The sequence below is a fragment of the Salinicola avicenniae genome (genome assembly GCF_023736115.1).
Taxonomy (GTDB): Bacteria; Pseudomonadota; Gammaproteobacteria; order Pseudomonadales; family Halomonadaceae; genus Salinicola; species Salinicola avicenniae.
Window position 1 is genome coordinate 230,687 of sequence record NZ_JAKQZC010000003.1, and the last position, 57,671, is coordinate 288,357.

General features: G+C 64.7%; 46 protein-coding genes (2 of these 46 running past the window's edge). 30 read left to right on the forward strand and 16 right to left on the reverse strand.

What is annotated here, in order from left to right:
• From smc to MC381_RS07550, 4 genes are all read left to right on the forward strand, one after another.
• Positions 1–2,559: the 3' portion of a chromosome segregation protein SMC gene (gene smc / locus MC381_RS07535; protein ID WP_251977117.1), read on the forward strand. It extends 963 nt beyond the left edge of the window; 2,559 of the gene's 3,522 nt are visible here — the last part of the coding sequence; its start codon lies beyond the left edge, outside the window; its stop codon occupies positions 2,557–2,559.
• A 209-nt stretch (positions 2,560–2,768) separates the two neighbouring features.
• Positions 2,769–4,043 (forward strand): cell division protein ZipA, encoded by a 1,275-nt coding sequence (gene zipA, locus MC381_RS07540; RefSeq protein WP_251977118.1) that lies wholly within the window; start codon positions 2,769–2,771, stop codon positions 4,041–4,043.
• A 229-nt stretch (positions 4,044–4,272) separates the two neighbouring features.
• Positions 4,273–6,306 (forward strand): NAD-dependent DNA ligase LigA, encoded by a 2,034-nt coding sequence (ligA, locus tag MC381_RS07545; protein ID WP_251977119.1) that lies wholly within the window; start codon positions 4,273–4,275, stop codon positions 6,304–6,306.
• A 151-nt stretch (positions 6,307–6,457) separates the two neighbouring features.
• Positions 6,458–6,733 (forward strand): YheU family protein, encoded by a 276-nt coding sequence (locus MC381_RS07550; protein WP_251977120.1) that lies wholly within the window; start codon positions 6,458–6,460, stop codon positions 6,731–6,733.
• A gap of 102 nt (positions 6,734–6,835) precedes the next feature.
• On the opposite strand, the gene MC381_RS07555 is transcribed toward MC381_RS07550, so the two are convergent.
• Positions 6,836–8,149: a 2-hydroxycarboxylate transporter family protein gene (locus MC381_RS07555; RefSeq protein WP_251977121.1), complete on the reverse strand. Its 1,314-nt coding sequence runs from the start codon at positions 8,147–8,149 to the stop codon at positions 6,836–6,838.
• 218 nt (positions 8,150–8,367) lie between these two features.
• Here MC381_RS07555 and MC381_RS07560 point away from each other — a divergent pair, with 218 nt between their 5' ends.
• Positions 8,368–9,969: an ATP-binding protein gene (locus tag MC381_RS07560; protein ID WP_251977122.1), complete on the forward strand. Its 1,602-nt coding sequence runs from the start codon at positions 8,368–8,370 to the stop codon at positions 9,967–9,969.
• Between the two features lie 3 nt (positions 9,970–9,972).
• Positions 9,973–10,680, forward strand: a complete 708-nt coding sequence (locus MC381_RS07565) for a response regulator (RefSeq protein ID WP_251977123.1) — start codon at positions 9,973–9,975, stop codon at positions 10,678–10,680.
• A gap of 50 nt (positions 10,681–10,730) precedes the next feature.
• Here MC381_RS07565 and mnmC read toward each other — a convergent pair whose 3' ends face one another.
• The 3 genes from mnmC to MC381_RS07580 form a co-directional block, all read right to left on the reverse strand.
• Positions 10,731–12,743 carry a bifunctional tRNA (5-methylaminomethyl-2-thiouridine)(34)-methyltransferase MnmC2/FAD-dependent 5-carboxymethylaminomethyl-2-thiouridine(34) oxidoreductase MnmC1 gene (gene mnmC / locus MC381_RS07570; protein WP_251977124.1) on the reverse strand — a complete coding sequence of 671 codons (2,013 nt, stop codon included), beginning with the start codon at positions 12,741–12,743 and terminating at the stop codon, positions 10,731–10,733.
• Between the two features lie 224 nt (positions 12,744–12,967).
• Positions 12,968–13,267, reverse strand: coding sequence for a YciI family protein (locus MC381_RS07575; RefSeq protein WP_251977125.1), 300 nt, complete (start codon positions 13,265–13,267; stop codon positions 12,968–12,970).
• Positions 13,267–13,818 carry a septation protein A gene (locus tag MC381_RS07580; RefSeq protein WP_251977126.1) on the reverse strand — a complete coding sequence of 184 codons (552 nt, stop codon included), beginning with the start codon at positions 13,816–13,818 and terminating at the stop codon, positions 13,267–13,269. The genes MC381_RS07575 and MC381_RS07580 overlap by 1 nt, the downstream gene beginning before the upstream one ends.
• Positions 13,819–13,926: 108 nt before the next feature.
• On the opposite strand from MC381_RS07580, the gene MC381_RS07585 reads away from it, so the two are divergent.
• On the forward strand, positions 13,927–14,904 hold the full coding sequence (locus MC381_RS07585; protein WP_251977127.1) for a PHP domain-containing protein: 978 nt from the start codon (positions 13,927–13,929) through the stop codon (positions 14,902–14,904).
• A 34-nt stretch (positions 14,905–14,938) separates the two neighbouring features.
• Entirely contained in the window at positions 14,939–15,559 is a 621-nt protein-coding gene (locus MC381_RS07590; RefSeq protein WP_251977128.1) for an L-threonylcarbamoyladenylate synthase, read from the forward strand.
• A 24-nt stretch (positions 15,560–15,583) separates the two neighbouring features.
• Here MC381_RS07590 and MC381_RS07595 read toward each other — a convergent pair whose 3' ends face one another.
• From MC381_RS07595 to MC381_RS07605, 3 genes are all read right to left on the reverse strand, one after another.
• Positions 15,584–16,396, reverse strand: coding sequence for an HAD family acid phosphatase (locus MC381_RS07595; RefSeq protein WP_251977129.1), 813 nt, complete (start codon positions 16,394–16,396; stop codon positions 15,584–15,586).
• Between the two features lie 136 nt (positions 16,397–16,532).
• Complete coding sequence (locus MC381_RS07600) at positions 16,533–18,164, reverse strand: methyl-accepting chemotaxis protein (RefSeq protein ID WP_251977130.1); 1,632 nt, start codon at positions 18,162–18,164, stop codon at positions 16,533–16,535.
• A 96-nt stretch (positions 18,165–18,260) separates the two neighbouring features.
• A complete protein-coding gene (locus MC381_RS07605; protein WP_251977131.1) occupies positions 18,261–19,190 on the reverse strand; it encodes an ion transporter in 930 nt (309 codons plus the stop codon).
• 323 nt (positions 19,191–19,513) lie between these two features.
• On the opposite strand from MC381_RS07605, the gene MC381_RS07610 reads away from it, so the two are divergent.
• Complete coding sequence (locus MC381_RS07610) at positions 19,514–21,430, forward strand: EAL domain-containing protein (RefSeq protein ID WP_251977132.1); 1,917 nt, start codon at positions 19,514–19,516, stop codon at positions 21,428–21,430.
• A gap of 60 nt (positions 21,431–21,490) precedes the next feature.
• On the opposite strand, the gene MC381_RS07615 is transcribed toward MC381_RS07610, so the two are convergent.
• Positions 21,491–22,375 (reverse strand): CYTH domain-containing protein, encoded by an 885-nt coding sequence (locus MC381_RS07615; RefSeq protein WP_251977133.1) that lies wholly within the window; start codon positions 22,373–22,375, stop codon positions 21,491–21,493.
• Positions 22,376–22,521: 146 nt separating this feature from the next.
• Between MC381_RS07615 and MC381_RS07620 the strand changes: the two genes are divergently transcribed.
• From MC381_RS07620 to glrR, 6 genes are all read left to right on the forward strand, one after another.
• Positions 22,522–23,202 (forward strand): TIGR00153 family protein, encoded by a 681-nt coding sequence (locus MC381_RS07620; RefSeq protein ID WP_251977134.1) that lies wholly within the window; start codon positions 22,522–22,524, stop codon positions 23,200–23,202.
• 55 nt (positions 23,203–23,257) lie between these two features.
• On the forward strand, positions 23,258–24,526 hold the full coding sequence (locus tag MC381_RS07625; protein WP_251977135.1) for an inorganic phosphate transporter: 1,269 nt from the start codon (positions 23,258–23,260) through the stop codon (positions 24,524–24,526).
• Between the two features lie 135 nt (positions 24,527–24,661).
• Positions 24,662–25,972, forward strand: a complete 1,311-nt coding sequence (gene argA / locus MC381_RS07630; RefSeq protein WP_251977136.1) for an amino-acid N-acetyltransferase — start codon at positions 24,662–24,664, stop codon at positions 25,970–25,972.
• Positions 25,973–26,957: 985 nt separating this feature from the next.
• Entirely contained in the window at positions 26,958–28,565 is a 1,608-nt protein-coding gene (locus tag MC381_RS07635) for a sensor histidine kinase (protein WP_251977137.1), read from the forward strand.
• A complete protein-coding gene (locus tag MC381_RS07640) occupies positions 28,559–29,107 on the forward strand; it encodes a hypothetical protein (RefSeq protein ID WP_251977138.1) in 549 nt (182 codons plus the stop codon). The genes MC381_RS07635 and MC381_RS07640 overlap by 7 nt, the downstream gene beginning before the upstream one ends.
• A 186-nt stretch (positions 29,108–29,293) precedes the next feature.
• Entirely contained in the window at positions 29,294–30,673 is a 1,380-nt protein-coding gene (gene glrR, locus MC381_RS07645) for a two-component system response regulator GlrR (protein ID WP_251977477.1), read from the forward strand.
• A gap of 264 nt (positions 30,674–30,937) precedes the next feature.
• On the opposite strand, the gene xseA is transcribed toward glrR, so the two are convergent.
• Positions 30,938–32,329 (reverse strand): exodeoxyribonuclease VII large subunit, encoded by a 1,392-nt coding sequence (gene xseA, locus MC381_RS07650; RefSeq protein ID WP_251977139.1) that lies wholly within the window; start codon positions 32,327–32,329, stop codon positions 30,938–30,940.
• Positions 32,330–32,646: 317 nt separating this feature from the next.
• Between xseA and guaB the strand changes: the two genes are divergently transcribed.
• The 5 genes from guaB (at position 32,647) to MC381_RS07675 (ending at position 39,007) form a co-directional block, all read left to right on the forward strand.
• Positions 32,647–34,116 (forward strand): IMP dehydrogenase, encoded by a 1,470-nt coding sequence (guaB, locus tag MC381_RS07655; protein WP_251977140.1) that lies wholly within the window; start codon positions 32,647–32,649, stop codon positions 34,114–34,116.
• A gap of 276 nt (positions 34,117–34,392) precedes the next feature.
• On the forward strand, positions 34,393–35,967 hold the full coding sequence (gene guaA, locus MC381_RS07660) for a glutamine-hydrolyzing GMP synthase (protein WP_251977141.1): 1,575 nt from the start codon (positions 34,393–34,395) through the stop codon (positions 35,965–35,967).
• A gap of 372 nt (positions 35,968–36,339) precedes the next feature.
• Entirely contained in the window at positions 36,340–37,323 is a 984-nt protein-coding gene (locus tag MC381_RS07665; RefSeq protein ID WP_251977142.1) for a DUF1852 domain-containing protein, read from the forward strand.
• 38 nt (positions 37,324–37,361) lie between these two features.
• Positions 37,362–38,393, forward strand: coding sequence for a methionine synthase (locus MC381_RS07670; RefSeq protein ID WP_251977143.1), 1,032 nt, complete (start codon positions 37,362–37,364; stop codon positions 38,391–38,393).
• Positions 38,394–38,530: 137 nt separating this feature from the next.
• Positions 38,531–39,007: a LabA-like NYN domain-containing protein gene (locus MC381_RS07675; protein ID WP_251977144.1), complete on the forward strand. Its 477-nt coding sequence runs from the start codon at positions 38,531–38,533 to the stop codon at positions 39,005–39,007.
• Positions 39,008–39,046: 39 nt separating this feature from the next.
• Here MC381_RS07675 and MC381_RS07680 read toward each other — a convergent pair whose 3' ends face one another.
• Positions 39,047–40,564 carry a DUF2252 domain-containing protein gene (locus MC381_RS07680; protein WP_251977145.1) on the reverse strand — a complete coding sequence of 506 codons (1,518 nt, stop codon included), beginning with the start codon at positions 40,562–40,564 and terminating at the stop codon, positions 39,047–39,049.
• A gap of 138 nt (positions 40,565–40,702) precedes the next feature.
• The gene (locus MC381_RS07685) at positions 40,703–41,254 is read right to left on the reverse strand and encodes a TetR/AcrR family transcriptional regulator (protein WP_251977146.1); all 552 of its coding nucleotides are present in this window, start codon (positions 41,252–41,254) and stop codon (positions 40,703–40,705) included.
• A gap of 122 nt (positions 41,255–41,376) precedes the next feature.
• Here MC381_RS07685 and MC381_RS07690 point away from each other — a divergent pair, with 122 nt between their 5' ends.
• Positions 41,377–42,429 (forward strand): NADP-dependent oxidoreductase, encoded by a 1,053-nt coding sequence (locus MC381_RS07690; RefSeq protein ID WP_251977147.1) that lies wholly within the window; start codon positions 41,377–41,379, stop codon positions 42,427–42,429.
• Between the two features lie 315 nt (positions 42,430–42,744).
• Here the strand turns inward: MC381_RS07690 and MC381_RS07695 are convergent, their stop codons facing one another.
• Positions 42,745–43,641: a LysR family transcriptional regulator gene (locus tag MC381_RS07695; protein WP_251977148.1), complete on the reverse strand. Its 897-nt coding sequence runs from the start codon at positions 43,639–43,641 to the stop codon at positions 42,745–42,747.
• Positions 43,642–43,766: 125 nt separating this feature from the next.
• Between MC381_RS07695 and MC381_RS07700 the strand changes: the two genes are divergently transcribed.
• The 4 genes from MC381_RS07700 to MC381_RS07715 all read left to right on the forward strand — a co-directional run bounded on the left by MC381_RS07700 (position 43,767) and on the right by MC381_RS07715 (position 47,824).
• Positions 43,767–44,444, forward strand: a complete 678-nt coding sequence (locus MC381_RS07700; RefSeq protein ID WP_251977149.1) for a glutathione S-transferase — start codon at positions 43,767–43,769, stop codon at positions 44,442–44,444.
• A gap of 10 nt (positions 44,445–44,454) precedes the next feature.
• Positions 44,455–46,167: an FAD-binding oxidoreductase gene (locus MC381_RS07705; RefSeq protein ID WP_251977150.1), complete on the forward strand. Its 1,713-nt coding sequence runs from the start codon at positions 44,455–44,457 to the stop codon at positions 46,165–46,167.
• Positions 46,168–46,344: 177 nt separating this feature from the next.
• A complete protein-coding gene (locus MC381_RS07710) occupies positions 46,345–46,878 on the forward strand; it encodes a pyridoxamine 5'-phosphate oxidase family protein (protein ID WP_251977151.1) in 534 nt (177 codons plus the stop codon).
• A gap of 4 nt (positions 46,879–46,882) precedes the next feature.
• Entirely contained in the window at positions 46,883–47,824 is a 942-nt protein-coding gene (locus MC381_RS07715; protein ID WP_251977152.1) for a LysR family transcriptional regulator, read from the forward strand.
• A gap of 122 nt (positions 47,825–47,946) precedes the next feature.
• Here the strand turns inward: MC381_RS07715 and MC381_RS07720 are convergent, their stop codons facing one another.
• From MC381_RS07720 to MC381_RS07730, 3 genes are all read right to left on the reverse strand, one after another.
• Positions 47,947–49,365, reverse strand: coding sequence for a PQQ-dependent sugar dehydrogenase (locus tag MC381_RS07720; RefSeq protein ID WP_251977153.1), 1,419 nt, complete (start codon positions 49,363–49,365; stop codon positions 47,947–47,949).
• On the reverse strand, positions 49,362–49,787 hold the full coding sequence (locus MC381_RS07725; RefSeq protein ID WP_251977154.1) for a DUF2231 domain-containing protein: 426 nt from the start codon (positions 49,785–49,787) through the stop codon (positions 49,362–49,364). Before MC381_RS07725 ends, MC381_RS07720 begins: the two co-directional genes overlap by 4 nt.
• Positions 49,788–49,941: 154 nt before the next feature.
• Positions 49,942–50,949, reverse strand: coding sequence for a Rossmann-fold NAD(P)-binding domain-containing protein (locus MC381_RS07730; RefSeq protein WP_251977155.1), 1,008 nt, complete (start codon positions 50,947–50,949; stop codon positions 49,942–49,944).
• Between the two features lie 112 nt (positions 50,950–51,061).
• Between MC381_RS07730 and MC381_RS07735 the strand changes: the two genes are divergently transcribed.
• Both MC381_RS07735 and MC381_RS07740 read left to right on the forward strand, forming a co-directional pair.
• A complete protein-coding gene (locus tag MC381_RS07735) occupies positions 51,062–51,802 on the forward strand; it encodes a TetR/AcrR family transcriptional regulator (RefSeq protein WP_251977156.1) in 741 nt (246 codons plus the stop codon).
• 74 nt (positions 51,803–51,876) lie between these two features.
• Positions 51,877–52,014: a DUF2256 domain-containing protein gene (locus tag MC381_RS07740; protein ID WP_251977157.1), complete on the forward strand. Its 138-nt coding sequence runs from the start codon at positions 51,877–51,879 to the stop codon at positions 52,012–52,014.
• Positions 52,015–52,075: 61 nt separating this feature from the next.
• Here the strand turns inward: MC381_RS07740 and MC381_RS07745 are convergent, their stop codons facing one another.
• Positions 52,076–52,624 carry a hypothetical protein gene (locus MC381_RS07745; protein ID WP_251977158.1) on the reverse strand — a complete coding sequence of 183 codons (549 nt, stop codon included), beginning with the start codon at positions 52,622–52,624 and terminating at the stop codon, positions 52,076–52,078.
• Positions 52,625–53,299: 675 nt separating this feature from the next.
• Between MC381_RS07745 and MC381_RS07750 the strand changes: the two genes are divergently transcribed.
• From MC381_RS07750 to MC381_RS07760, 3 genes are all read left to right on the forward strand, one after another.
• Positions 53,300–55,276 carry a mechanosensitive ion channel family protein gene (locus MC381_RS07750; RefSeq protein WP_251977159.1) on the forward strand — a complete coding sequence of 659 codons (1,977 nt, stop codon included), beginning with the start codon at positions 53,300–53,302 and terminating at the stop codon, positions 55,274–55,276.
• Positions 55,277–55,365: 89 nt separating this feature from the next.
• Positions 55,366–56,247 (forward strand): putative RNA methyltransferase, encoded by an 882-nt coding sequence (locus tag MC381_RS07755; RefSeq protein ID WP_374708166.1) that lies wholly within the window; start codon positions 55,366–55,368, stop codon positions 56,245–56,247.
• A 281-nt stretch (positions 56,248–56,528) separates the two neighbouring features.
• Positions 56,529–57,671, forward strand: the 5' portion of a protein-coding gene (locus MC381_RS07760; protein WP_251977161.1) for an MFS transporter. 84 nt of this gene lie beyond the right edge of the window; only the first 1,143 of its 1,227 coding nucleotides appear in the window; its start codon is at positions 56,529–56,531; its stop codon lies beyond the right edge, outside the window.

Genomic DNA, 57,671 nt, shown 5'->3' on the forward strand with positions numbered 1-57,671 from the left:
GAACGGGCACAGGCCGAACGGGAATCGCTCTCCCAGCTGGTGGCGCAGGACGCGGCGCGTGGCGAGGAGGTTGTCGCGCGGCTGGAAACGCTGCTGCCGGAGATCGAGATGGCCGACGAGACCCAGCTCGGGCTCGATATCGAGCTCGAGACGGCGGCGGCCGAGGCCGATGAAAGCCGCGAGGCGTGGGAGCGTTTCAGCGACGCTGAGCGTGACACCCGCCATCAGGCCGAGCGTGAGCAGGAGACGATTCAGCGCCTCGAGCGCGAGCTGGCCGCGCTGACGCAGGCGATTGCGCGGCGTCACCAGCAGCTATCGGAGCTGCCCGAGGTGAGTGGGCTATCACGTCAGCGTGATGCCCTTCAGGTGTCTCTCGCGGTACTCGACGAACGACAGGAGACGCTGGAGATCCGGCGCGAGTCGCGCCGCACCGCGCGCGATGCGGCGCGTGAGCAACGCGCCGAGCATCAGGCCGAACGCGAGCGCCTGCAGGCACAGCAGCATCGCCTGCAGGGCGAGCTCGCCTCGCTCGAGGCGCTGATTGCGGCGGCGCTGGAAGACAGCGATGCCGGTGTCGTCGCGGAGCTGGCCGATCATCCGCTCGCGCAGGCGCCGCGACTGGCCGAACAGCTCGACGTGGATGACGGCTGGGAGCGCGTGGTCGCCTGGGTCCTTTCGCCCTGGTTGAAAGCGCGCGTGGCCGATCCTGCCAGCGCGCGTGAGCCGCTGGCGTCGCTGGCGAGCGGTGAGCTGCCGATCGTCGATGCCAGAATCGTCGACGCCAGCGCTGTCGATACCACGAAGGGCGCCGCATCGCTGGCGGCTCGCGTGCGCGGTGCGGGCGCGCTGGCGTCGCTGCTCGGCCCCATACACTGCGTGGCGGATAGCGATACCGCCTGGCAACGGCTGGCCTCGCTCGCGCCCGGCGAGAGCGTGATCACCGCGGAGGGCCTGTGGCTCGGCCATGGCTGGGCGCGTCGGTTGGGACGCGACGATGTCGCCGGTGACAGCGTGCTGCTGCAGCGCCAGCGTCGAGAGCGCTGTCTGGCAACGCTGGACGCGTTGGAGACACAGCTCGAGGCGCTCGACCACGCGCTTCAGTCGGCCGATGAGACGATCGCCGGCGCGGAAGCCGCACTCGAAGGACTGCAGCAGGAGGAGGCGCAGCTCGCGCGGGAGCGGCAGCAGCAGTCGACGCAACTGGCGACCGTTTCCAGTCAGCTGGAGCATGCCGATGCGCGAGTCCAGGAATTGAACGAAGAGATTGCCGAGCAGCGGGCACGACAGGACGCGAGCACGCTGACGCTGGAGGAGGCTCGCGAGCGCTGGAACCAGGCGCTCGAGCGGACCGAGGCACAGGCCGTCGAACGCGAACAGCTCGAGTCTCGGCGTCAGCAGACCCAGTCGCGCCTGACGCTGTTGCGTCAGCAGCAGCAGCAGGCACGAGAACGCCAGCAGTCGCTGGCGCTGGAGCGACAGCGACTGGAGACCCAGCGCCATGAGCTGCAGCAGCAGGCCGAACGCAGTCGCGAGCAGCTTTCCCGCCTGGCGGCGCAGTGCGACTCGCTGGCAACCCAGCGCGAGACGCTCAATGCCCCGGACGACGACCAGCGTGAGCGTCTCGAACGGCTGCTCGAGACGCGCAGCGAGCAGGAGACCACGCTCAACCGCTGCCGCGACCAGGCCAACCAGGTGGGTGAACAGCTGCGTCAGGACGAAAGCGCCCGTCAGCAACACGAGCGCGATCTCGAACAGCAGCGTCAGCATCTCCAGGAGGCGCGCCTGCAGGTACAGGCGCTGACGCTCAAGGCCGATGCGCAGCAGGAGCAGCTCGTCGAACAGCAGCAGGATGTCGAGGTGCTGCGCGAGGGGCTGGCGGCCGATGCCACCGAATCCGCCTGGCAGACGCGGCTGGAAGAGACCGGCGAGCGCATCCGTCGGCTTGGCGCGATCAACCTCGCGGCGATCGAGGAGTACGAGCAGCAGGCCGAACGGCGCGACTACCTCGAAGCGCAGCACAGCGAGCTCAACGAGGCGGTCGAGACGCTGGAACGGGCGATCAAGCGTATCGATCAGGAGACGCGCACCCGCTTCAAGCAGACTTTCGAGCAGGTGAACGAGGGGCTGATGGCGCTTTTTCCCCGAGTCTTCGGCGGGGGAGCCGCATGGTTGACGCTGACGGGCGAGGATTTGCTGGAAACCGGGGTGGCGATCATGGCGCGTCCGCCCGGCAAGAAAAACAGCACCATTCATCTGCTCTCCGGGGGCGAAAAAGCGTTGACCGCGCTGTCGCTGGTCTTCGCCATCTTCCAGCTCAATCCGGCACCATTTTGCATGCTCGACGAGGTCGATGCGCCGTTGGACGATGCCAATGTCGGGCGCTATGCAAAGCTGGTCAAGGAAATGTCGGAGAGCGTCCAGTTCATCTTCATCACCCATAACAAGATTGCCATGGAAGCCGCCGAGCGATTGATGGGCGTCACCATGCAGGAGCCGGGCGTCTCGCGCCTGGTTTCCGTCGGCGTGGACGAGGCGGCTTCCCTGGCGGAGGCATCCTGAACTTGTCGAAAATAGCCAAGCCGGCTAGAGGCGTAATAGGATATCGGGCAACGGGAAGAATTGAAGGGCGATTGCTGATGGGCAAAACTTCACTTGACAAAGAAAAAAAGTGGCCCATTTTTGAAAAATCACGCTATGCTAGTGCCGACATGCCGCAGGCATGTTGTCCTCTTCCAGCATAGTGGCACCGCGAACAGGCAAGACGACCCATGGAACTAAGAGAGTGGCTGATCATCCTGGGGCTGGTTTTGGTGGGGACCATCGTGATCGATGGCTTCCGTCGTCTCCAGCGCCAACGTCGAGTTCCGCGCCTTGACCGGGCGACCGGAGAGAGTGGAAACGACGCCGAATCCGAATCGGATCCGGAAGCGGCGGCCCGTGAGGCCGAGGTCAACTGGGAACTGCCCAATGGAGGGGCACGTGTGGTTCGCCCGGCAACGTTCGAACGTCACGACTCGGAGCCGGTATGGCCTTCCGAGCCGAAGCGTCAGGAACGTATTCCGGATGAAGCGCTCAAGCAGAGTATTCTGAACCGCAAGGCGCGCAGCTCCTTCGCGGACATGCAGCACAACGTCAAGAGCGCCATGCGTGCCGGCGCTCGTCGCGTCACGGAGTCGGCCCAGCGACTGAGCCACCGTCGTGATGAGGAGGTCGACGTGCGGCATGAAGAGCCCCAGCTCGCTCATGCCGAGCCGGCCGAGATCGAGACGCCGGCATCCGCCGCGCCCGCCCCGGCCACGCCAGCTATCGACGAGGAGCGCCTGCGCATTACCGCCGTCGCGCCCCACGACGAGTGGATTCCGGTGCAGGCCCGCACGCAGACCGAAGCCGAGGCCGTCGCCGAATCCGCCGAACCACGGGCGGCCGAGGAAACGCCGGCGCCGCGTCCGGTCACCGACAGGTCGGAAGCGCCGCAGCCGGAAACGGCGTCCGAGTCGGTGGAGCCCGTGACGCGCAGCGACGTGGTCACGCCGCATCCGGCCATCGAACGTGCCAAGCGGCATCACGTCAGCGCGGCCAGAGCCCGCGAGACGCTGTCGCATGCGGAAGAGGTTATCGTCATCAGCGTCTTCGCGCGCACCGAGGCGGGCTTCGATGGCGCCGACCTGCTCAATTTGATGCTGGCCTGCGGCCTGCGCTTCAGCGAGATGGGCATCTTCCATCGCTACGAGAGCGAAGCCGAGGAGAGCGAACTGCAGTTCTCCATGGTCAACGTGGTCAAGCCGGGCGTGTTCGATCTCGACAGCATGCAGGAGATCGTAACGCCAGGCGTGACCTTCCTGATGCCGTTGCCGGGTGCCAACGACACCGCCGCGGCCTTCGAGGCGATGCTCGAGACGGCGATGGTGCTGGTGCGCAATCTCGGCGGCGAGCTGAAGGACGAGAACCATAGCGTGATGACGGCGCAGACGATCGAATTCGCGCGCCAGCGCGTACAGGAGTTCGAGCGGCGGCATCGCTTGCATCGCTATCAGGCCAACTGAGGGCCGGCTGGCGGCAGAACACGCACAGCAAGTCAGTCGCGAGACGGGGCCTTCGGGCCCCGTTGTCGTTTCCGGGCCCACCGTCGTTTCTGGATCCATCGTCGCTCGCAGATCTCGATAGGGTGCTGGTGGGCATGGTCGGACGCCGGGGCGCGGGTGGTCTCTTCTCGGCGAACGTGACGCCTTCCGCTACAATGCGGACACTTTTCAGCCGACCGAATCGAGCCTCATGAGCCAGTCTCCCCAAGCGGCGCAGGCGCGCGCCGAAGCCCTGCGTCAGCAACTCGAGGATGCCAACTACCGCTATTACGTCGAGGACGCGCCGCAGCTCACCGATGCCGAGTACGACACGTTGCTGCGCGAGCTGCAGGCCCTGGAGCAGGCGCACCCCGAGCTGGCGACGCCGGACTCGCCGACCCAGCGGGTCGGGGCCAAGCCCGATAGCGGTTTCTCCGAGATCGAGCACGTGGTGCCGATGCTGTCGCTGGACAACGCGCTCGACGAGGAGGAACTGCTGGCGTTCGGCAAGCGCGTGGCCAAAGGGCTCGAGCGTGACGCGGCCGAACTCAGCTTCTGCTGTGAGCCGAAGCTGGACGGCCTGGCGGTGTCACTGGTCTACGAGGATGGCCACTTCCTCTATGGCGCCACTCGGGGCGACGGGCGCACGGGCGAAGACATCACCAGTAATCTGCGCACGCTGCGTTCGATTCCGCTCAAACTGCGCGGGCCGGACTGGCCCTCGCTGCTGGAGGTGCGCGGCGAGGTGTACATGCGCCACTCCGGATTCGAGGCGCTCAACGTCCGCGCGCTGGCCAACGGCGACAAGGTCTTCGCCAATCCACGCAATGCCGCCGCCGGCAGTCTGCGACAGCTCGACCCTGCGATTACCGATCAGCGTCCGCTCGAGTTCTGCGCCTATCAGGTCGCGCGTATCGAGAGTGATGCCGACCTGGCGGCGACCCACTCCGGGCGGATGGCGCGGCTGCGTGACTGGGGCCTGCCGACTAACCCGGAGCTGGCGGTCGTCGAAGGCATCGAGAGTGTGGTCGATTTCTGCCATCGTCTCGGCGAGAAGCGCGAGTCGCTGGACTACGATATCGATGGTGCCGTGATCAAGCTTGACCGGCTCAGCGATCACAATATTCTCGGTTTCGTCTCGCGCGCGCCACGCTGGGCGATTGCGTTCAAGTATCCGGCGCAGGAGCAGGTGACGCGACTGCTCGACGTCGAATTTCAGGTCGGCCGCACGGGCAAGCTGACGCCGGTCGCCAAGCTTGAACCGGTACAGGTGGCCGGCGTGGTCGTCTCCAACGCCACCCTGCACAATATGGATCAAATCGCCCGGCTGGATCTGCGCATCGGCGATAACGTCAGGATCTACCGCGCTGGCGATGTGATCCCCAAGGTGGTCGAAGTCGTGCGCGAACAGCGCCCGGAAGACGGTCGCGAGATCGTGCTGCCGGAGAGCTGTCCGGTCTGCGGTTCCCGGGTCGAGAAGCTGGAGGGCGAGGTCGATGCACGCTGCTCGGGCGGGCTCTATTGTCCGGCCCAGCGCAAGGAGGCGCTCAAGCACTTTGCCAGCCGGCGCGCGCTGGATATTGATGGCTTGGGTGAAAAGCTGATCGATCTGCTGGTCGAGCGGGAGTGGGTCAAGACGCCGGCGGATCTGTTTCGGCTTGAAGCCGCTCGGCTCGCCGAGCTGCCGCGGCTGGCGGAAAAGTCCGCCAACAATCTGGTCAACGCCCTGGAAGCGGCCAAACGGACCACGCTGGCGCGCTTCATCTATGCCATCGGTATCCGCGAAGTAGGCGAAACCACGGCCGCCAATCTGGCGCGTCATTTCGGCACGCTGGAAACGCTGCGCAACGCCTCGCTCGAGGCCCTGGAAGCCGTCAACGATGTGGGGCCGGTGGTAGCGCGCCATGTGCATACTTTCTTTCGGCAGGCGCACAACCAGGAGACGCTGGACGACTTGATCGCCGTTGGTGTGACCTGGGACGAGGAGGCGGTCGGCGAGCGTCCCCAGCCGCTCGAAGGCCAGACCTGGGTGCTCACCGGTAGCCTGGAAAGCATGACGCGCGACGACGGCAAGGCACGGCTGCAGGCGCTGGGGGCCAAGGTGGCTGGCAGCGTATCGAAAAAGACCACGGCGGTGGTCGCCGGTCCCGGCGCCGGCAGCAAGCTGGCCAAGGCGGAAGAGCTTGGCGTCGAGGTGCTCGACGAAGACGCCTTCGTCGCTCGGCTGGCCGAATGGGAAGCGTGAGCGTGGAGCGCGCGCGTCAGGCGCATCGATCCGGTGGCAGATCGGCAAGAAGGACTATCACCAAGGACTATCACCAAGGACTATCACCAAGGACTATCACCAAGGACTATCACCAAGGACTATCGGCAGTCAGGAGAGGAGAGCCACACGCATGACGGGACGTTTCGTGGAAGTGCCGCACGGCATGCTGCCGGCGGAGACGCTGGACGCGCTGCTGCAGGTGTTCGTCACGCGTCAGGGGTATGACACCACCGACGTGGCCAGCGATATGCATGACTGGGTCCGAGAGCTGCGCCGCCAACTCGAACGCGGCGAACTGCTGATCGTGCATGATCTGCAGACCGAAAGCACCGAGGTGATGACCCTGACCCAGTGGCAAAGCTTCGGGCGTCAACTGGCCGACGATGAAGAAGAGGGCGGCTGGTAACGTCGCTGTCGAGACCGCCATGTTCGACGGTCAGCCCGGCAATGAAACGGCCCCCTGCCTAGTAAGGCAGGGGGCCGTTTCATTGCGTCTTGTAGGCGGCGATCAGGTGAAGAAGATCGGCACTGCGATGCTGGAGATCAGCAGGATGAGCGCGCCACCCAGCCGCGAGGAGATCTGCGCGAAGGGCATCAGCTGCATGCGCCGAGCGGCAGAGAGTACGGCCACGTCGCCGGTGCCGCCCATGTTGGCCATGCACAGCCCCGCGGTGATTGCCGACTCGATCGGATAGAAGCCGACCAGCTTGCCGACCAGACCGGCACCGAAGGCGGCGCCGGCGACCACGGCGAAGACGATCATCACGTAGGTGATGGAGATCGCATCGATCACCTGGCCGAGGTCGGTGTAGGCGATGCCGATGCCGAAGAGCAGCGCGAAGGTCCAGTTCTTGGCAACGAACTGGAACCACTGGGCGGCCGCGTCGTTGACGGATTCCGGCACCACGTTGGCGACCTTGAGCACGGCAACCAGGATGATCATCAGCGCGTACGGGTGCAGCGGAATGACGCTACCCAGTATCTCGCCGCTGACGAAGAAGGTCAGCGCGGCGATCACACCGATGCCCAGCTTGGAGAGATCCGGCTTGCTCTCGCGTTCTTCGATCTCCACGCCCGGCATCATCTGGCCGTTGCCGGTCAGGCTCGGCATGCGGTTGGCCAGGCCGTTGAGCAGGCCGGCGATGATGATCGCGAAGACGTTGCCCAGCGCCAGCGCCGGTACCAGGATCGAGATGTAATAGCTGGCCGGCTGGCCCAGCAGTTGCTCGTAGATCTGGCTCATCGGCACCGCGCCAGCGCCCATGCCGCCGCCCATGATTGGCAGCGTGATCACGATCACGGCATCCTGCGGCGAGAAGCCCATCAGCCAGCCGACGGCGACGGCAAACAGTGCTGCGAACAGCACCGCACAGATCAACGGCAGCGCATAGCGAGAGCCGACCTTGACCAGCACCTTCGAATCCATGCCCAGGATGCTGCCGGTGATCAGCGCGGCGATATAGAAGTTGAGGAAGCCGCCGCCTTTCATGAACTGGGTTACATTGTCGACCACGCCGCTTGGCAGCCACTGGATATAGACCAGTGTCGCCGCGCCGAAGATGGCCAGGATGGCGCCGCCGCCGAGATAGGTCTTGACGATCGGCAGGCGGTCGCCGACGAAGCCGAGCAGTTCACCGAGCAGCATCATCACCAGCAGGGCACCGATCATGCCGGTCGGCAGGGTATCGGTCACCATCGACAGGATCAGAACGCCCGTGGCAATGGCGAACAGCGGGAGAGGGATGCCGAAGATACGCGTGCTGAGCCAGTTGCCCGACGCGGCGGTATCGACAGGGGCGGATTGCGTCACAGTTGAAGTCATGGTTGGCTCCCGTAGGATTCGAGGCGCTAGGGCGGTACGCTGCCGAGGATAGAGATCGCGCCGCGCCAACCAAGCTTTATGAACTTATTAAATATTTTAGAAACTATTGAAAGTGACGCTCTCGTGCGCTGCATAACCGATTGTTTGGCGGTATACCACCATGGTCTAAAAGCGGCTGCGACCTTGGTCGAAGTCACGGCACCGGGAAGCCCTCCACCATGAAACGACTGAACCTGAGCGCGCAGTTATTCCTGCTCGTCGCCAGCATGATCGTGCTGACGCTCGGCGTGGCGCTGCTGCTGTTCATCGCTCAGCTGCGCGGCAATCTGGAGCATACCCAGGGCGAGCGCGTGATGGGATTGGCGGCGGTGATCGCGGCGCGTCACGATGTCGAGACGGCGCTGTCGGCGACGCCGGTCGTGCACGATCCGGATTCGCCGCTGCAGGCCAGGATCGAAACGCTCCGCCAGCGTCTCGGCGTGGATTTCATCACGGTGGCGGATACCGAGCGTCGGCGCTTGACCCACCCCGAGCGCGACGAGATCGGGCGCCACTTTCGCGGCGGGGACGAAGGGCGCGCGCTGATGGGTGAAAGCTATGTCTCGCGCTCCCAGGGAACGCTGGGGGTCAGCATTCGCGGCTTTTCGCCGGTACGCAATGCCCAGGGCGAGGTGATCGGTCTCGTCGCCACCGGCGTCACGCTCGATCGTGTCGGGCTGCTGCTGGCCGAGCGACGCCAGACCCTGCTACTGGGTATCGTTGCGCTGATGCTGGTCGGCGCCCTGGGCGCCTGGTGCCTGGCGCGCTATATCAAGCGCGTACTGCTCGGCTTCGAGCCCTGGCAGATTTCGCAGTGGGTGCAGGAGCGTCAGGCGATGCTCGCCTCGCTGCACGAAGGGGTGCTGGCGGTCAACGCCGACGGGCAGATCACGCTGATCAATCCGGCCGCAAGACAACTGTTGCAGCCTCCGGATGCGGAGGCCGCCGCCGCGCTGCCGGCCTCGACCCTGGATGAACTATTTGCTCCTGCCACGCCCGCCATCGACCGTCGTCTGACGCTCAACGGGCGTGCGCTGGTGGTCAATCGCGTCGAGATTCGCGACGCCCGTGGCGCCGGCGGTGGCGTGGTTACCCTGCGGGATCGCAGCGAGGTCAACCGGCTCGCCGAGGAGCTCACCGGCGTCAGTCGTTACGCCCAGGCACTACGCGCTTCGACCCATGAATTCAAGAATCGGCTCCATGTCATCCTCGGGCTGGTGCAACTGCGCGATCTGGGACGGCTGGAGCGCTATCTGCACGAGCTCGATGCCACGCTGATCGCGCCGGCTGCCGCGCGCGTCGCCGGTGTCAGGGACCCGATTCTGGCCGGCTTCCTGCTGGCCAAGGGCAGCGAGGCGCGCGAGCGTCGGGTCGCGCTGGAGGTGGAGCTCGACGGCGAGATCCCTCCCCCGGCCGACAGTGAGATCGGTCACCTGCTGGTGACGATCATCGGCAACCTGCTCGAAAACGCCTTCGAGGCGGTCAGCGGTCGCGACGCGCCGAGAGTCAGCCTGACGCTCGGCGTCGATGCCGAGGCGCTGTCGCTGCATGTCTCCGACAATGGCTGCGGGATGGACGAGGCGGCCCGCCTCAGTGCCATGGAGCAGGGCGTTTCCAGCAAGGGCGAGCAGCGCGGCTACGGCTTGGCCATGGTGCAGTCGCACGTGGTCTCGCTGGGCGGTACGCTGGCACTCTATTCGAGCCCCGGACGTGGCACGCTGGTCGAGGTGACATTACCCTATGCGGCGGCCGAATCCCCCGTGACCGATGGAGTGACGTGATACATGCGCGTGCTGGTAGTGGAAGACGATCCGATGGTGATGCGTCTCAACGTCGAATTTCTCAATCGACTCGAGGGCTTCAGTCTGGTGGCGCAGTGCGAGGATCTGCCCGCAGCGCGAGACGTGCTCGCCCGGGAAGCGGTCGATCTGCTGCTGCTGGATGTCTACCTGCGGGAGCATAACGGTCTGGCACTGGTGCGCGAGCTGCGTCGTCAGGCGAGAGATGTGCAGATCGTGTTGATCACGGCGGCTTCGGAGATGGAAACGATACGGGAAGCCAAGCACCTTGGCGTCAACGACTACCTGGTCAAGCCGTTCGAGTTCGAGCGGTTTCAGGAAGCGCTGACCCGCTGCCAGGAGACGTTTCAGCGGTTGTCTCGTCTGCCGGCACGGGCGCACCAGCGCGATGTCGATTCGCTGTTCCGGCGCGAGCCGCAGGTGCCGGTATCGACGCGACCGGGAGATCTTCCCAAGGGACTCACCACCAACTCGCTGACCCAGGTGGCCAGAGCCGTGGCCGAACACGAGGGCGCCTCCTTCACCACCGAGGCGGTGAGTGACAGTACCGGCATGTCGCGAGTCTCGGTGCGCAAGTACCTCAAGCACCTGGTCGACCGCGGCCTGCTGGAAGAGGCCTTTCACTACGGCCAGGTCGGCCGCCCGTCCTTTACCTACCGCTGTCTCGACGCCGATACGCTGGCGCGGCTGTAGACGCCACGCCAGCGGCACGCGCATCAAGCGCACGTCGCGGTCGCGGCTGGCTAGCGGCCGCGCATCAGATCGGCGATCACTCGCCGCCCGGGATGCAGATGGTCGACCAGCTCGCGTGCCAGCGGCAGCGGTTCGTCGTGAATGCGCGAGGCGATCAGCTCGGCGCAAAGCGGTGCGCTGACCATCCCGCGCGAGCCGTGCGCGGTACTCACCCAGAGCCCGGGATAGTGACGCCCCGGCTGGGTGAAGCGTGTCCGCGCATCCTTGGCCAGGGCGGCGTAATCCTGGCGCCAGGCATCGATATTCGGCAAAGGCCCGGCATAGGGCGCCTTGTCGGGGCTTGCCGCGCGCACACTGGCGCGCCCTCCCAGCTGTGTCGGGTCGATCGTGGCGGGGACCAGTGACGGTGCCAGCGCCGCGAGCTCGTCGAGGTTGGTGCGATGGTCCGCATCGCGCATATCGGTCGTTGCCTCGTGGGGGGCGAAGGTCGCGCCGAAGACGAGGCGGCCGTCGCGTGCCGGCATGACGTAGCCGCCGCCACAGAGCACCTGGCTTAGCGGTGTGTCGCTGGCCAGGGTCGACACCTGGCCGCGAATCGGCTGTAGCGGCAGACCGTCTAGCCAATCGCGGCTGGCGTGTCCGGTGGCAAACACCACTTGATCGAAGGCTTGAGAGCGTTGGCCGAGCTGCAGCTGCCAGCCGGACTCGGTCTCGCGCAGCGCCCGGAGCTCTTCGCACACGACCTCGATACCCGGCGTCGCCGCCAGATGGCGACAGAGGGCGACCGGGTCGACCCAGCCGGCCGTGGGGTAATGCAGTGCCGCTCGCGACACGGGGATGCCGGCGGCGCGGGAAGCAGCGTCCGCCGCGCAGGCCTGCACGACCGAGGGCGGCAGGGCATGGTGATGTAGAAAGCGCTGCTGGCGCGTCTCGTCGCTATCGCTGCCGGCGAGCTGCAGCAGGCCGCAGTCTGCCCACCAGCGGCGTGCGGGGTCGAGACGCGCCAACCAGCGATGCGCGTGCAGCAGCGCGGCGAGGTAGAAACGACTCTGCAGGTTGGTTTCCACGGCCAGTTTTACGTAGAGCGCCGCCTGCGGATTGCCGGAAGCGCCGCAGGCGATGCCGTCGCGGTCGATTAGCGTGACCGCGCTGCCGCGCCGGGCGAGCGCCTCGGCAACGCTGGTGCCGGCGATACCGGCACCGATCACGGCGATCCGCTCGCTAGGACGGGGCGGCGGCGGTTGGAACCAGGGGGTGGCGGCACGTGGGTTCGGAGGCGTCTCGGTCGGCGGCATCCCGCTGGTGTCGGCAGGCGTCCCCGCCTGCCACTCGCCGCGCAGCATTTCGCGCTTGCGGCCGAAACCCGGCACCTTGCGCCAGGCGAAGCCAACCGCTGCCAGCCCGCGGCGAACCATGCCCGCGCAGGTGAACGTGGCGAAGGTTGCCGACGGTCGGCTGGCGCCGGCCAGTGCGGCGAACAGGGCCGGCTGCCACATGTCCGGGTTCTTGGCCGGGGCGAAGCCGTCGAGGAACCAGGCATCGACGCGGCCGTCGAGTCGCGACAGCGTGTCGGCGGCATCGCCGAAGTGGAGATCGAGCGTCACCCGGTGATCCAGCGTCAGGCGGTGCACGCCGGCGACGGCCTCGGGCCACTGCGCGATCAGCGCGTCGGCGCGGGCGGCCAGCGACGGCCAAGCGCGCCAGGCGCGCGCGAGCGCGTCTCGGGTCAGCGGATGTTTTTCGGTCGAGACCAGATGCAGGCGAGCGCCCGACGGCGCATGGCTGTCGAAGCAGGCCCAGGCACAGAGCATGTTGAGTCCAGTGCCGAAGCCGGTCTCGCCGATGACAAAGGCCCGTTCGTCCGACCAGTCGGCGAAGCGGCGGGGCAGGTCGTTCTGCTCGAGAAAGACGTAGTGTGTCTCGGCCAGGCCATTCTGGCGCGAGAAGTAGACATCGTCGTAATGGGTCGAGAAGGGTGCCTCGATATCCCCGTCATCGGTGCGCCAGTCGAGCGCTGCGGTCTTGAGCGGCTGCTGAAAGGGCGTCGTCGTATGGCCTGTCATGGTGGTCGCGACCTGTCGACCGCGCCGCGCTTACAGGGCGGTCGGTCTGGTTAAACATTGAACGATTGGCGTCAGGCGGCATGACATCGGCGACGCCGGTTGGCATCCGCGGGATCTCAACAGCGTTATCCACAGCGAGTGTGAAAAACCCGTGCCGCTCGCCTGTGGACAATGCGCCGGCGTGGGATATCGCCGGCGCGGCGGTGGAGCATGGTCGCAGGCGCCTAGGGCAGGACGCGCTTGAACGGCTTGACCTGCACGTCAGCGTAGACGCCCGCGGCCACGTAGGGGTCCTCATCGGCCCATTGGCGCGCCGCGTCCAGCGATTCGAACTCGGCCACGACCAGGCTGCCGCTGAAACCGGCGCTGCCGGGGTCGTCGCTGTCGATCGCCGGGTGGGGGCCGGCGAGGACAAGGCGGCCCTCGTCCCGCAGCGACTCGAGCCGGGCCAGGTGCGCTGGACGCGCCTGTTGGCGGGCGGGCAAGCTTTCTTCGACGTCTTCACTGATGATGGCGTAGAGCATCACGATTCCTCATTCGATGGAGCGTGGGACAGATGGCGTGCCAGATAGATCGCCTGCCCGAAGACGAACAGTAGCGTCAGCCCCAGCATGCCGAACAGCTTGAAGTCGACCCAGGTAGCCTCGTCGTAGTGGGTGAAGACATAGACGTTGAGGGCCGCCATGGCGAAGAAGAACAGAACCCAGGCCAGATTCAGCCGGCGCCAGGTGGCAGCAGGCAGCGTGACCGCTTTGCCCATCATGCGCTGGGCCAGTGTCTGTCCGCCGAACAGGGGCGAGAGCAGGAAGGCGATCCCGAAGAGCGCATTGATCACGGTCGGCTTCCACTGGATGAAAGCCGGATCGCGGAAAGCGATCGTGGCGCCGGCCGAGGCAATCACGATCACCGAAGTGAGGGCCAGCATCTTCTCGATGCGGCGCTGACGCCACCAGACCACGCCGAGCTGCACCAGCGTGGCGGGAATCAGCACCATCGTCGCAGTGATGATGTCGCCGCTCAGGTGATAGACGGCAAAGAAGATCGCGATCGGCAGGAAGTCGAACAGCAGTTTCATACGGCAGAGCCTCTGGCGGGGTGGTGGGCACCGGTGATTGACCGCTTTCGACGCGGGCCGCACCATAGTCGGCCTATTCTGACAAAGACGCTGCCCGGCGTCATGCCCATGCCCGATTGCCCCACCGATTTTGCACTACCGGCCTCCGACGCGCTCCCCGCCTCACTGGAAGGCGTCGCCGGCTGGGATCTTCACATGCACTCCCGCGCTTCCGACGGGGCGCTGACGCCAACCGATCTGGTCGATCTCTGTCACGCTCGCGGCCTCACGCGGATCGCACTGACCGACCACGATACGCTGGACGGCGTGACCGAGGCGCGCGAGCGTTGCGCTGCGCTGGGGCTTCAGCTGATTCCGGCGGCCGAGCTCTCCTGCCAGTGGCGCGGGATCGGCATCCATATCGTAGCGCTGCTGCCGCAGGGCGTCTCCGCCGGGCTGAACGCGGGGCTTTTGCAACTGGCCGAGGCGCGTACCGCCCGCTCGCGCGAGATCGCCCATCGACTCGAGAAGATCGGCCTCGACGACGGCCTAGCGCGAGCGCGGCGTGAAGCCGGTAGTGAGCGCCCACTGGGGCGGCCCGATTTCGCCGCGGCTCTGGTCACCGCCGGCCTGGTGCCGGATCGCAAGACCGCCTTCAAGCGCTATCTCGGCGCCGGCAAGCGCGGTGACGTGAAGACGCACTGGCCGGCACTGGAAAGCGTCGTCGGCTGGATTCGCGATGCCGGCGGGGTCGCCGTCGTTGCCCACCCACTGCGCTACGGCATGACCCGACGCAAGCGAGACCTGCTGTTCTCGGCGTTTATCGCCGCCGGTGGCGAAGCCGCCGAGTTGGTGAGCGGTTACCAGAATCCGGAGTTGACCCGCGACCTGTCACGGCAACTGGCCTTTCATGGCCTCTATGGCTCGCTCGGCAGCGACTTTCATTATCCTGGCGGGGCGCTGGCACCGGGCACGCTCACGCCACCGCCACGCAGTCACGTGGTGCCAATCTGGCGGCACCCGGCGCTGGGGCCGCTGATCGCTGGCGCGTCTGCGGCTATCGGTCAGGCGTCAATCGCGCCTAGACTTCACCATGAGCGGTCATGACGACGCGCAATGTTATCGGCTTCAGGAGGTGGAAATGACCCAGTTTTTCCAGATTCATGCGCAGAACCCCCAGAAACGCCTGATCGACCAGGCCATCGGCATTCTGCGCCAGGGGGGCGTGATCGCCTATCCGACGGATTCGGGCTATGCGCTGGGCTGCTGTCTGGGCGAAAAGAAGGCGATCGAGAAGATCAAATGGCTGCGTCAGCTCGACGATCGGCATAATTTCACGCTGGTCTGTTCGGATCTGTCGGAAATCGGCACCTACGCCAAGGTCGATAACAGCGTATTCCGGTTGCTCAAGTCGCACACGCCGGGCGCCTATACCTTCATTCTCGATGCCACCAGCGAAGTACCGCGCCTGCTGCTGCATCCCAAGCGGCGTTCGATCGGCGTGCGCGTACCGGATCACAAGATCACCCGCGCCCTGCTCGATTCGCTCGGTGAGCCGTTGATGAGCGTGACCCTGATTCCGGTGGATGAAGCTCTGCCGATGACCGACCCGGAGGAGATTCGCGAGCGTTTCGGCGCGCATCTCGATCTGGTCATCGACGGCGGTGCCTGTCACCTCGAGCCGACCACGGTGGTCGATCTGCGCGAGACGCCACCCGTCGTGGTGCGCGAAGGGCGTGGCGACAGCGCGGCCTTTCGCTAGGCCGGGCCGGCGCCCGCCGTCGCGTCAGCGGGCGTCGAGCGGCTTGGCCCAGGCCTCCAGGTCGGCGTCGCTCCAGCTGCCGTAACTGGCGTTGGGGAACATGATCCAGTCGTCACCGAAGTGCGCGGCGTTGTCGCTGACCAACTGTTGCTGGCGTTCGAGATCGGCGTGGTGGAAGTTGCTGGAAAAGTCTGCCAGCGAATCGCCGAGTTGCATGACCAACTGATAGTCCGCCTCGATGGCGGCGCGGCGCTCGCCCTTGGACGGCCCCAGCAGACGGACCTGAGCTTCGTTCACCTGCGGCAGTCGCAGGGCCTCGAGCGTGGCCAGCGTTGCCGCCTTGTTCTCTTCGTAGCGGTCCGAGACGTAGAAAATCGTCACATCGTGCGCGTCAGCGTAGTCGAGAAAGGCGCGCGCGCCGGGAATCAGCCGCGGATGCCCTTCACGCTCCCACGCTTTCCACGTATCCCAGCCGGTAAAGTCGTGACAGGCCTGCATGTCACGCACCAGCAGGGCACTGTTGTCGATCACCGTCTCGTCGAGATCGGTCATGATCGCGAGCTCCCGATCTGTCGACTGTTCGTCGATCTTCTGTGCCAGTCGCGCGGTGGCGAGCGCGTAGTTCTGACGTTGCAAAGCCTGAATCTCGGCCGACTGCTGCTGGTAACGCAGCGCCATGGCGTAGCTTTCCGGGCCACACTCGGCGACCGTAGCGGTGTCATCGGCCTGGACGGTGCCGATCAGACCGGTGGCCAGCGTGGCAGCCAGCAGCGTGGCGACGAGTGAGTGGCCGGCACCTGTGGCGGCGTGCAGTCGGTGGTTGCGCGAAGTGGACATTTCTTCTCCTTGTGTCATCCCAGGGGGCCGATATCTGCGTTTCGAGTTATCGATGCTCAATTATCGATACTCAGTTATCGATAGTCGGCCTTTTTATTAGTATTCTTTATTGAACGCATGGTCAATAATCGCCGCGTCAAGACGCCGCCAGTACCGAGCGTGCCGGCTCGATGGCGGGCGTGGCACTGGTCTCGGCCGGGCTGTTCGTCAGTAACGATTCTGTTTCGGTTGCCAGGTGGAAGGCTTCGGCGCGCTCGCGCTGCCGCCGGGCACGGGCCTCGAGATCCCGAGTCGCGTCGAGGGTACGCTCGGCCAGCGCGACGTTGCGCTGGGTCGCCGCGTCGATCTCGGCGATCGCCTGATCGATCTGGCCGACGCCGTCACGCTGTTGCTGACAGGAGAGCGCGATCCCGTCGAGCAGCTCGCCGAGCTGCTGGCTGGCGCCGAGCGCGGCGGTGAGTGTCTCGCCGGCCCGATTCAGGCCATCGGCCCCTTGATGGACCTGTCGATGGGTGCCCTCGATCTGGCCGCGAATGGTGCGCGCGGCCTCTGCGGAGCGCGCCGACAGGGTGCGGACCTCCTCGGCGACAACCGCGAATCCCCGCCCCTGGGGGCCGGCACGTGCGGCCTCGACCGAGGCATTGAGCGCCAGCAGGTTGGTCTGAAAGGCCAGCGAGTCGATCATCGAGATGACGTCGAGTGAAGCCTGGGAGCGGGTCTGTGCTTCCTGCATCTCTTGGATCGCGCGGGCGACCTGATGGCCGCTCTCGTCGAGCTGTCGACGGCTTGCCTGCGCCAGCTCACGGCCCTGTTCAGCGCTGTCGGCGGTCTGGTTCACGGTGGCGGCGATCTGGGTCATGCTCACGGTGGTCTCCTGCAGGGCTTGCGCCTGCTGCTGACTCTGTGCGGTCAGTTGCTGGCTGTCGCCGTTGAGCCGGGCGGCGGCATCGCGCAGTTCGCGGCTCTCCTGCTGCAGCGCGGCGACCAGCTCATGCAGTGCCTGCTGCATACCGCGAACGCCGGATTTCAGGCGCGACATTTCGCGGACACCGTGCGGTGACAGGCGGGAGGCGAGATTGCCATCGGCAATGTCGGAAAGGTGTTGGCGTACCTCGGCCAGTGGCCCGAGCAGGTGGCGCTGGAGCCGGTGGAACGCCAGCAGCATCAGCGCGGCGGCGAACAGCAGCGCAGCCGGCAGCCCTACCTGCAGACGCTCAACGTTTTTCGCCATCGTCGCGGCCCCCGCGGCGGCATTGTCGTCGCTGCGCTCGGTCAGCGCTGCCAGCGAGGCGTCGAGCTCGGCAGTCAAGGCGTTGGCCCGTTGCGCGCTCTGCTGATAGGCGGAGACATCCCATGCCTTCAGTGTCTCGAAAGCGGGCTGAATACCGTCATCGATCAACGTTTGAAAGCGGGCCTGGAGCCCGGGCTCGCCGTCGCTGCCCGCCGGCGGCAGACGATCGAGCGTCGCGCGCGCCTGGGCGAAGGTCGCCTCGGCCTGTGCCCAGGTCTCGCGCGCCTGCGGGACCCGCAAACGGTTGTAGTCGACCTGGTAGCTGTCGAGCAGGACGCGCACCTGCATCAGTTCGGCATAGACTTCCCGCGCCGTACCCAGTCGCTCGACGTTGAGCGTATAGACGGAGTCGAAGGCGTCCTGTGCCTGCTTCATGGCGAGATAACTACCGCCGCCGATCAACAGCATCAGCATGGCGAAGAGTGTCAGCATGGCGATCAGGCCGCCACGCAAGGTGAGAGAAGTGACGAACGGCATGTGGAAGTCCCCGGATCGGCGATGGTGAAGCGGCTCGATCCGGGACTATGTCAGGGGAATGTCACAATCATGTGACAAAAAATTACATCATGAGAGTCAACGCGTCTCTTCGGTCGATTCGCCGTCCGGCGCGTCGCGGTCGTCTCCGCTGGTCTTGTCGTCCGGGCTGTCATCGTCCGCCGGCGGTGCGTTGGGGTCGGGCGTCTCCTCGTCGAGCCAGGTACCGCAGAAGCGGCAGTACTTGGCGTCCCGTTCGTGACCCTCGTGTCCGCAGCCTGGGCAGGCTTCTTCGGAATAGCGTTCCTCACGAATCGAACGGATCACCTCGGCGGAAAAGACGCCGGTCGGCACGGCGATAATCGAGTAGCCCAGGATCATCATGAAAGCGGAGATGAACTGCCCTAGCGGCGTGACCGGCGCGATATCGCCGTAGCCGACGGTTGTCAGCGTGACGATCGCCCAGTACATCGCCCGTGGCATGCTGGTGAAGCCGGCCTCCGGTGGCTCGATCAGGTAGATCAGGGCGCCGAAGATGGTAATGATCAACAGCACCGTGGTCAGGAACAGAAATATCTTGCGTCGGCTGCGCTGCAGGGCCTGAACCAGCATGCGGCCTTCGCCGACGAACTCCATCAGTCTGAGCACGCGAAAGACGCGCAGCACGCGCAGTACGCGCAGTACCAGGAGAGACTGGGCGCCCGGCAACAGCAGACTCAGCCAGGTGGGCAGGATGGCCAGCAGGTCGAGCACGCCATAGAAACTGCGCAGGTAGCGCCAGGGTCGATCCAGGCAATACAGGCGCACGACGAGTTCGAAGGTGAAGATCAGCGTGAAAGCCCACTCGATCACGTAGAACCACTCGCCGAAACGGGCGTGTAGGTGGGGCACGCTATCCAGGAAGACGATACCGACGCTGATCAGGATCAGCGTGATCAGCGCGATATCGAACGCCTTGGCCGGCCGTGTATCGGATTCGAAGATGATCTGGAACAGCCGTTTTCGAAGCGAGGATTCGCCGGATTGCATCATTACGGTCCTTGTAACGGTTGCGCCGCAAGGCGATGTCGCCTCACTCATCTAGATAATGATATCTCAGGCTAAATGTCGGGCGATGCTGGCCGATAACGTTAATAATTCTTCGGGTTTGGGCGAAGAGTCCAGGGAGGCGGACTCTACCTGTGTCACCTAGCGTGCCTTGCACGCGAGTTTGGCAGCCCAGATATCTTCGCAGACCTGATATCTTCATAGAATAGCGCAGGGCATCCCGCGCCGACTTTACGGTTGGCCATGGCGCGACGGGGACCCCGCAGCGACTATCGCCGGCTCCACGATTCAAGGAGGAAGCCAGCATGAGCGAACAGCCGCCCCCCACCGGCCCGGCACGCGAAGCGCGCCTGCTCGCCGACATCGAAGCGCTCCGCGAGCAGCTGGTACAGGCGGCGAGCGCGGGTGCTTGCCAGCTGCAGACCGGCAGCGACGAGCCGGCGCTGCACGAGTTGGTCGGTGTCAGCAACACGTTACTGCAGGATCTCCAGCACCGTATCGACGAGCACAAGGCGTCCTGCGAAGCGCTGGAGAAGCGGCTCGAGGCGCGCACCGAGCGACTCGACCTGGTATTGACCGCCACCCACGACGGCGTCTGGGAGTGGTTTATTTCGAGCGGCGAGATCGAGCTATCCCAGCGCTGGTCCAATATGCTCGGGCTGCCACACGCTGGCAGTCGACAGCCCCTGGACCATTGGCTATCGCGCATTCACGATGACGATCGCGACCAGGTCGAACGCGCACTTTACCAGCATCTCGACGGGCTCGAAGGTGCCGTCAACGTGGAATACCGCATCCGCGATGCGCGCGGGGCCTGGCGCATGATGCTCTGCCGCGGGCTCTGCCAGCGTGATGAGGGCGGCGAACCCGTCTGCATGGCCGGCACCCAGACCGATATCACCGAACATCGTTTGCGCGATCCTCTGACCGGCCTGCCCAACGGCACCTATCTGGAATTGCTGCTGCAGGAACGGCTGGGCCGCCGGCCGCTGATGCCCATGGCACTGGTCAAGCTGCAGCTGCTCAACGTGGCTTCGCTGTTCGACGGTGTGGCGGTCGAAGATGCCATTGCTGCGCTGCGCCGCCTGGTTCAGCGCATGCGCCGCCAGCTCCCGCCGCGCATCACGCTGATCGCACTGCCGGAGCACACCTTCGCGATGATCTTCGACACCGATAGCGCCGAAGCACTGGAAACAGCGCTGCAGCCGCTGGAAGCGGTGTTGGCGGAGCCGGTGGACATCGATGGCCAGCAGGTGTGGCTATCGCATGTCAGCGGGGTGGCGGCACTGCGACGCGATAAGGCAGTCAGCGTCGACGAGTGGCGCCACCAGTCGCGGCTGGCGCTGGCTGCGGCCCGCGCGGCGGATGTCGGTTCGCGGCGCCACTACAGCGATGGCCTGCGCCATTGGGAGCGCCAGAACAGTCGCGCCGAACAGCGGATTCGCGCTGCGCTGGCCGGGGACGGCGTGCGCTGTTTCCTGCAGCCGATCGTCGATGCCGGCACTGGTGAGATTGACGGATTCGAGGCGCTGATGAGGCTGTACGACCCTTGCGAGGGCATCATGTCGCCCGGCAGCTTCATCGAGATCGCCGAACGCTCCGGGTTGATCTCGCCGCTGTGGGAGATGCTGATGGAGCAGGCGCTGCCGGTGCTCAAGGACCCGGCGATGCGCGACGCCTACGGCGAGTCGTTTCTGCTTAGCATCAACCTGTCGACGCGCCAGTTGCTGGATCCCTGCCTGCTCGACACGCTGATTGCCGCCTCGCGCCGCCACGGCGTGTCGTTTCAGCGCCTGCAGGTCGAAGTGACGGAGACCTCGGTCCTGAGCGATCCGGTCAAGGCATTCCGCATTCTCGATCGTATTCGCGCGGCGGGCATTGGCGTGGCACTAGACGACTTCGGTAGCGGGTACTCCTCGCTGGCCCAGTTGACCTCGCTGCCCATGGACACGGTCAAGATCGATCGCGAGCTGGTGAGAAACGTGACCACGCTGCCGCGCAAGCGTCACGTCCTGGCGGCGGTGATCGAGCTGTGTCAGCGGCTCGACTACCGAGTGGTGGTGGAGGGCGTCGAGGATCGCCTTACGCTGGAGATGCTCTGCGATCTCGGCGTCAGCGATATCCAGGGGTTCTATTACTCCCGGCCGCTGCCGCTAGAGCGTCTGTTGAGCGATTTTCGGCGGCCGCAGCCGTTCCCGCAGCCGCACCTGGCGGGAAACTGAGCGCGGCATTTCCGGTCTGCTCCCGCACGGTTCCGGTCTGCCGCCGGACGGCTGCGCCGCTCAGGCCAGCGCGCGGCGCAGCGCCAGCCAATCCTGGCTATTCCAGGGGCATGCCTGGCGGGCGAGTGCCTCGGCGATACGGGTGAGCGCCGGACGATGGTCGGACGCGACCTGGGCCGCAAGCCGTTGCGCCAGCTGTTCGGCGTGGCGCTGCCAGGCGCTATCGCCGCTATCCTGCCAGGTGTCGATGGCGTCGATCAGGGCATCGAGCGTGATCGTCGCCGTGGGCGGGGGAGCCGGCCAGCCGCTACGCAGGTGACCGGCCCGGCTGGCCTTGCTGTGATTGGCGGGGCGCGCCGGCAGTGCGACCGTCTCCTCGTTCGAGGCCGACGACGCGGTCCCGCACAGGGCCTCGGCCAGCATCCACAGCTGCTCGGGCTGGCCCTGCTTGAGCTCCAGCTCGAGTTCGCAGATCGGCAGGCGTGTTTCGCCGACGATGATTTCCCCCTGGTCCAGCGCTATCTCGATATCGCTATCGCCTTGCCGATAGCGCCACGTGCGGCGCTCGAAGTCGGTCGCGAAGACCGGCGCCAGGCGTTCGAGGTCGATCGCCGCCAGTGCGGGGTGTGCCAGCTCATGCAGGCCTTTCACGTCGAGCCCGGCGGCGTTGCGCTCGACGTCGTCGATCGGCCACTCCCACTCGCCGCGGGTCGAGAGTCCGCCCTGGCTCTGGGCCGCGCTCTTCAGGGTCTGCACGCGACGCTCGCCCAGACGACGCACGCGCAGCGCCACGCGATTGGCCTGAAGTGCGCCTTCCGGGGTGTCGTAATACTGGTTGCCGAGCGGTGTCGTACGGCTTTCGAGCGAGCGCAGCAGCGGGTGTTCGGCGATCTGCGCAGGGGCCTGCGGCGCCAGCGCCAGCTTGAGTTCGATTTCGTCGCTCATCGGGGCTTCCATCGGGGCTTGCGGATTGGCGGTAACGGTCGTGCGCCAGGGCACGCGTGACGGTCGGCAACATGAATTTTTCATGACGTCACCGAGTGCAGTCATTATACTGGCGCCGCCACTTCCAACGCATCCAGGCCCAAGCCATGGTGAGTACGAATCCATTCTCGGCGCTGTTCGGACGTTCGCCGTTTCAGCCGTTGCTGGCGCACATCGTCAAGACCAGCGAATGTGCCAGCCATCTCCTGCCGTTCTTCGATGCCGCCCTAGGGGGCGACTGGGAAGAGGCGCAGGTGCACCGTGAAGCGATCACCCATCTCGAGCACGAGGCCGACGAGCTGAAGACCCAGCTGCGGCTCAACCTGCCCAACACCATGTTCCTGCCGGTCTCGCGCTCGGACCTGCTTGAGCTGATCAGCGTGCAGGACAAGATCGCCAATAAGGCCCGCGACATCACCGGCATCATGCTGGGGCGCAACATGCGCATTCCCGAGCCCCTGGCGGAGCCGATGCGCGACTACCTCAGCACCGCCGTCGCCACGGTCGAGCAGGCGCGCAAGGCCCTCGAAGAGCTCGAGGACCTGCTCGAGTCCGGTTTCGGCCGCAACGTCTCCGATGTCATGCATGAGCTGATCCGCGAACTCCACGAGCTGGAGCACAAGGCGGACGACCAGCAGGTCGCCATTCGGCGTCACCTGTTCCAGCTCGAAGCCGAACTGCCGCCGGTCGATGTCATCTTCCTCTACAAGATCATCGAATGGATCGGAGAGCTGTCCGACCGCGCCGAACGCGTCGGCAGCCGCCTGCAGATACTCACGGCCCGCTGAACAGCGGGTCGGTGTTTTCTACGCCCTCGTCACGCCACTCATAGCGAAATAGCTCATGTCCATCATTGCGCAATACGGTGATGTCTTCATCATTCTCGCCTGTGCCTTCGGTTTCTTCATGGCGTGGGGCGTCGGTGCCAACGACGTCGCCAATGCCATGGGTACCTCCGTCGGGTCCAAGGCGATCACGATCAAACAGGCGATCGTGATTGCGGTGATTTTCGAATTTCTCGGCGCCTGGCTGGCCGGCGGGCAGGTCACGGAGACCATCCGCAAGGGCATCATCGACCCCAACCTGCTGCAGAACGAGCCGCAGATGCTGATCTACGGCATGCTGGCCTCGCTACTGGCTGCCGGTTCCTGGCTGATGATCGCCTCGCTCAAGGGCTGGCCCGTCTCCACGACGCACTCCATTGTCGGCGCCATCGTCGGCTTCGCCATCGCCGGTCTCGGCGTGCAGTCGGTCGACTGGGGCTCGGTCGGCACCATTGCCCTGAGCTGGATCACCTCGCCGCTGATCGCCGGGGTCTTCGCCTATGTGCTGTTCCGCTCGGTGCAGGTGTTGATCTTCGACAACCCCGACCCCTTTGCCGCGGCCAAGCGCTACGTGCCGGGCTACATCTTCCTGGTCGGTTTCATCGTCTCGATGGTCACGCTAGTGAAGGGGCTGTCGCATGTCGGCCTGCACTTGAGCTTCGGCGAGAGCCTGTTGCTGGCGGTCGCCTTCGGCGTGGTCATCATGATGTTCGGCCTGCTGCTGGAAAACCGGATCAACCGCGGTGATCGCCGCGCGCGCAGCAACTACGACTTCTCCAGCGTCGAACGTATCTTCGGCGTGCTGATGATGTTCACCGCCTGCGCCATGGCCTTCGCCCACGGCTCCAACGACGTCGCCAACGCCGTCGGCCCGCTGGCCGCGGTCATCAGCGTGGTCGAGAACAGCGGCAGTGTCGGCGGTGCCGCCGCCATGCCCTGGTGGGTGCTGGTGCTCGGCGGCGGCGGTATCGTGGTCGGCCTCGTCACCTATGGCCACAAGGTGATTGCCACCGTCGGTACCGGCATTACCGAGCTCACCCCGAGCCGTGGCTTTGCGGCCACGCTCTCCGCCGCGTCCACGGTCGTACTGGCCTCTGGCACCGGGCTACCGATCTCGACCACGCATACACTGGTCGGCGCGGTGCTCGGCGTGGGGCTGGCGCGTGGCATGGCCGCGCTCAACCTGCGCGTACTGGGGTCGATCGTGCTCTCCTGGCTGATCACGCTGCCGGCCGGCGCGATCCTCTCGATTGCCTTCTTCTTCATGTTCAAGGGCATGTTCGGCTGATCCGAAGGGGCGGGCTGTTTGACGCCCGCGCCGCACCGCGCCAGGGCGTGATCCGACGCCCTTCGCGCCATAACGCTCTGGTATAGTGAAGGCTCGATCCCCTCGTGCCCATCCACTTGCCGGAGCGTCATTTCCTTGGACTCGCGTTTTCCCTTCGTCGACTGGTTCCGCAATTCGTCGCCTTATATCAATGCCCACCGCGGCAAGACCTTCGTCATTCTGGTCGAAGGCGAGGCGATGGCATCCTCACGCTGGGATCAACTGCTGCAGGATCTGGCATTGCTGCACACGCTCGGCGTGCGCGTGGTGCTGGTCTACGGCATCCGGCCGCAGGTTAGCGCGGCGCTGGAAGACGCCGGGGTGACGCCGCATCGCGTCGAGGGGCGCTGGGTCGCCGACCGCCAGGTAATGGATCAGGTCGAGCGCATCGCCGCACGCCACCGCCTCGACCTGGAAGCCCAGCTATCGCTTGGCCTGCCCAATACGCCGTTGCATGGCGTCGAGCTCACGGCCGTTTCCGGCAATCTGGTAACGGCCAAGCCACTCGGCGTGCGCGAAGGGGTGGACTTCGATCACAGCGGCGAGGTGCGTCGGGTTCGCAGCCAGGCGATCGAAAGCTTGCTCGCCGACGGCAATCTGGTGATTCTGCCCCCGCTCGGTTACTCGCGGACCGGCGAAGTCTTCGACCTGGATGCCTCCGAGATCGCCCAGCACGTGGCGGTCTCGCTCAAGGCGGACAAGCTGATACTGCTCGGAGAGTCCGCCGGACTGCATGACGACACCGGCCAGCTGCAGCGTCAGTTGACGCCGGCAGAAGCGGATGCCCTGCGTCAGCAGGCGGCACCGGGCAGCGAGCTTTCCCGCCATCTGGGCGCTGCCTGCGAGGCCGCCCGCCATGGTGTCGGGCGCACGCACCTGCTCTCCTGGCGCGACCACGATGCGCTGCTCGGCGAGCTCTTCACCCGCGACGGCGTGGGTACCATGATTACCCAGAATCGCTACGAGCAGCTGCGCCAGGCGGTGCTCGACGATGTCGGCGGGCTGCTGGCGCTACTCAAGCCGCTCGAGTCCAGCGGCATGCTGGTGGCGCGTACCCGCGAGCGTCTCGAGCACGAGGTTGACGACTACGTGGTGATCGACCGCGACGGCATGGCGATCGGCTGTGCCGCGCTGCATCCTTACCCGGCGGCGGGCATGGGCGAGCTGGCCTGTCTCGCCGTGCATGCCGACTACCGCCGGGGGGCGCGGGGCGAAACCCTGCTCGCCGAGATCGAGCGTCGTGCCCGTCGACGTGGCCTGACGCAGCTGTTTGCGCTGACGACCCACACCACCCATTGGTTCTTCGAGCGCGGCTTCGAGCTTGCCTCGCCGGAGGCCCTGCCGCCCCTCAAGCGCGAAGCCTATAATCAGGCGCGTCGTTCCAAGGTGTTGCTGAAGTCGCTATAACGCGACACCCGTAACCCGCCTTTTCGTCAAGATGCGTCTCTTTTTTGAGACGCCATAGGTAGCTGATAAATAAAGACTTTATGGTTTTTGGCCAAAAAGCGTCGTCTTTCGGCGACGTTTTTTGGCCGTTTTTCCCGCCTATGACCCCCTCTACGCCTTTTGGCGAATTCCGTGCCATGCTGGTGATTATTAAAACTTTGTTTTCAAAGGTTTTTTAAAAACCTGGCACGCTCTTGGCAGTAGTATTTATCGAGAGCGACGGGAGACGGTCCTCGGATCGGTTCTCGGCGGATCTCGTGAAAGCCTCGACAACCCTGTGCAGGATTTCATGAGATTCGCGAGCGTCCGCTCCACGCGATGTGTGACTTAGGTTGCGATGAGACGGGTGCGGCCCATCGGGCAAGGAGATGCACCATTAGGGCAAGGATGCCCCGGGCAAGGATGCCTTTCCCCTCCTGAGAGGGGACCCATTGCGGCAGGCCGCCGATATTGGCGCAATAGCGCTAACGTCGGCGACCCGCCCAGAGACGAAGCGGCGGTTCGCCGTCACGGAGATCGACTGCCCCTGAATGGCATAGGTCGCGCCTCCGGCTTCGTGGGCCTTCGGGCCCTGGGAACGGTCTCGAATAGCTGATTCAGGCAGTTTTTCAAGGTCGTTTCCGACCCTTCAGTTCCCTGCGTACCTTGGGCCGGCTCTGCCGGCCCTCTTTTTTTGCGCCATGTTTTTGTGACTTCTCGTTGCCGACGAATCGATCGTAACGAGGCTTCCGGCGCCGAAAGCCCAGCAGGGGTCGTTGGGGCTCGATTGACGCCGAACCGCCATCGCCCCGGGGGCGATCAGCGCAACCGGGAACGGCGACTCGAACACGGGCCGACAATCGGCCGCGCCACAGGCTGTCAGCGTGCCGCCTGGGTGTTGAATAAAAATGTTATTCTTGCGGAACGATCCATGACATCAATGGGCCTCCTGCACAGAGCCACCTCTATGACCACCGAGCTTTCCCGCCGCTGGCGTCCCCGCTCGCTGCTGCAACTGGTATTGCTGGCGTTCGTCGTCGTCATGTTGCCGATCGCCGTGCTGATGTTCCAGGCCGGACAGGCGCTGTCCGAGCTGTCGACGCTGGCCGACCAGAGCGCCCGCCATGCGGTCGAGCAGACACGTCGCGCGCGCATGCTGAGCTCGCTGGCGCTGCAGATGGAGCGCAGCGCGCGGCAGTACGCGGTGATCGAAGAAGAGGGGCTGCGCGAAATCTACAACGAGAAGGCGCGTCAGTTCGGCGAGCTGCTCCAGGAGCATGAACCGCTGATGCGCGACGACCCCGATTTTCGCTCGCTGGCGTCACGCTTCCAGCAGCTGCGCGAGCTGCCGCGTATCCCCGGCGAGACGCTGCAGCCGGCCGATGAAGCAGGCGCCGAGCGCGCGGCCGAGGCACCGCCAGTGCCGGATCTGTCGCTGCTGCCCCCGCAGGAGAGCATGAGCGACTTTCTGGCGCGTTTCTCCGGCTTCGCCAGCGAGTCCGATGCCGTCCGCAACGCGACCAACGCGTTGATCGACAGCCGTATCGCCGATATCCGCGAGCGCGCCGATGCGGTGCGCGCTCGGCTGTGGATGCAGACCGCCGCGCTGGTCTCCGCCAGTCTCATGCTGATGCTCTTCTTCACCTGGCTGATCACGCGGCCGATTCGTCAGCTCGAACGGCGGATCTTCGGCCTCGGCAGCGGCGAGCGCAGCGACACCGAGCAGCGTATCCAGGGGCCGGCGGAACTGGTGCAGCTAGGCGATCGTCTGAGCTGGCTCTCCGGGCGGCTCAACGAACTCGAGGCGCAGAAGCAGCAGTTCCTGCGCCATATGTCGCACGAACTGAAGACACCGCTGGCGAGCATTCGCGAAGGTACGGCGCTGCTCTCCGACGGCGTGGCCGGCGATCTCGAGCCGCGTCAGCACGAGATCGTCACCCTGATCGACGAGAACGGTCAGGAGCTGCAGACGCTGATCGAGCAACTGCTGGATTACAATCTGCTGCAGAACAGCCGGCGCATGAAGGTGAGCCGCTTCGATGTCGCCACGGTGATTCAAGAAGTGCTCGCCAAGCATCGCCTGGCGCTCGACAACAAGGGCATGCAGGTGATCAGTCCGCATCATCCGCTGGAGTGGCAGGCCGACCGGGAGCGTACCGCGCGCATTCTCGACAACCTGATCTCCAACGCGATCGCTTACGGCGAGGATGGTGGCAATCTGACGATCCGCCTCGCCAGCCAGCGCGACTGGCTGGCGGTCGAGGTCGCCAACAGTGGCGAACCGATCGCCAAGGCGGATCGCGAGCACCTGTTCGAGGCGTTCTATCAGGGCAGCGCACGGCGCAAGGGGCCGCTCAAGGGCTCCGGCATCGGCCTGTCGGTCGCCGCCGACTGCGCGCGCCTGCAGGCGGGCCAACTGGCACTGGTCGACGACGCCGAGCTGCCGGTCTGCTTCCGCCTGACGTTGCCCTGGGCCGAGCGCCCCGAGCGCCCGGGCCACGCGATACCGCACGATAACGATGCCGTACCGGAAGACAGGGTCACGGCCACCGACGCAAGGAACGATACATGGTAAATCCGATCAAGGGGGCGTTATGGCTCTCTGCCGCGCTGACGCTGGCAGGTTGCCAGTCGCTGGCCGGTTCGCCTTCGGCGCCTCATGGCTGCGGCGATATCCCGTCGTTTGCCGACAATGTCTGCCTGCTCGACTCCTGGGTCGCCTTTGGCCTGGAAGCGCAGCGCGGCGACGACGCCTGGCGTCGCGACACCCTGGCCGAGGCGAGTGGCCCGCGGCCGTCGCAGAAGGCGGCGCGCGCCGTGGTGCTCTCCTGGGATGGCCCGAGCGAGTGGCGCCAGGCCTCCGATCTCTACAAGGCGACGCTCTCCAGTGCGCCGCCCCGTCTGCAGCCGCTGCTGCAGCAGTGGCTCAACGACCTGGAGGAGCGCCGTCAGCTCCACGCCCAGCAGGACGCGGGTGCACGCCGACAAGGAGGAAGTCGCGATGAAACGCAGGCACTGAAACGCGAGAACGAGGCGTTGAAACAGCAGCTCGAGGAGATGTCGAACAAGCTCGACGCGCTGACCGACATCGAACGAACCATCAACTCACGTGACTGAGCCATCCCGTGATGCCGGGTCGTTTGGCCCGCATCGCCCGCTTGCCACCGCCGCCGCGACGATGCCTTGTCGCGCCGCCGGTGACAGCTCCCGACGACGGATGTCGGGGCGACGATGGCAGGAGGTGTCCATTCCATGTCATTGAATACTGACATTCCCAAGACGCGGGCCGTCCGTACGCCCGCGATGCAACCCGGCGCCAGTGCCGGCAGTGCGCATATCCTGCTGGTCGACGACGACACCAGCCTGCTCAAGCTGCTCGGCATGCGCCTGGAGAGCCGCGGTTTTCGTGTCACCACGGCACAGAGCGGGCGCGAGGCGCTGAGTCATATCCAGGAGAGCACGCCGGATGTGGTGCTGTCCGACCTGCGCATGGATGAGATGGACGGCCTCGCGCTGTTCCATGAGCTGCAGCGGCGCGTGCCCGGCATGCCGGTGATCATTCTCACGGCCCATGGCTCGATTCCGGATGCGGTCAGCGCCACCCGCCAGGGTGTGTTCAGCTTCCTGACCAAGCCGGTCGACCGCGACGAGCTGTTCGACGCGATCGACGAAGCGCTCAAGCAGACGCCGACCACGCGCGGCGAGGGTGGCGAGGCCTGGCGCTCGCAGATCATCACCCGCAGCCCGCAGATGGAGCGGATTCTCGAGCAGGCCTACATGGTCGCCGCCTCCGACGTCAGCGTGCTGTTGACCGGCCCCTCCGGCTCGGGCAAGGAGCTGCTGGCCAACGCCATGCACCAGGCCAGCCCGCGCGCGGACAAGCCGTTCGTGGCGATCAACTGTGGCGCGCTGCCGGAACAGCTGCTCGAGAGCGAACTGTTCGGCCATGCCCGCGGTGCCTTCACCGGCGCGGTCAGCCAGCACGAAGGGCTGTTCCTCGCCGCCGACGGCGGCACGCTGTTTCTCGACGAGATCGGCGATATGCCGCTGACGCTGCAGGTCAAGCTGCTGCGCGCGCTGCAGGAGCGCCAGATTCGTCCGCTCGGCAGCACCAAGTCGGTGCCGATCGACGTGCGCATCATCTCCGCCACGCACCGCGATCTCGACCGCGCCATGCACGAGGGCGACTTCCGCGAAGACCTCTATTACCGGCTCAACGTGGTCAACTTGAAGCTGCCGCCGCTCAAGGATCGCGCCGAGGATATCCCGCTGCTGGCCAAGCACATGGTGGCGCAGGTCTCGGCCAGACATAAGCCGTTCGTGAAGGGTTTCTCGCCGGAAGCGCTCAACCTGCTCGCTTCCAGCGGCTGGCCGGGCAACGTGCGCCAGCTGGTCAACGTGGTGGAGCAGTGCGTGGCGCTGACCAGCACGCCGATGATTCCGGAAGCGCTGGTATCGCAGGCGCTGGCCGCCGAGGAAAACGCGCTGCCGTCGTTCAGCGAGGCGCGGGCCGGCTTCGAGCGCAGCTACCTGATCAAGGTGCTCAAGATCACCGAAGGCAACGTGACGCAGGCGGCGCGGATCGCCGGGCGCAACCGCACCGACTTCTACAAGCTGCTGTCGCGCCACGACCTCGATCCCGGCCTGTTCAAGCCGAGTGCGCTGCCGGATCAGGCGATCTGAGGCTCTCTTGATCGAAGCGCTGAACGCCGCTCTCGGGCATCTCGCTTGACGGGCTAGGCGTTTGCCTGACGTGCCAGACGTCCTGACAGGCTTCTGGCGATTTCCCGCCGGGTCGAAACCGAAAAGCCGCCGTCGAATCGTTCTACTGCAGAACGCTTCGGCGGCGGCTTTTTCATGCGACGGATTTCGAGAGATGGTTTTCTAGAGATGGGCTTCGAGAGATGGTTTTCGGACGCTCGTATCGGTCGGGTCTCGACGTGGAGCTCAGCGCTTCAGGCGCCGTTTGACCTCTAGCTTCAAGCGACCGTCGCCGAGGCGGGCCGTCAGCGTCTGGCCGGGCTGGGTCTGGCTGGCGGCGCGGATGACTTGGCCGTCGTCGTCCTGCAGGATCGAATAGCCCCGGCCGAGCACGGCGAGCGGGCTGACCGCATTCAGCTCCCGCGCTACGCCCTCGAGCCGCTGGCGCGACTGACGCAGTTGCTGGTGCTGGGCCGCCTCGAGCCGCTGGTGCAGGCGTTCGACCTGCTCGCGCGACTGCCGCAACGTGCGCGACGGGTCGTGTGTGGCGAGCCGGCGCGTGGCCGCGTCGACGCGCTGATGCTCGTGCTTGAGCCGCTGATGCATCGCCAGTCGCAGGCGCTGGTCCAGCGCTGCCAGCCACTGGCGCTGCTGGGCCAGGCGTTCGCCGGGGTGGCGCAGGCGGGCGCGCAGATGATCGAGACGTTGCGATTCGGCGTTGAAGCGTCCCTGCCAGGCACGGGTCAGGCGGCGGCTCTGCTGCGCCAGTGTCTCCTGCAGATCGCGACGGTCCGGCACCAGCCGCTCGGCGGCGGCGGAAGGGGTCGGCGCGCGCACATCGGCGGCGAACTCGGCCAGGGTAAAGTCGACCTCGTGGCCGATCGCCGCCATCACCGGCAGGGTGGAGTGGTAGATGGCCCGCGCCAGATGCTGGTCGTTGAACGCCCACAGGTCTTCCAGGCTGCCGCCACCGCGCGTGATCAAAATCGCGTCGAAGGTCTCGCGATCGTCCATCGGGTCGCGGTCCGCCAGGTCGTTCCGCTGGCTGGCGGCCTGGCGGGCCTGACGGTTGATCAGCGCCAGTGCGCGGATCAGCGCCGGCGGCGCTTCCTTGCCCTGCACCGGCGCCGGGAAGACGCTGACGCGCAGCATCGGCCAGCGTGCGCGCAGCACGGCGAGCACGTCGCGGATGGCGGCGCCGGTAGGCGAGGTGATCAGAGCGAGATGGCGCGGCGGGTAGGGCAGTGGGCGGGCGTTGGCGAACACGCCCTCGGCCTCGAGCTGGCGCTTCAGGCGCTCGTAGGCCGCCATCAACTCGCCTTCGCCGCTTGGCTGCACGGCATCGACGATCAGCTGGTAATCGCCGCGCGGCTCGAAGATCGATACCCGGCCGCGTACCTTGATCCGGTCGCCATCCTTCAGCGGCACGCGGGAAAGACTGGCCCGGTTGCGGAAGAAGGCGCATTTCACCTGCGCCTTGGCATCCTTGAGCGAGAAGTAGAGATGGCCGGAGGCGGGGCGTGCCAGCCCTGAGATTTCGCCTTCCACCCAGCAGTCGCCGAAGCCGCGCTCCAGAAGCTGGCGGGCCTGACGGTTGAGATCGCTCACGGAGAGCGTTGGTGACGCGGGCGAGGGCATGGCGGTTTCCGGACGGTGCGGATCGATGTCGAACGTTTTTTGGCTCGTTGGCGGGGCCGTGTCGACAAGCTGTCATCTTTGCCCGGCAGCCTAACACGAAGCGCCGGGCTCGGCGCCCGTTCGCCGTTCGCTATCGTCGATGCCTCAGGAGCGGCGCGGCAGGACGATACACGCAACGGCGTTGAGCCGATGCCGCCAAGCGACTATAATGCGCGATTAACTTTTCGCAGCACCCGGCGCGTTGCCCGAGCCAGATCCCGGCATCCGACGGTTGTTGCCACCGGCCCCTCACCACCTGCCAGATTGGGTTTCCGACTATGCTACGTATGGCGCAAGAAGCTCTTACGTTCGATGACGTATTACTCGTTCCCCGCTACTCGGATGTCCTCCCCAGAGACGTCGACCTGAGATCCCGCCTGACCCGCAAGCTCACCCTGAACATCCCGCTGCTCTCTTCCGCCATGGATACCGTGACCGAAGCGCGCCTCGCCATTGCCATGGCGCAGGAAGGCGGCATCGGCATCATCCACAAGAACATGAGCATCGCCCAGCAGGCGGCGGAAGTGCGCAAGGTCAAGAAGCACGAGAGCGTCATCGTCAAGGACCCGGTCACCGTGGGCCCGAACGCCAAGCTTCAGGATCTGCTCGCGATGGCGGACGAGTACGGCTACTCCGGCTTCCCGGTTGTCGAAGGGGAAACCCTGGTCGGCATCGTCACCGGCCGCGACATGCGCTTCCAGCCGGATCACAGCGATACCGTCGAAGCGATCATGACCCCGCGCGACAAGCTGATCACCGTGCCGGAAGGCACCTCGCTGGACGTGATCAAGTCGAAGCTGCAGGAAAACCGCATCGAGAAGATCCTGGTCGTCGACGGTGATTTCCACCTGCGCGGCCTGGTCACCGTGCGCGACATCGAGAAGGCTCGCACCTACCCGATGGCCGCCAAGGACGACGACGGTCGCCTGCTGGTCGGCGCCGCCGTCGGCACCGGCCCGGAAACCCCGGAACGTGTCGCCGCGCTGGTCGAAGCCGGCGTCGATGCGCTGGTCGTCGACACCGCCCATGGCCACTCCAAGGGCGTGATCGACCGCGTGCGCTGGGTCAAGGAGCACTACCCGGACGTGCAGGTGATCGGCGGCAACATCGCCACCGGTGAAGCTGCCGTCGCGCTGGCCGAAGCCGGCGCGGACGCGGTCAAGGTCGGCATCGGCCCCGGTTCCATCTGCACCACCCGCGTCGTCACCGGCGTCGGCGTGCTGCAGATCACTGCCGTCGCCAACGTCGCCGAAGCGCTCAAGCCCTACGGCGTGCCGCTGATCGCGGATGGCGGCGTGCGCTACTCCGGCGATATCGCCAAGGCGATCGTTGCCGGTGCCAACACCGTCATGCTCGGCAGCATGCTCGCCGGCACCGAGGAATCCCCGGGCGAGGTCGAGCTGTTCCAGGGCCGGACCTACAAGGCTTATCGCGGCATGGGCTCCATGGGCGCCATGTCCCAGAGCCAGGGCTCCTCCGACCGCTACTTCCAGAGCAAGGAAGAGGGCGTCGAGAAGCTGGTGCCGGAAGGGATCGAAGGCCGCGTGCCCTACAAGGGCCAGATGAGCGCCATCGTCCACCAGATGATGGGCGGCCTGCGCGCCTCCATGGGCTACACCGGCTGCCACGACATCGAAGAGATGCGCACGCTGCCGGAGTTCGTGAAGATCACCGGCGCCGGCGTGGTCGAGTCGCACGTGCATGACGTGCAGATCACGAAGGAAGCGCCGAACTACCGGGGCGCTTAACCGATCGTGCCCAGGCCGGCACCAGGCGTTGTTGGAAACGCACTCGGCATGCTCATGAACAACACGTTCACTCCGCTGCCTCGTGCGTTTTCGTCGGGCCTGGCTTGGCCTGGCCTGACACTCGGCCTGAATACGCCGAACGATTCGGCAACCCGCCTTGGCGGGCCCAGCGGCGCTTCACGGCGCCGCTTCTCATTTCTAAGGCTTCGTGAAGTCACCTGCGCTAACGGGTGCTAGTGAAGTCGTGGTGTTGCAGTTAACCGCAGAGACAATTCGATGACCGACATCCATTCGCACAAGATCCTGATCCTCGACTTCGGCTCCCAGTACACGCAGCTGATCGCGCGTCGCGTGCGCGAAATCGGCGTCTACTCCGAGATCCGCGCCTTCGATATCACCGAAGAAGAGATCCGCGAATACAATCCCAACGGCATCATCCTCTCCGGCGGGCCGGAATCGGTCTCCGAACTCGGCTCGCCGCGCGCGCCTGAGTGCGTGTTCGAGATGGGCCTGCCGGTGTTCGGCATCTGCTACGGCATGCAGACCATGGCTGAACAGCTCGGCGGCGCCACCGAAGGCTCCGACAAGCGCGAGTTCGGCTACGCTCAGATCAGCGTGGCGGCGGAAGACGACCTGCTCGGCGGCATCAAGGATCATGTCGGCCATGATGGCGGCGCGCTGCTGGACGTGTGGATGAGCCACGGCGACAAGGTCGCGCGCGCCCCGGCGGAATTCACCGTCACCGCCTCGACCTCGAGCTGTCCGATTGCCGCCATGACCTGGCCGGAAAAACGCTTCTACGGCGTCCAGTTCCACCCGGAAGTGACCCACACCCTGCAGGGCCAGCGCATTCTCGAGCGCTTCGTGCTGGATATCTGTAAAGCCGAACAGCTCTGGACCCCGGCGCAGATCATCGAAGACCTGAGCGAGCGCGTACGCGAACAGGTCGGCGACCGCCACGTGCTGCTCGGCCTTTCCGGCGGCGTCGATTCCTCCGTGGTTGCGGCACTGCTGCACAAGGCGATCGGCGACCAGCTCACCTGCGTCTTCGTCGACAACGGCCTGTTGCGCAAGAACGAAGGCGACCAGGTGATGGAAACCTTCGCCAGCCATATGGGCGTGAAGGTGATCCGCGTCGACGCGGAAGACGAGTTCCTGACCAAGCTGGAAGGGGAAAACGACCCCGAAGCCAAGCGCAAGATCATCGGCAACACCTTCATCGACGTGTTCGACCGTGAAGCTGCCAAGATCGACGGCGTCGACTTCCTCGCCCAGGGCACCATCTACCCGGACGTGATCGAATCCGCTGCCAGCAAGACCGGCAAGGCGCACGTGATCAAGTCGCACCACAACGTCGGTGGCCTGCCGGAGACCATGAAGCTCAAGCTGGTCGAACCGCTGCGCGAACTGTTCAAGGACGAAGTGCGCAAGCTCGGCCTCGAACTCGGCCTGCCGTACGACATGGTCTACCGCCACCCGTTCCCCGGGCCGGGCCTCGGTGTGCGCATTCTCGGCGAAGTGAAGAAAGAGTACGCCGACATCCTGCGTGAAGCCGATGCCATCTTCATCGAAGAGCTGCACAACTTCGACTGGTACCACAAGACCAGCCAGGCGTTTGCCGTCTTCCTGCCGGTCAAGTCCGTCGGTGTCGTCGGCGACGGCCGCCGCTACGAGTGGGTCATCGCCATTCGCGCCGTCGAGACCATCGACTTCATGACCGCCCGCTGGGCCCACCTGCCGTATGAGCTGCTGGAAAAAGTCTCCAACCGCATCATCAACGAGATCAGCGGCGTCTCCCGCGTGACCTACGATGTCAGCAGCAAGCCGCCGGCGACGATTGAGTGGGAGTGATCACACTCTAGGCTCTAGCTGTACTAACTGGTAAAAGTATAATTAAGCCCATGTTTATATGGGCTTTTTTTGTAGCTTCTTGAGTGAGTTTGAGCTTGATATAGGAATAAGAGGCCGTGAATGCTCGTCTAGACGAGCGCACGAGAAACTCACTGGCTCGATCACTCACACCTCATCATGAGTCAGCTTCATGATGAGGTGAAAACCTATCGCTTTTCATGCATCCAGTACGTCTGGCATAAAGTGCTCATCCTTCTCGATGACAGACGCCACGGAACCTGTTGATCGAGAACGCCAGATACTGAATTGATGGGCACTGGTGCGCCACGGCGGCGCCAGTGCCTCTCTCGACCAATAGGGTGCTTGTTCGCGATGAGCCAAGATTTCACATTCCACATCAAGCGCATTCGCTTCGACGAGAACTATCGTCCGGCCGACAACACGCGCACCACGACCAATTTCGCCAACCTGGCGAGAGGCGAGAGCCGTCAGCAGAACCTGCGCAATGCCCTGACGATGATCGACAATCGCTTCAATACCCTGGCGCATTGGGATAACCCCACGGCGGATCGCTATGCGGTCGAACTCGATATCATCACCGGTGAGTTGCGTGTCGGTGATGGCGGGGAAGGGGATGCGTTTCCCGCCATCGAGGTGCTGAAGACCACGATTGTCGATCGATCGACCGGCAAACGTATCGAGGGCATGGTGGGGAACAACTTTTCCTCCTACGTGCGCGACTACGACTTCAGCGTATGGCTCTCCGAGCACAACAAGGATCGAGCCGAATTTGGCATCCCCGAAGGATTCGGCGATCTGCACGGCAAGCTGTTCAAGCTGTTCGTCAATTCCGAGGCTTATCGCGAGGCCTTCCGCAAGCCGCCGGTCATCTGCCTCAGTGTGTCCAGCAGCAAGGTCTATCGCCGCACGGAGAACCGCCATCCTGTGCTGGGCGTCGAGTACGAAAACAACGAGTCCTCGCTGACGGATTTCTACTTCGACAAGATGGGCCTGCAGGTCCGCTATTTCATGCCGCCGAATGCGGTCGCGCCGCTGGCGTTCTATTTTTCCGGCGATCTGCTTTCCGATTACACGGATCTCGAGCTGATCAGCGCCATCAGCACGATGGAGACGTTCCAGAAGATCTATCGCCCCGAGATCTACAACGCCAATTCGGCGGCGGGCAAGACGTATCAGCCCAGCCTGAAACACCAGGACTATTCGTTGACGCGCATCGTGTATGACCGGGAAGAGCGGAGCCAGCTGGCCGTCGAGCAGGGCCGGTTTACCGAACGGCATTTCATCAAGCCCTATCAGGCGCTGCTCCGAGATTGGTCCGCTAGTTACGCCCTTTGATTTTTCCGTTATCTATCCCTGATGAAGGTCGCTTTTTCATGAAGACATTGTTGCCCACGTCGACGGCCGGCAGTCTGCCGAAACCTGCCTGGCTGGCAGAGCCCGAGAAACTTTGGTCGCCCTGGAAGCTGGAAGGCGACGAACTGGTCGAGGGTAAGCAGGATGCGCTGCGGGTGTCTCTGCACGACCAGCAGCAGGCCGGCATCGACATCGTCAGTGACGGCGAGCAGACGCGCCAGCACTTCGTCACGACATTTATCGAGCATCTCAGCGGCGTGGATTTCGAGAACCGCGAGATCGTCAAGATTCGTGATCGCTACGAGGCGAGCGTGCCTTCCGTCGTGGGGCCGGTGGCGCGTGAAAAGCCGGTGTTCGTGGACGACGCCAAGTTTCTGCGTCAGCAGACACGGCAGCCGATCAAGTGGGCGCTGCCGGGGCCGATGACCATGGTCGACACGCTGTTTGATGGCCACTACAAGAGCCGCGAAAAGCTGGCCTGGGAATTCGCCAAGATCCTCAACCAGGAGGCGAAGGATCTGGCGGCGGCGGGGGTCGATATCATCCAGTTCGACGAGCCGGCGTTTAACGTCTTTTTCGACGAAGTGAACGACTGGGGCATCGCCGCGCTGGAAAAGGCTATCGAAGGCGTCGAGTGCGAGACGGCCGTGCATATCTGCTACGGCTACGGCATCAAGGCCAATACGGACTGGAAGAAGACCCTGGGGTCCGAGTGGCGCCAGTACGAGGAGATCTTCCCCAAGCTTCAGCAGTCCAACATCGACATCGTCTCGCTGGAGTGCCAGAACTCGCATGTGCCGATGGAGCTGATCGAGCTGATTCGTGGCAAGAAGGTGATGGTCGGGGCGATTGATGTGGCGACCAACACTATCGAGACGCCGGAGGAAGTGGCCGAGACGCTGCGCAAGGCCCTGCAGTTCGTCGATCCGGAAAACCTCTACCCGTGCACCAACTGCGGCATGACGCCCTTGTCTCGTCAGGTGGCGCAAGGCAAGCTGAGCGCCTTGAGTGCCGGCGCCGAGATCGTCCGCCAGGAGCTTCTGGCCCGCTAAGGGTCTGCTCATCCGTCAACGGTCTTCCTGACCGCTGACGGGCAGCCGGGCATCCACGGTTTGTCGGCAGATTCGCCGGCGACGTCTGTCTCCGATAGACGTCGTCGGCTTTTCGCTGTTTCGGGAAGATATCCTCCATGACGACCGTCGCGATCTTCGTCGATACGCAGAACGTCTATTACACCGCGCGCGACGCCTACGGCAAACAGTTCGACTACCGCCAGTTCTGGGCGCAGGCGACAGCGAATCGTGAGGTAGTGGCCGCCCGCTGCTACGCCATCGACCGGGGCGACGCCAAACAGCGCGGGTTCCAGAACACGCTGCGGACGATCGGTTTCGAGGTGAAGCTGAAGCCGTTCATCCAGCGTGCGGATGGTTCCGCCAAGGGCGACTGGGACGTGGGCATCACGCTCGATGCCATCGAGTTCGCCGCCCTGGCGGATGTGATCGTGCTGGTCTCCGGCGACGGCGATTTCGACCTGCTGGCGCGCAAGATTCGCGAGGTGCACGGCAAGCGCGTCGAGGTCTATGGCGTGCCCCAGCTCACCGCGAACTCCCTCATCCAGGCCGCGAGCCAGTTCATTCCCATCGAGAGCGATCTGCTGCTGGGGTGAAGTCGCGCCATCTCGTTCGAGGGCTTGTCTTATCGGCCCTCACCGATGCACCCAATCCAGATGTTCGAAGGCGCCGCGCGCATGATCTTCCTGGAATCGCTCATGGTCGCGACGCAGGCGGTCGGCGGTCTCGACCGCGAATTCGACCATATCCTCGGCGAACAGCGCCGGCGGGCCGATGGCATCGATGATGGCGGGCTCGATATCGTAGTCGAGCTTGCCGGCTTCATCGGACAGGGCATGTACCGTGGCGAGTACGCCGCCGCAGATACGGGCGTAGTCCCGCCAGTCGCTTTTGGAGAGATCGTCTAAATCGATGTCCTCGCGGAACGGGGCGCGCTCGCGGGAGAGGTAGCTGTGGCCCTCGAACTCGACGTGGCCGTAGAAGACGTCGCCGCGAATCAGATGCACCGCCTGTGCGTGGCTGATGCGCTCGGCAAGGGTATCGACCTCGTACGCGGAAGGGGGCACCAGCCCGGAAAGCGCGGAGCGGCGCGCCTGCTTGTATTCGATGATCAAATCGTCGGTGCCATCGCCTGCCGGGCCCTCGATCAGCACGTAGTAGCGGTTGAGCCCGAGCGATGCGGTGCCTTGGCCCAGACGAATGGCTACGTCCTTGACCCGAATTCCCTGACACTCAGGCCCCTGAGCCCTTGCCGGCACGTCGATGGCGTTCTCCGCGACCAGCCGGTCGGTGATCTGCTGGAATTCCTCGCGGCGCGACGAGATCGGCACGAGCTTCTTCGTCGGGCGAAAGCCGCCACGCGTTTCGTCGAGGTAGTCATCGACAAGCCACTCGGCGCGGTCTTCGTCAGCGTCCTCGAACAGCGCGCGAATCAGCTTGGGCGCGTTGTCGTGGCGCATCTCCTCGTCCCGTTCGGTGCCTTCCCGGGCCAGGCGCTGCATCGCTTCAATATAGCCCTTCACGAAGTGACGAACGGTCTTGATCTGGTGCTTGCGCTTCAGCTCCCCCTCGGCTTCGGCGGCGATCATGAAACCGACCGCGCCGCGCTTGATATCCCAGGTGAAGGGCGCGTAGTAGGCTTCGTCGAAATCATTGACCGAGAAGATCGGCACGTTGTCGATGTTGGGCATGACGCCGAAATTACCAGGGTGCACGTCGCCGAGCGCGAGCACGGTGGGCATCCAGGCATCGTCGCCGGCCATGTCGCGATAGAAGAGCAGCGCGGTGCCGCGAAAGAAGGAAAACAGCGAACCGGCGAGCTTGTCGAACTTGTCGCTGGCTTCCTCACTGCCTTCCGCAATGCGCGTCCGGTGGTCCTCGCGCAGGGTCTGGCGCACGTGTCGGCGCCGTTCGTAGCCGGTCAGCACCCGCGGGCGCAAGACGAATTCGCCTGCGGCGACCGCTTCGGCCAGACGCTTGAACGTCTCGTAGCGCGCTGCGACCTCCGGCTCGCTGGAGGCGGCCGATTCGAGCGCGGCCGCCAGTTCGGCCTTGCTCATCGTGGCGCGGCCAGGGATGTCACGCTGGCGAGCTTGCTCGTAGAGCGCCTGTCGTGTGGTCTGCCCGAGTGGATTCCGCGTTGTCTTTGTCATGCTGCCCCCGTCGTCGGCCCGGCTGTTCTGTTCATCACTGCATGTCATCACCGTCGTCATCACAGCATGGTCGAAACTGCGTCGGGCGTCAGGGGCGGCCGTCATGCCTTGCAATGCGACGACTTGGCCCGCTCGAGCTTACGCTCGACGGGTCAGCACGGCATCGGTGACGATCTCGAACACCCGCTTGGCACGCGATGCATGGGCGGGCTGTTCGCGCAGCCAGGCCAGTGCCGCGATCAGATCGAACAGCTCCTCACCGTTCATGTCCAGACGAGCGCTGCCCGCCTGCTGCGCGCGAGACAGCAGGCGGGCACCCGCCGCTCTCAGCGCGACACAGGAGGCGTGCAGCGCGGAATGCTCGTCTTCGATCGCGCCCATCATTGGCGCGATGATGCCCCGATGCCGGTAAGTGAACTCGATGATCTCTTCCAGCCACTGAATCAGCCCCGCATCGGGGTTTTCCGCGCGTTCAAGGGACTCGGCGCTGAGCGCCAGCGCCTCGAATTCGGCTCGCAACAGCGCCTCCAGCAGCGCTTCCCGCGTGGGAAAGTGTCGATACAGCGTGCCCATGCCGACTTCTGCCCGCCTGGCCACATCACGCAGCGAGGCCTCCAGACCCTGCTCCAGGAACAGGGCTTTCGCTGTTGCCAGCAGGTGGTCGCGATTCTTTCTGGCATCGGCGCGCATGCAGCTTCCTTCTCTCTCGAGACTTGACTAATCGGAGCGGTGTTCCGATTATGTGGATCAGTGCTCCGATTATGTCACGCTCCCGCGACCGGGAACATCCTTCGATTCAGGAGAGAGAAGCCATGTCGATCCAAACCATGTCGACCAAAACTATGTCGACCCAAACCATGAAGGCCGTGTGCCAATATGCCGTCGGCGGTCCCGAGGTGCTGCGCTACGAGCGCGACGTGCCGCGACCGACGTTGAAACCCGGCGAAGTGCTCGTCCATGTTCGCGCCATCGGTCTCAACCCGCCTGACTGGTATCTCCGCGAGGGCTATCGCGCGTTACCCCCGGCATGGCAACCCGAGCTGCGTTTTCCACTGATCCTTGGCTCTGATATCTCAGGCGTCATCGCCGCCGTGGCCGACGACGTCGAGGCCTATGCGGTCGGCGACGAGGTGTACGCCATGGTTCGCTTTCCCGAGGGCATGTATGGAGAGAGCCGCGCCTACGCCGAGTACGTCAGCGTCCCTGCCCGCGAGATCGCGCGCAAGCCGGCCAGCCTCGACCATCGGCATGCCGCCGGCGCGCCCATGTCGTTGTTGACCGCCTGGCAGTTCCTGATCGAACAGGGACATGACGTGCCCAATCCGCTGCAGACCTTCCCGCACCAGCCGGTGCCGCTCGAGGGGAAGCGAGTGCTGATCAACGGCGCTGCCGGCGGTGTCGGCCATTTCGCGCTCCAGTTGGCCAAGAACGCGGGCGCGCATGTCACGGCGGTGGCTTCGGGGCGCCATGAGGCGCTGCTGGAGCGTCTAGGTGCCGATGCCTTCATCGATTACACCGTGACCTCGCCGGAAGACGAGATTCGCGATCTGGATCTCGTCGTCGACGCCGTGGGCGGCAAGCCGGCGGCGCGGTTTCTACCACTGCTCAAGCCGGGCGGCGCACTCTTCCCGATCTATCCGCTGGGGTTCGATGGCGCCGAGGAGGCACAACGGCGTGGTGTCACGGTCTCGGCGACCCAGGTCCGCTCCAGCGGTGCCCAGCTCGAGCCGTTGGCCGCGCTGCTCGACGAAGGCGCGATTCGTGTGGTGCTGGATAGTGTCTATCCGCTCAGCGCCGCCCGAGAGGCGCACGAACGTGCCGCTAAAGGTCACATCCAGGGCAAGATCGTGTTGACCGTCGAGTAGACACAACGCGGGCCTGGCTGCGCCAGTTCGGGAAGGGCTGAGCGAACTGTGGTCCAGACGAAGGAGGATGCCGATGTCTGAAGGCCTCAAACCACGTCAAGGAACGATGAAGTGGTTCGAGATGATCGGAAGTGAGATGTCGGCGAACCGCAAAAGGGCGCTCGCGAACCCAACCCGTGCAGCGCATATTTCACGTTTCAGGGCGATGAAAATCGCCACGAGATCGGGAGATCGCTGCCCCGTGGCATCGGCAACATGAGCTGTAAGCTCAATGGGATAAAGGGGAGTTGGAGACGGTAGGACGGAGAGACGGCGTCAATTCAGCACCTCGATCCGGCGCCATCGCGGTACCGCAAAATCGATGAAGGCGCGAACCTTGGCTGCCGCTCGACGCCCCTCCACATGCACGAGGTGAACCGGCAGCGAGGCGGGCTCGTGATCTTCCAGCACGGTCTGCAGCGTACCGGACTCGAGGTCGGTCCCGACCTGATACGACAGCACGCGACACAGGCCCCAGCCTCGCCTGGCGATATCGATGGCTGCGGCGAGGCTACTGACCGTGAGTTGGGGATTGACCCTGACGCTATGCGTCTCGTCTCGTCCAAACCGCCATTCGTCGAGGGGCAGGGTGGAGCCGCTCGATATCACCCGATGAGAAGCGAGATCGCTGGGTGTTTGCGGACGGCCATGTGTCGCGAAGTAGTCCGGCGAGCCGCAGATGACGCGGCGAACCTGGCCGATCCGGACGGCAGAGAGTTCGGAGGAGGGCAGGTGGCCGATGCGCACGGCAATATCCAGTCCCTCCTCGACCAGGTTGACGATGCGGTCGACCATCAGCACGTCAGCGCGAACACGGGGATGCTCGTCGAGAAAGTCGGTCAGTAGCGGCGCGACGTGGATTCTCCCGAACTCCTGCGGACAGGTGATTCGCAGTTGTCCGACCGGCGTGTTGGCCACGCCCGAGGCCATGTCATCGGCGGCTTGTAGATGCGCGAGGATGTCGCGCACCTCCCCGAGATACATCCGGCCGGCCTCGGTCAGCTTGACTTGACGTGTCGAGCGGGTGAAAAGCCGTGCACCGAGGGTGGTTTCCAGCAGGCTTACGGCGCGCGTGGCAGAAGGTGCGCTGAGCCCGGTAGCCCGGGCGGCCTGTGCGAAGCTCTCGGCGTCCGCCACGGCTACGAATACTTTCAGTGCCTGGAGTCGATCCACGAAACCTCGATCATTTCAATTCCTGGAATAGTGACTTTCATGATAGCCCTATTCTTCCGGTATTTGTCGGCCTCTAGAGTGAACAGCGTCAAGACTCATCCCGCAAACGACCGAGGAGTGCTGCCATGTGCGCTGTGGAAACGATCTCCCGCGAGCCGACCGCGACGCTGGCTGATGCCAGAACCGACAAGCCGATCACGCTTTACCGCCATCCGAAGTCCGGCCACTGTCATCGCGTCGAGCTGATGCTGGCGCTGCTGGATATTCCCTATACGACCGTCGATCTGGACATGGCCAACGGTGCCCACCAGACGTCGGCGTATCGGCGGATCAGCCCGTTGGCTCAGGTACCAGCCATCGACGACAACGGCCTCACGCTGGTGGATTCCAACGCCATTCTTGTTTATCTGGTCGAACGATACGACGATCCGGCGAGCTGGATCGGCAGCGTTCCTGTAGAGAAAGCACGGATACAGCGCTGGCTTTCCATCGCTGCCGGCGAGCTCGCCCATGGCCCCTGTGCCGCGCGACTGGTCACCGTCTTCGGCGCGTCGCTGGATCACGAAGCGGCGAAGGCCGATGCCCACCGCCTGCTGGTCATGATGGAGGCCCATCTCGACGGCCGTGAGTGGCTGGCGAGCGATCATGCGACGCTGGCCGATATCGCCGGTTACAGCTATATCGCCCATGCGCCGGAAGGCGGCGTGAGTCTGGCGCCGTACCCCCAGGTGCGTGGGTGGCTGGCGCGGATCGAGGCGTTGCCGCGCTTCGTGGGCATGGCGCGCTCGCCGGTACTGGCGTGAGGGGGGTGTCATGACGCGAGTCACGACCCCGGCGAACGTCACACCGTTCCATGCTGGCGAGCGGGAAGCGCAACGACGCGCCGGCGTGGCCGACCAGGCCGAGGCCGCCGGTGGCTTCATTCGTGATTTCATGCCCGAGCCGCATCGGGCGTTCTTCTCGCAGCTGCCCTTCGTCGTGCTGGCGGCGGGAGATGCCAAGGGCCGCCCCTGGGTCACGCTGCTGGAAGGCGACTCGGGTTTTCTCGAGTCGCCCGATGCGCGGACGCTGGCGCTGTCGGCCGGGCTGGCAGCCGAGGACCCGCTGGCATCGTGCGTGAATGCGCCGCCGGCGTCCGGCATGGCGATCGGCCTGCTCGGTATCGAGCTGGCCACGCGGCGGCGCAATCGACTCAACGGCAGGCTTTGCTCGCGAGAAGGGCGACGGCTTATCGAAGTGCAACAGAGCTTTGGGAACTGCCCGCAATACATTCGCGAACGTGAATGGCAGCGGGTCGAACGGATGGCTGCGCCCGGCGTCTCGGTGTCGAACGCGCTGGATGCCGACCAACGCCGGCGTATCGCCACGGCGGATACTTTCTTTATCGGCTCTGTTCACGGCAACGATGAAGACGAGGGCGACGAAGCGAGGGACGACGGCCGATCCTGTGGCTTCGATGCCTCGCATCGGGGAGGCGAGCCCGGCTTCGTGCGCGTGACCGATTCGGGCAAGCTGAGGTTCCCGGACTATCCTGGCAACAATTTCTTCAACACGCTCGGCAATCTGATGCTCGACCCCCGCGTGGGCCTGCTGTTTGTCGACTTCGAAAGCGGTGGCCTGTTGCATATCACCGGGCGCGCGCACGTCGACTGGTCGCCGGAAGCGACGGCGGGATCGAATGCCAGGCGCCTGGTCGAAATCTGCGTGGAGCAGGTCATCGATCGCCCGGCGGCGCTATCGCTTCGCTGGTACCGACAGGCCGCGCCCTTGTCGCTGAAGGTCGTGGACAAGATCGTCGAAAGCGACACGATCACCTCGTTTTGTCTGGCGGCGGACGAGGGGAGTTCCCTGCCACCATTTCAGGCGGGCCAGTACCTGCCGGTCGAGCTGACGGTCCCGGGCCAGCCCGGGCCGGTGCGACGCAGCTACTCGCTTTCCGGCGCGCCGAATGCCGCGAAAGGGCGAACCGGTCGCTACCGAATCAGCGTCAAGCGTGAGGCGCACGGTCTTGCCTCGCGCTTTCTCCATGACGAAGTGCGGGTCGGCGACCGCCTGGCGGCGCGTGCGCCGGCGGGAGATTTCGGGTCGAACGAGGTTTCGTGCCCACTCGTCCTGGTCAGCGCGGGCGTCGGTATCACACCGATGCTGGCGATGCTGCACGCGCTCAGGGATGTCGCGAGAGATAGCAGCGACGCGATCGTGCGTCCGGTCTGGTTCGTGCACGGCGCGCGTAACGGTAGGGTGCAGGCTTTCCGCGAGGAGCTGTCAGCATTGACGGCCGCGTTGCCCGGAGCCGCCTGCCGGATTTTCTATAGCGCGCCTGATGAGGGCGACAGTCGTGGCGAGGATTACGACGTCGAAGGGCGGATAACGGCAGATGACCTGCTGGCGCTGCAAGCTGGCGCCGAGGCGCACTATCGGATCTGCGGGCCGGCGGCATGGATTGCCGATCTCAGTTCGGGGCTCGAGGAGCTCGGTGTGGATCGAGCGCGGATCGCTTTCGAGACCTTCGGGCCGACGGGGTAAGTGGCCGTCGAGATAGGCGTGACCAGGGCGCGTTATTCGATCTCGGTTGTCCTCTCTTGCGTCTTGGGTACAGCCTTATTATTCTTTTTGTAAGAATTAATTTTATTTTTATTCTTCACAAGAGAATGTTTCGTGTGTCCCTACACACGGGCAATCACCGAGAGGCAGGAGGCAATCATGAGCGATTCCCTGACGGCGTCCGCGGGCGAGTCATCTACGAGCGAGTCGGCCCTGGCCGAGCGGGCGGTCGAGATCCTTCGTCACAACCTTTACGCCAACATTGCCACGTCGCGCGACGACGTACCCTGGAATACACCGGTGACGGCGCTGCCGGACGCCGACCTCAACTTCGTCTGGTCCTCCTGGGTGCAGGCGGAGCACTCGCGCAACATCGAAGCCAACGGTGCCGCCTTCCTGACTATCTACGACTCGACGCGGGCCCGCGGCACCAACAACCTGATGGGGCTCTATCTGCAGTGCACGGCGAGCGCGGTGACGGACCCGGAAGAGGCTCGGCTCGCTTTCGAAAGGCTCTATCCCGGAGACGCCGTCGACCTGACCGATTTTCGGGGGGATGGCATCAAGCGCTTCTACTGCGCCAGACCGCAGAAAGCCTGGCTGAACTGCCTTTCCGAAAAGGAGCTTGAGCCGACGACGCTCAAGATGCGGACGGCGGTCGATCTCGACGCCATCAAAGAGGCGTGGGTCTGACGCGATGGATGACTTCGAATCCTTGCGGGTTTTCGTCTGCGTGGCGAAGGAGCTGAGCGTCACCGGTGCGGCGAGACGCCTGGGCAAGAGCCCGTCCAACGTGACCACACGGCTGCAGAAGCTGGAGGCAAGCGTCGGCGCGGCGCTGTTGGTTCGAACGGGCAAGCGCTTTTCGCTATCGGAAGCCGGGCGGGTTTTTCTCGCGTACGCCGAGCGGCTGCTCAGCCTGCGGGACGAGTCCCTGCATGTCGTTTCAGGGGGAAAGGCGCCCGGCACGATCCGGCTTGGCAGTATGGAAGCCACCGCGGCAAGCCGATTGCCGGCACTGCTGGCGTCGTTTCATGACGCCTTTCCAGACACCGAAGTCGAGCTGCGGACCAGCCCCTCCATCCAGCTGATCGACGATGTCCGGGCGGGGCGGCTCGATGCCGCGTTTCTGGCGTTACCACCGTCATTTCTCGACGGCCCGCTAGCGGAGAAGCGGGAGGAGCTGGGGCTCGAGTTTCTCGATGTGTGGGAAGAGTCGCTGCTGCTGTTGCATCCCACGACCGGCACGGACACGACGCCGGGGAAAAACGCTTTCGATCTGGCCGACGTTTCGGTGCGTACGCTGGCTGCCTTTCCGCCGGGGTGCACCTATCGGCGGGTGGCGGAGGAGGCGCTGCAGATCGACGCTTCCACGGACTGGCAGATTCAGGAATCCCCGTCGTATCACGTGATGGTCGCGCTAGCCTGTACCGGCCGCTGTGCCACGGTATTGCCGGAGAGCGTCTATCGAACGCTGGCGCCGGTCGCGTCGCTACGGACGATCCCGCTCGGCCGGGTGACGACAACCCTGGCCTGGCGCACGGGCTACGATACGCCGGTCTTTCGGGCCTTTTGCGAGACGCTCTCGCGTGAGACGGACGCGGGGGGACGCCGGTGCCGACCCGCGAGGCAGGCATAGGGAGGTTATCGGGAAGGCATTGGGACGTTATCGGGAAGGCATAGGAAGGCGATAGCATCCCGGCGATCGCTCAAGGGTGTCGATCGCCGGGGGGGATTGGCGGGCATCGTCGAGGCCGTAGATCAGCCGGCCGTGTCGTTCTCCTCGTCGGGCGCTGATGTGGCGTCATCGCTGGAGGGGCTTGGCTCGGTGGCGGTGTCCGCCGCCGAGTCATCCATGGCGTCGGTCGCCTGATCCGGCGCGTCGTCGCGCGTCACCCGCCAGATGGCGTTGGTGAAATCGTCCGCGACCAGCACGGCGCCTTCCGGCGTCACGCTGACCCCGACCGGGCGCCCCCGGGTGCGGCCGTCATCGGTGAGGAAGCCGGAGACGAAATCGATCGGGTCGCCAGCGGGCTCGCCGTTCTCGAACGGTACGAACGAGACGCGGTAGCCGGCGAGGTCGCTGCGATTCCAGCTTCCGTGTTCGCCGACGAAGACACCCTCGCGGTAGTCGCCGCCCACGGCGTCGTTGGCAAAGGCGACGCCGAGCGGCGCGTGGTGCGAGCCCAGGCTATAGTCCGGCGCGATGGCGGATTCGACAAGCGAGGGGTTTTCCGGTTTGACGCGCGGATCGACGTTCTGGCCCCAGTAGCTGTAGGGCCAGCCATAGAAGGCGCCTTCCTGCACCGATGTCAGATAGTCCGGAACCAGATGGGGGCCGAGCTCGTCGCGTTCGTTGACCACGGCCCAGAGCTGATCGCTGCCGGGCTGAATCGTCAGCGAGGTCGGGTTGCGAATGCCGCTGGCGTAGGTGCGATGCGCGCCGGTCTCCGGATCGATCTGCCAGATCTCGGCGCGGTCGACCTCGGCTTCCATGCCGCGTTCGGTGATGTTGCTGTTGGAGCCGATGCCGACGTAGAGATAGTCGCCATCCGCGCTGGCGGTCATCGACTTGGTCCAGTGGTGGTTGATCGCCGAGGGTAGGTCGGTAATCCGCTCTGGCGGACCGCTGGCCTCGGTCTGGCCCGGTTCGTAATCGAAGCGCACCAGCGAATCCTGATTGGCGACATAGAGATCGTTGCCGATCAGCGCCAGCCCGTAGGGCGCGTTGAGATCCTCGGCGAAGACCGATCGTTCATAGCTGCCGTCACCGGTGTCGCGCAGCAGTGTCAGCCGGTTGCCACCGGAGACCGAGGTGGTGCCCTTCGACTTGATTAGGCCGGCAATCACGTCCTTCGGCCGCGACTTCGGGGCGTTGCCGCCGCCTTTCCCCTCGGCAACCAGAATGTCGCCGTTCGGCAGCACCAGCATCTGACGCGGTACCTGCAGGTCGGTGGCGATAGCCTCGATCGAGTAGCCATCGGGCACCGTGGGCATCTGCTCGTTCCACGGCGCTTTTTCCGGCACGCCCATGTTGGGTAGCAGGCCGCGCTGCGGTTCGGGCAGCGTCGGGTTGGGCCCGTAGGGTTGTTCGATCTCCTGCGCGCCGGCGGCGCCGGCCATCAGCAGCAGCGACATCGGTGCGGCGATCGTCAGGCGAGTCACACGGTTTGCGTTCATGCCTCACCTCCCTGGCTCGCGCGGGAGAAACCGACCCAGGCTGCGATGGCGGCCAGGATGGTGATGACGATCGACAGGGCGAAGCCGGTCGGCATCATGGCCCAGGCGTCTCGCGCGTGGATCAAAGCATTGATGAAGCCGAGCACCCAGGCGATCAGTAAGCCGATAACGGAGATCAGGACAAGCTTGCGTCGCCCGCTACCGCGTAGCAGGCCGATCAGCGCACCGAGCAGGGCGAGACCGTTGAAGACCAGGCCGCCGGCGATCAGCCAGGAGGCAAAGTTGGCCCACTGGATCTCGAAGGTGGTGGCATAGGCGTAGTCGCTGAGCGCGGCGCCAAGATATAGCGGGAAGCTGCCGGCTAGCAGCACTCCCTGCAGCGGGTTCACCCCGCGTCGCGCCGGGTATTCGGTGGCCGTCATGGCAAGCTCCTTTTGCGAGTCGAACACAGACGCTTCATCCGGGGATCGGGACGAGTCCGCCACGGAGAGGCGAGCGGTCAGTGGAAGTGTAGCTGACGTTCGAAAGTGTCAAGAAAGCCATCCTCGCTGTCGTCGACGGCCAAGAGACCAAACGCTATTCGGTGTCCCGCGTCACCAACTGGCCACCGATCTGTTTGAAACGTTCGAGATAGTGTTTGGCATCCAGCAACTGATACGGAAAGTAGAGTCCGGGCGAGGTTGCCGGCCTGCCATCCAGTCCGGTGAGCCGCTCGAGGACAAGTGCGACGCCGAGCCCGGTCAGCGGCATCTGCCCGTCGGCGTGTGTGACCGCATGGCGTGTAGCCAGCGGCTGGTCAGCATGATCGATACCGGCGAGATCGATCAGTATTTCAGTCGACATCGACTCGCCGTGAGCGTGATTCGCCGCCGTTCTTATCGCCAGGTTGAACTCGGCATTGGGCGCGCCGGTTTCGGTCGCTAGCGCGACGACGTCATGGGGCGAGAGCGCCATGGCCGGGAGTGTCGTACCGTCGAGAGTTTGCAGCTCGGCCTGGAGATCGTCACCTTGGCGCCATATCCAGCGGCCATGGCGACGTGCCTGAATAGCGGGAACGGTCTGTGTCTGGCGCTCGAGATCGTCGAATCCGGCGGGCCCGGTCTCGTCCCGTTCCCCGAGAACCGCTCCCAGACGAAGGGCATCGACTCGCTTGAACGACTTGGCGAATTCGAGCGTGGGTATCGTCGTGGCACCCACCAGCCACTCGGTACCGAGAACGACCGGTGCGGCCGTTGGTCGCTGCATGTACGCCGCGATGTCCGGCCCGACTTCGTGGAGCGCTGGTGAAATGCTGAGGTATGGCACGCCCCGGCGTTGAGCGAAGCGAAGCGCGGCGGTCGTTACATCGGTAAAGAAGATCGCCATGGCGCTGATCGGGCGGCCAGCAAGCCCCAGGTCGTCGTCGGCGAAATCGATCTTCACGCCCTCGGCATGGCCGAGACTGGCCGCCGCTTCGCTTGCCTTTTCGAGGTTGCGTCCGGCGATCAACAGCGGCACGCCAGGGTGGGCGGAACGTAGCAGTTCAGCGGTCTGCCGGCCGACGATGCCGGCACCACCGATAAGCAGAATGGGATCGAATGACATGGGGTCTCTCCTGTCGTGAACAAAACCTACCAAAAGTAGGTTTTGTTCACGCTAACCTACACATGGTAGGTTTTCAACAAAGAGACGGAGCACGACGCAAAAGAGGAATCTCGTGAACCCCCATTCCATCAAGACCCATGCGGAAGAGACCCGTGCGGAAGAGACCCGTGCGGAAGAGACCCGTGCGGAAAAGACCGACGCGGCAAAGACCGACGCGGCAAAGAAGCGGGGTGAGCCGGGCTCTCGACGACTCTCTCGGTCTGAGCGGCGGCAGCAGCTTCTGGATACGGCAATGACGATCATCCGGGAAGAGGGCGCGGATCGCCTCACGCTTGGCCGCCTGGCGGCGCGAGCCGGCGTGTCGAAGCCGGTCGCCTACGACCATTTCGGCACGCGCTCGGGGTTGCTGATCGCACTCTACAAGCTGATCGACCGGCAGCAGTCGGATGCGCTTCGAGAGACGTTGACGAGCACGGAGCGGAGTTTCGAGGCAACGGTTTCCATGCTCGCGGCGGCTCATGTTCACTGCCATGCCGACACCGGTGGCGAATGGCATGCCGTCGGCGCCGCCCTGGCGGGCAGCGAAGAGAAAGAGGCCGTCTATCAGGAGCTTCTCGACGGCTATGCTCGCCTGTTTGCGGCGGTTTTGAAGCCTTATTGCGCCCTGGACGATGCCGAACTCGAGCGTCGATGCGTGGGCTTGATCGGTGCCGGCGATGCGCTCGCGGGAGCCATGGTACGGGGCCAATGTGGTGAGTCCGAAGCCACCGCTGCTTTCGCTGCGCTGATTCGGGGTGGGCTACGGGAATCCTTCGATTCGAGAAAGGCCGAATCCAGCAGGTCTGGTCGGTGATCGACAGGGAGCGATCGCGCGTCAGCTATAGTGGTCTGGCGTGTCCGTATACTTCTCTCGACAACCCGTGAGTCATGCCGCATCAGAAACCCAATCTACCCACCAAGATCTGCCCCGTCTGCCAGCGTCCGTTCGCCTGGCGCAAGAAGTGGGCGCGGGACTGGGATCGCGTCATCTACTGCTCCGAGCGATGCCGGCGGCAGAGGCGCTGAGCGCCACCTGGCCGCCGTGTCCACGACAGGCTTCTTCCTATCGGCGTGGGGATAGCGGCGCTTAACGGCAGGCCTCGTCGCCGTCAGCCCAGAACCAGTAGCCCGCACCGAACAGCAGCCCGGCGATCAGCCCCGGGCCGGTGGCGGCGCCGGCCATCACCGCCAGGTTCCAGCCGCCGGCGCCCATGCCGGCCGTCTCGATCCCGTAGTGCGCGCACGCTTCGCTCAGCCCACCGTATTCGTGCAGCGAGTACTTGATGCCCTGCTTCAGACCCACGGCGGCGAGCGCCGTCAGGTACGGATCGCCGAACGACGACAGCAGCGGGTTGGCTTCGCTGTAACCGTGGTCCAAGGCATAAGCGGTCGTTGCGGCGTCCAGCGTCGTACCCAGCCCGGGCGGACGCGTCGACGCGCAGCCGGTCAAGGTGACGGCGGTCAACGCGACGCCTGCCAGCAGCAGGGCGCGGGTCGATCGTGGGCGACGCTGCTTGGTGTCCTGCTTGTCCGAACGAATCTGTTGGTGACGCGCCAGCTTCAAGCGGGCCAGCTTGGAACGGGTCGCCCGTTCGGCGTGAGTCGGGGTCGAGCGATCGCGGGTGGAACGTTTCAAGGTGCAGTCCTCAGGGTATCGGCCGCAGCGCGGCATGAAGGTCTTGGCAGAGCCGTCTTCTTGATCGAGTTCAGAGGGACGCTTCGAGTCCGCTCGGCGATACCGGGACGATTCCGCAACCAGCCACAGTCATCGACTTGGCAGGGAGCGAACTTTAGTTAGGAAGGAAGGGTGAGCCACCAATTATTCGGTCTTATATATGTTTGGTTAATTTGTTGTTCGCAGCAAATATTTATAACGCTAAAAAAATCAATCTTATACAAAAATTAATAAGGCTGCTTTGTAGATGATCGGGACAAATAGAGGCAAGAAGTGGTGTTGATTGCCTCTTTATCGATCGCCTGAAAATCGCCTTTTTCGGTGGGGCGCGGGACTTTTCCGCGGTATCCAAGACCATTTTTTGTCCCGACGTCGCTCGAAAGGGTGTAACACTGCCAGTTCAAGGGGGAATGCTGACGCTTGTGATAGGCGGTAGAGGCGGGGTGTCGTGGCCAGGTGGCGGGCGAGCCATCAATGAACATTTCTAGATCTGAGTTGAAGTCTGGTAACGAATCGAGGGGTAAGCTGTGCGGCCGCTGGCGCGCCTTGCACGCTGGCGGGAAGACATGCCGCCGGGGTCGGGAAGAGATCGGGCGGGCTCAACAGGGATGCAGTACCGAAAAGCGATTACGGATGATGAGAATGAACGGTGCAGGGCGGACATGGCTTGCGGGCCTGGTCGCGCTCTTGCTGTTGGCGTGCTGCGCGACAATGGCGCAGGCGCAGGTGGAAGAGAACGAAGAGGGCAAGTGGTACGCCACCGACGCGATCAATGCGGGGCTCGGTGAGGTACCCGATGCCGTGAGCCGTCGAACGCCTCGGGAGGCGATTCGCAGTTTTCTCGAATTGACGGATATCGGCGATTACGCCGGCGCGGCGCACCTCCTGAACCTTTCCGACCTGTCGCCGGCGGAGCAGCGCTCTCAAGGGGGCGAGCTGGCCCAGAAGCTCTCGGAGGTGCTGCGGCGCGGCGAGTGGTTGACGCCCGGCAGCCTCTCCGGGCGACCGGATGGTGCCGTCGAGCAGCAGACCCAGCAGAGCGCGCCGGCGGGCGAGCCACGGCGTAACATTGAACTGGCATCGCTGACGGTCAACGATGACGCCTACGATATCCGCCTGGGGCGTTATCGCGAGGGGGAGCAGGACCCGGTCTGGTTATTCATGCCGGACAGCGTCTCCCCCATTCCGCAGCTCTATACCGAGTACGGTCCCTCGTTCTTCGAGGAGCAGATCCCCGACCGCTTCAAGTCGACGCTCGGCCCGTTGCGCATCTGGGAATGGATTGCACTGCCAATCGTGCTGGCCGTGATCGGGCTGGTCGGCTGGATCGTCTACAAGCTGGTCGGGGTGATGGCGCGCTGGCTCCCCTCGGGGTCGCGGAGCCTTTTCGCCGGCCAGATTCGGGTGCCATTGGCGCTGATCGCCATGTCGCTGACCACACAGACACTGCTTGACTATGTGGTCTCGTTCTCGGCGGCCGCGACAACGACCCTGCGCGTGGTGCTGATGGCGGTGCTGGCCTGGGGGCTGGGGACGATTGCGCTGCGTCTGGTCGATACTGTCATGCTGAAGATGATGCGCCGGCTGATGGGGCAGATCGATGATCTCCAGCTCAAGGACGATCGCAAGCTGCTGACATCGCTCTATGCGCTGCGACGCATGATCATTCTGATCACCGTCACGCTGGTCTCGGTCTACGTGCTGGGACAGGTGCAGCTGTTCGAGACGCTGGGCGTGTCGATCCTCGCCTCGGCGAGCGTGCTGGCGGTACTGGTCGGCGTTGCTGGTCAGGCGGTGCTCGGCAATATCCTGTCCTCGTTCCAGATCTCCCTGGCCAAACCGATCCGCATCGGTGATCTGGTGATGTTCGAGGGGCAGTGGTGCTATGTCGAAGGAATTTTCTATACCTTCATTCGCCTGCGGGTCTGGAACGAGCGGCGCCTGATCGTGCCGGTGACCTATTTCGCCTCCAAGCCGTTCGAGAACCTGTCGACCCAGAACATCAAGGAGTACCGCAGTCTGGAGCTGTCGCTGCATATCAGCGCGGATGTGCCGAAGCTGCGGGAACAATTCTTCGAGTTCGCCAAGGCCGAGGAGAATGTGATCGAGCATCACAAGCTGCTCTGCTATACCACCGCCCAGAACGGCACTTCGCAGACCATTACCTGCTATCTGATGACCTCCGATCCGCTTTCCGGCTGGGCGGCGGAAATGAATATTCTTGAAAAGCTGATGACCTACGTGCGTGACAACCACCCCGAGTGGTGGCCGCGCGAGGTGATGGTGATCGGCCAGCAGGATGTTGCGCTGGGCCGCAGTCCGGATGTATCGGTGGCGCCCGTGACCACTGATGACGCGCACAGTGCCAGTGGCACGGAGAATCGCGCCCACGGCGAACAGGCGTTTCGCCACGACGACGAAGATGGCGCGCCGGATCAGGACGCCCGTCACCGCGAAGATGAGGCCGGTGACGCGGAGACGTCGCGCGACGATGGCGCCCGGACTGACGAGGACGAGCGCGCTCGCCGTCGACGCGAGCTGCTCAACGATAAGCGTGCGGAGGGTGATGACCGGAACGGTGACTCGGGCAAGCCCGGCGACGCGTCTGCCTGACGTCTTGCCCACGGACACCGCTAGGCGCGACGGGGCGGGATGCGTAGACTGCGCACTCGCCCCGAGCCGACCGGATGCCCCGCAAGACCATGACGATCATGCCCCTCGACGCCCTGACCTGCCCCCTGGACGGCAACCCGCTGCATGCCGATAGCGACGCCAGGCGTTGGAGCTGCGCTCATGGGCACAGTTTCGACACCGCGCGCCAGGGCTATGTGAACCTGCTGCCGGTGCAGAAGAAGCGTTCACGAGATCCGGGTGACAGCCAGGCGATGGTCGCCGCGCGCCAGCGTTTTCTCGACGCCGGCCATTACGCGCCGATCGCGCAGGCGGTGAGCCGGCTGGCGCGAGAGGGGCTGGTGCGACAAGGGCTGGGGCGAGAGGGGCTGGCGCCCGGTGCACCCGGGCGCTGTCTCGACGCCGGCTGTGGCGAAGGCTACTACCTGCGCGCATTGGCGGCCGATGCCGAGGCGCAGGGGCAGGCGCTCTCCCTGCTGGGGTTGGATATCTCCAAATGGGCGGTGCTCGCCGCCGCGAAGCGCGACAAGCGCATGCGCTGGATCGTCGGCAGCAATGCCGCGTTGCCGGTGCCGAATGCCGGGCTCGATAGTCTGCTCTGTCTGTTCGGCTTCCCCGTTTACGACGAATTCGCCCGCGCGCTGGCGCCGGGCGGCATGCTGTTGCAGGCAGATGCCGGGCCGGACCATCTGCGCGAACTGCGCGAAATCATCTACCCGACATTGAAGCCGCCGCGTGTGGATGAGACGCAACCGCCGGCGGGGTTCTCGGCACTGACGCCCGAGACGTTGCGTTACTCGCTTGCGCTCGAGGACAGGGAGACGATCGCGGATCTGCTGACGATGACTCCCCACCTCTATCGTGCGAGCGCCGAGGGGCGCGAGCGCGCGGCAGCGCTGACGTCGATCACGCTCACCGTGGAAGTTCGGATTCGACGCTGGATCCGAGACTGATGGCGAGGCGCTGTTCATCGGAGGCTGTCACTAGGTCCAAGACTTAGGTCCAAGGCTTAGCGCCAAGATTCAGGGCCAAGATTCAGGGCCAGGGCTCTCGCGAAGCTTGGCGATCTCGTCATTCATGAGCTCATCTCATGACTGCTTGCCGGTCAATCGCCTTCCCCGTGCGGGGGGCTCCCGCTAACGTGAATCGTTTTGGATCGCGGCGCCATCGCCGTCGTGCTCCTCGGCATCGCCGCCAGGCGGTGCCGACAGTCGATACCACGAGGGGGTCTCTCTTGTCTGACACGCAACCGGCCACCGGGCGCCATCGTACGCTTGTCCTCCTGGCACTGGCGCTGGGCAGTTTCGTCATTTCGACTTCCGAATTCGCCAGCATGGGGCTGCTGCCACTTTTCGCCGGCGATCTCGACTTGACGGTGCCTCAAGCTACCTACGGCATTACCGCGTATGCCCTCGGTGTCGTCGTCGGTGCGCCACTGATCACGATCATGGCCGCGGCGGTCGACAAGCGCCGGCTGCTGATCGCGCTCGTGGGGTTGGCCTTCGCGGCCAACCTGCTTACCGCCATGGCCAACGACCTGGGGCTGCTGGTGGCGGGGCGTTTCCTCAGCGGGCTGCCGCAGGGCGCCTACTTCGGTGCCGCCGCCGTGGTGGCCGGCACGATCGTTGGCCCGGGGCGCAGCGGCAGTGCGGTGGCCTGGGTCATGTCCGGCATCACGATCTCGACCATTCTCGGTGCGCCGGCGAGTACGCAGCTGGGGCAGTGGTTCTCGTGGCGCGTTGCCTACACCATCATCGGCTGCGGTGCGCTGCTCTCGGCGCTGCTGCTATGGCGGCTGCTGCCATCCACCGCTTCGCTGCGCGGCGGGTCGGTGCGCGGTGAGCTCTCCGCGCTGCGGCGCGGCAATATCTGGGCCATGATGCTGGCGACCTCGCTGGCGATCGCCAGTGTCTTCTCGGTCTATACCTTCGTCGATCTCTTTGTCACCGACGTGGCTGGCATGTCGTCGTCGGTGACGCCTTATGCGCTGGCGCTGATCGGTATCGGTCTGGCGGTGGGCAACGTCATCGGCGGGGCGGTCGCCGATCGTTATCCGTTCCGCGGCATCGTGCTGGGCTGGTTGGGGGTGCTGGTCGTCATGGCGCTGATGGCCACCCTGGCGCACCATCCGGTTGCTCTCCTGGCGCTCTTTACCCTGATGGGTCTTACCATGCAGATATCGGTGCCTTCGATTCCCGTGCGCATGATGAAGATGGCACCGGAAGCGCCGACCCTGATGGGTGCGCTCAACATGGCTGCGTTCAATGTCGCGAACGCGCTGGGGGCCGCCGTCGGTGGGCAAACCATCGAGCTCGGCTTCGGCCCGCTGTCACCGATCTGGGGCGGCTTCTGCATGACGGCGGCCGGCCTCGTCGTG

What these genes read in the sequence shown, in the direction of transcription:
- zipA (WP_251977118.1), top strand. Translation starts at nt 2,769, where the DNA reads ATGGAACTAAGAGAGTGGCTGATCATCCTGGGGCTGGTTTTGGTGGGG.
- ligA (WP_251977119.1), top strand. Translation starts at nt 4,273, where the DNA reads ATGAGCCAGTCTCCCCAAGCGGCGCAGGCGCGCGCCGAAGCCCTGCGT.
- MC381_RS07550 (WP_251977120.1), top strand. Translation starts at nt 6,458, where the DNA reads ATGACGGGACGTTTCGTGGAAGTGCCGCACGGCATGCTGCCGGCGGAG.
- MC381_RS07555 (WP_251977121.1), bottom strand. Translation starts at nt 8,149, where the DNA reads ATGACTTCAACTGTGACGCAATCCGCCCCTGTCGATACCGCCGCGTCG.
- MC381_RS07560 (WP_251977122.1), top strand. Translation starts at nt 8,368, where the DNA reads ATGAAACGACTGAACCTGAGCGCGCAGTTATTCCTGCTCGTCGCCAGC.
- MC381_RS07565 (WP_251977123.1), top strand. Translation starts at nt 9,973, where the DNA reads ATGCGCGTGCTGGTAGTGGAAGACGATCCGATGGTGATGCGTCTCAAC.
- mnmC (WP_251977124.1), bottom strand. Translation starts at nt 12,743, where the DNA reads ATGACAGGCCATACGACGACGCCCTTTCAGCAGCCGCTCAAGACCGCA.
- MC381_RS07575 (WP_251977125.1), bottom strand. Translation starts at nt 13,267, where the DNA reads ATGCTCTACGCCATCATCAGTGAAGACGTCGAAGAAAGCTTGCCCGCC.
- MC381_RS07580 (WP_251977126.1), bottom strand. Translation starts at nt 13,818, where the DNA reads ATGAAACTGCTGTTCGACTTCCTGCCGATCGCGATCTTCTTTGCCGTC.
- MC381_RS07585 (WP_251977127.1), top strand. Translation starts at nt 13,927, where the DNA reads ATGCCCGATTGCCCCACCGATTTTGCACTACCGGCCTCCGACGCGCTC.
- MC381_RS07590 (WP_251977128.1), top strand. Translation starts at nt 14,939, where the DNA reads ATGACCCAGTTTTTCCAGATTCATGCGCAGAACCCCCAGAAACGCCTG.
- MC381_RS07595 (WP_251977129.1), bottom strand. Translation starts at nt 16,396, where the DNA reads ATGTCCACTTCGCGCAACCACCGACTGCACGCCGCCACAGGTGCCGGC.
- MC381_RS07600 (WP_251977130.1), bottom strand. Translation starts at nt 18,164, where the DNA reads ATGCCGTTCGTCACTTCTCTCACCTTGCGTGGCGGCCTGATCGCCATG.
- MC381_RS07605 (WP_251977131.1), bottom strand. Translation starts at nt 19,190, where the DNA reads ATGCAATCCGGCGAATCCTCGCTTCGAAAACGGCTGTTCCAGATCATC.
- MC381_RS07610 (WP_251977132.1), top strand. Translation starts at nt 19,514, where the DNA reads ATGAGCGAACAGCCGCCCCCCACCGGCCCGGCACGCGAAGCGCGCCTG.
- MC381_RS07615 (WP_251977133.1), bottom strand. Translation starts at nt 22,375, where the DNA reads ATGAGCGACGAAATCGAACTCAAGCTGGCGCTGGCGCCGCAGGCCCCT.
- MC381_RS07620 (WP_251977134.1), top strand. Translation starts at nt 22,522, where the DNA reads ATGGTGAGTACGAATCCATTCTCGGCGCTGTTCGGACGTTCGCCGTTT.
- MC381_RS07625 (WP_251977135.1), top strand. Translation starts at nt 23,258, where the DNA reads ATGTCCATCATTGCGCAATACGGTGATGTCTTCATCATTCTCGCCTGT.
- MC381_RS07635 (WP_251977137.1), top strand. Translation starts at nt 26,958, where the DNA reads ATGACCACCGAGCTTTCCCGCCGCTGGCGTCCCCGCTCGCTGCTGCAA.
- MC381_RS07640 (WP_251977138.1), top strand. Translation starts at nt 28,559, where the DNA reads ATGGTAAATCCGATCAAGGGGGCGTTATGGCTCTCTGCCGCGCTGACG.
- glrR (WP_251977477.1), top strand. Translation starts at nt 29,294, where the DNA reads ATGCAACCCGGCGCCAGTGCCGGCAGTGCGCATATCCTGCTGGTCGAC.
- xseA (WP_251977139.1), bottom strand. Translation starts at nt 32,329, where the DNA reads ATGCCCTCGCCCGCGTCACCAACGCTCTCCGTGAGCGATCTCAACCGT.
- guaB (WP_251977140.1), top strand. Translation starts at nt 32,647, where the DNA reads ATGCTACGTATGGCGCAAGAAGCTCTTACGTTCGATGACGTATTACTC.
- guaA (WP_251977141.1), top strand. Translation starts at nt 34,393, where the DNA reads ATGACCGACATCCATTCGCACAAGATCCTGATCCTCGACTTCGGCTCC.
- MC381_RS07665 (WP_251977142.1), top strand. Translation starts at nt 36,340, where the DNA reads ATGAGCCAAGATTTCACATTCCACATCAAGCGCATTCGCTTCGACGAG.
- MC381_RS07670 (WP_251977143.1), top strand. Translation starts at nt 37,362, where the DNA reads ATGAAGACATTGTTGCCCACGTCGACGGCCGGCAGTCTGCCGAAACCT.
- MC381_RS07675 (WP_251977144.1), top strand. Translation starts at nt 38,531, where the DNA reads ATGACGACCGTCGCGATCTTCGTCGATACGCAGAACGTCTATTACACC.
- MC381_RS07680 (WP_251977145.1), bottom strand. Translation starts at nt 40,564, where the DNA reads ATGACAAAGACAACGCGGAATCCACTCGGGCAGACCACACGACAGGCG.
- MC381_RS07685 (WP_251977146.1), bottom strand. Translation starts at nt 41,254, where the DNA reads ATGCGCGCCGATGCCAGAAAGAATCGCGACCACCTGCTGGCAACAGCG.
- MC381_RS07690 (WP_251977147.1), top strand. Translation starts at nt 41,377, where the DNA reads ATGTCGATCCAAACCATGTCGACCAAAACTATGTCGACCCAAACCATG.
- MC381_RS07700 (WP_251977149.1), top strand. Translation starts at nt 43,767, where the DNA reads ATGTGCGCTGTGGAAACGATCTCCCGCGAGCCGACCGCGACGCTGGCT.
- MC381_RS07705 (WP_251977150.1), top strand. Translation starts at nt 44,455, where the DNA reads ATGACGCGAGTCACGACCCCGGCGAACGTCACACCGTTCCATGCTGGC.
- MC381_RS07710 (WP_251977151.1), top strand. Translation starts at nt 46,345, where the DNA reads ATGAGCGATTCCCTGACGGCGTCCGCGGGCGAGTCATCTACGAGCGAG.
- MC381_RS07715 (WP_251977152.1), top strand. Translation starts at nt 46,883, where the DNA reads ATGGATGACTTCGAATCCTTGCGGGTTTTCGTCTGCGTGGCGAAGGAG.
- MC381_RS07720 (WP_251977153.1), bottom strand. Translation starts at nt 49,365, where the DNA reads ATGAACGCAAACCGTGTGACTCGCCTGACGATCGCCGCACCGATGTCG.
- MC381_RS07725 (WP_251977154.1), bottom strand. Translation starts at nt 49,787, where the DNA reads ATGACGGCCACCGAATACCCGGCGCGACGCGGGGTGAACCCGCTGCAG.
- MC381_RS07730 (WP_251977155.1), bottom strand. Translation starts at nt 50,949, where the DNA reads ATGTCATTCGATCCCATTCTGCTTATCGGTGGTGCCGGCATCGTCGGC.
- MC381_RS07740 (WP_251977157.1), top strand. Translation starts at nt 51,877, where the DNA reads ATGCCGCATCAGAAACCCAATCTACCCACCAAGATCTGCCCCGTCTGC.
- MC381_RS07750 (WP_251977159.1), top strand. Translation starts at nt 53,300, where the DNA reads ATGAGAATGAACGGTGCAGGGCGGACATGGCTTGCGGGCCTGGTCGCG.
- MC381_RS07755 (WP_374708166.1), top strand. Translation starts at nt 55,366, where the DNA reads ATGACGATCATGCCCCTCGACGCCCTGACCTGCCCCCTGGACGGCAAC.